The sequence below is a fragment of the Streptomyces tamarix genome (assembly GCF_032423885.1).
GTDB classification, from domain to species: domain Bacteria; phylum Actinomycetota; class Actinomycetes; order Streptomycetales; family Streptomycetaceae; genus Streptomyces; species Streptomyces tamarix.
Genome location: NZ_JAWCTQ010000010.1, coordinates 1 through 57,671, shown reverse-complemented (window position 1 = coordinate 57,671; position 57,671 = coordinate 1). Strand labels below are relative to the sequence as shown.

The 57,671-nt window shown below is 74.3% G+C and carries 51 protein-coding genes; 30 read left to right on the top strand and 21 right to left on the bottom strand.

Annotated elements, in window-relative coordinates; genetic code table 11:
* Positions 1-12: 12 nt before the first annotated feature.
* From RND61_RS10680 to RND61_RS10665, 4 genes are all read left to right on the top strand, one after another.
* Positions 13-840, top strand: coding sequence for an NmrA family NAD(P)-binding protein (locus RND61_RS10680; protein ID WP_315877614.1), 828 nt, complete (start codon positions 13-15; stop codon positions 838-840).
* A gap of 83 nt (positions 841-923) precedes the next feature.
* Positions 924-2,222, top strand: a complete 1,299-nt coding sequence (locus RND61_RS10675; protein WP_315877613.1) for a sensor histidine kinase — start codon at positions 924-926, stop codon at positions 2,220-2,222.
* Entirely contained in the window at positions 2,219-2,878 is a 660-nt protein-coding gene (locus RND61_RS10670) for a response regulator transcription factor (RefSeq protein WP_315877612.1), read from the top strand. Before RND61_RS10675 ends, RND61_RS10670 begins: the two co-directional genes overlap by 4 nt.
* Before the next feature lie 235 nt (positions 2,879-3,113).
* The gene (locus tag RND61_RS10665; protein WP_315877611.1) at positions 3,114-4,319 is read left to right on the top strand and encodes a cytochrome P450; all 1,206 of its coding nucleotides are present in this window, start codon (positions 3,114-3,116) and stop codon (positions 4,317-4,319) included.
* On the opposite strand, the gene RND61_RS10660 is transcribed toward RND61_RS10665, so the two are convergent.
* Positions 4,309-5,820 (bottom strand): ABC transporter permease, encoded by a 1,512-nt coding sequence (locus RND61_RS10660; RefSeq protein WP_315877729.1) that lies wholly within the window; start codon positions 5,818-5,820, stop codon positions 4,309-4,311. The genes RND61_RS10665 and RND61_RS10660 overlap by 11 nt on opposite strands.
* A 140-nt stretch (positions 5,821-5,960) precedes the next feature.
* Entirely contained in the window at positions 5,961-6,857 is an 897-nt protein-coding gene (locus tag RND61_RS10655) for an ABC transporter ATP-binding protein (RefSeq protein WP_315877610.1), read from the bottom strand.
* Positions 6,858-6,950: 93 nt separating this feature from the next.
* Between RND61_RS10655 and RND61_RS10650 the strand changes: the two genes are divergently transcribed.
* Entirely contained in the window at positions 6,951-7,499 is a 549-nt protein-coding gene (locus tag RND61_RS10650; RefSeq protein ID WP_315877609.1) for a GbsR/MarR family transcriptional regulator, read from the top strand.
* Between the two features lie 19 nt (positions 7,500-7,518).
* Here the strand turns inward: RND61_RS10650 and RND61_RS10645 are convergent, their stop codons facing one another.
* Positions 7,519-8,397 (bottom strand): diacylglycerol kinase, encoded by an 879-nt coding sequence (locus RND61_RS10645; RefSeq protein ID WP_315877608.1) that lies wholly within the window; start codon positions 8,395-8,397, stop codon positions 7,519-7,521.
* A gap of 173 nt (positions 8,398-8,570) precedes the next feature.
* On the opposite strand from RND61_RS10645, the gene RND61_RS10640 reads away from it, so the two are divergent.
* A complete protein-coding gene (locus RND61_RS10640) occupies positions 8,571-9,854 on the top strand; it encodes an adenylosuccinate synthase (protein ID WP_315877607.1) in 1,284 nt (427 codons plus the stop codon).
* Between the two features lie 173 nt (positions 9,855-10,027).
* Here the strand turns inward: RND61_RS10640 and RND61_RS10635 are convergent, their stop codons facing one another.
* Positions 10,028-11,566, bottom strand: a complete 1,539-nt coding sequence (locus RND61_RS10635; RefSeq protein WP_315877606.1) for a substrate-binding domain-containing protein — start codon at positions 11,564-11,566, stop codon at positions 10,028-10,030.
* Between the two features lie 244 nt (positions 11,567-11,810).
* On the opposite strand from RND61_RS10635, the gene RND61_RS10630 reads away from it, so the two are divergent.
* Positions 11,811-13,535 (top strand): SpoIIE family protein phosphatase, encoded by a 1,725-nt coding sequence (locus RND61_RS10630; RefSeq protein ID WP_315877605.1) that lies wholly within the window; start codon positions 11,811-11,813, stop codon positions 13,533-13,535.
* A gap of 158 nt (positions 13,536-13,693) precedes the next feature.
* Positions 13,694-14,590 (top strand): glycoside hydrolase family 19 protein, encoded by an 897-nt coding sequence (locus RND61_RS10625; RefSeq protein WP_315877604.1) that lies wholly within the window; start codon positions 13,694-13,696, stop codon positions 14,588-14,590.
* A gap of 117 nt (positions 14,591-14,707) precedes the next feature.
* Here the strand turns inward: RND61_RS10625 and RND61_RS10620 are convergent, their stop codons facing one another.
* From RND61_RS10620 to RND61_RS10605, 4 genes are all read right to left on the bottom strand, one after another.
* Positions 14,708-15,586: an alpha/beta fold hydrolase gene (locus RND61_RS10620; RefSeq protein WP_315877603.1), complete on the bottom strand. Its 879-nt coding sequence runs from the start codon at positions 15,584-15,586 to the stop codon at positions 14,708-14,710.
* A gap of 162 nt (positions 15,587-15,748) precedes the next feature.
* Positions 15,749-16,192, bottom strand: coding sequence for a GNAT family N-acetyltransferase (locus RND61_RS10615; RefSeq protein ID WP_315877602.1), 444 nt, complete (start codon positions 16,190-16,192; stop codon positions 15,749-15,751).
* A gap of 404 nt (positions 16,193-16,596) precedes the next feature.
* A complete protein-coding gene (locus RND61_RS10610) occupies positions 16,597-17,691 on the bottom strand; it encodes a peptidoglycan-binding domain-containing protein (protein WP_315877601.1) in 1,095 nt (364 codons plus the stop codon).
* 435 nt (positions 17,692-18,126) lie between these two features.
* Positions 18,127-18,720, bottom strand: a complete 594-nt coding sequence (locus RND61_RS10605) for a TetR/AcrR family transcriptional regulator (protein ID WP_315877600.1) — start codon at positions 18,718-18,720, stop codon at positions 18,127-18,129.
* Between the two features lie 112 nt (positions 18,721-18,832).
* Here RND61_RS10605 and RND61_RS10600 point away from each other — a divergent pair, with 112 nt between their 5' ends.
* Positions 18,833-19,723, top strand: coding sequence for an NAD(P)-dependent oxidoreductase (locus tag RND61_RS10600; RefSeq protein WP_315877599.1), 891 nt, complete (start codon positions 18,833-18,835; stop codon positions 19,721-19,723).
* Positions 19,724-19,988: 265 nt separating this feature from the next.
* Here RND61_RS10600 and RND61_RS10595 read toward each other — a convergent pair whose 3' ends face one another.
* From RND61_RS10595 to RND61_RS10550, 10 genes are all read right to left on the bottom strand, one after another.
* Entirely contained in the window at positions 19,989-20,984 is a 996-nt protein-coding gene (locus tag RND61_RS10595; RefSeq protein ID WP_315877598.1) for an NAD(P)/FAD-dependent oxidoreductase, read from the bottom strand.
* Between the two features lie 182 nt (positions 20,985-21,166).
* Positions 21,167-21,415: a hypothetical protein gene (locus RND61_RS10590; protein ID WP_391653224.1), complete on the bottom strand. Its 249-nt coding sequence runs from the start codon at positions 21,413-21,415 to the stop codon at positions 21,167-21,169.
* Positions 21,412-21,642: a hypothetical protein gene (locus RND61_RS10585; protein WP_250335498.1), complete on the bottom strand. Its 231-nt coding sequence runs from the start codon at positions 21,640-21,642 to the stop codon at positions 21,412-21,414. Before RND61_RS10585 ends, RND61_RS10590 begins: the two co-directional genes overlap by 4 nt.
* The gene (locus RND61_RS10580; RefSeq protein ID WP_315877597.1) at positions 21,639-21,821 is read right to left on the bottom strand and encodes a DUF397 domain-containing protein; all 183 of its coding nucleotides are present in this window, start codon (positions 21,819-21,821) and stop codon (positions 21,639-21,641) included. Before RND61_RS10580 ends, RND61_RS10585 begins: the two co-directional genes overlap by 4 nt.
* 354 nt (positions 21,822-22,175) lie before the next feature.
* The gene (locus RND61_RS10575) at positions 22,176-22,484 is read right to left on the bottom strand and encodes a hypothetical protein (RefSeq protein ID WP_315877596.1); all 309 of its coding nucleotides are present in this window, start codon (positions 22,482-22,484) and stop codon (positions 22,176-22,178) included.
* Positions 22,481-22,870, bottom strand: a complete 390-nt coding sequence (locus RND61_RS10570; RefSeq protein WP_315877595.1) for a hypothetical protein — start codon at positions 22,868-22,870, stop codon at positions 22,481-22,483. Before RND61_RS10570 ends, RND61_RS10575 begins: the two co-directional genes overlap by 4 nt.
* The gene (locus tag RND61_RS10565; RefSeq protein WP_315877594.1) at positions 22,867-23,124 is read right to left on the bottom strand and encodes a hypothetical protein; all 258 of its coding nucleotides are present in this window, start codon (positions 23,122-23,124) and stop codon (positions 22,867-22,869) included. Before RND61_RS10565 ends, RND61_RS10570 begins: the two co-directional genes overlap by 4 nt.
* 112 nt (positions 23,125-23,236) lie before the next feature.
* Positions 23,237-24,406 carry a helix-turn-helix domain-containing protein gene (locus RND61_RS10560; protein ID WP_315877593.1) on the bottom strand — a complete coding sequence of 390 codons (1,170 nt, stop codon included), beginning with the start codon at positions 24,404-24,406 and terminating at the stop codon, positions 23,237-23,239.
* A gap of 283 nt (positions 24,407-24,689) precedes the next feature.
* Positions 24,690-25,535 (bottom strand): putative protein N(5)-glutamine methyltransferase, encoded by an 846-nt coding sequence (locus tag RND61_RS10555; protein ID WP_315877727.1) that lies wholly within the window; start codon positions 25,533-25,535, stop codon positions 24,690-24,692.
* A gap of 672 nt (positions 25,536-26,207) precedes the next feature.
* Entirely contained in the window at positions 26,208-26,834 is a 627-nt protein-coding gene (locus RND61_RS10550) for a DJ-1/PfpI family protein (RefSeq protein WP_315877592.1), read from the bottom strand.
* A gap of 185 nt (positions 26,835-27,019) precedes the next feature.
* Between RND61_RS10550 and RND61_RS10545 the strand changes: the two genes are divergently transcribed.
* The 3 genes from RND61_RS10545 to RND61_RS10535 all read left to right on the top strand — a co-directional run bounded on the left by RND61_RS10545 (position 27,020) and on the right by RND61_RS10535 (position 29,994).
* Positions 27,020-28,390 carry an aspartate aminotransferase family protein gene (locus RND61_RS10545; protein WP_315877591.1) on the top strand — a complete coding sequence of 457 codons (1,371 nt, stop codon included), beginning with the start codon at positions 27,020-27,022 and terminating at the stop codon, positions 28,388-28,390.
* 125 nt (positions 28,391-28,515) lie between these two features.
* Positions 28,516-29,229 carry a GntR family transcriptional regulator gene (locus RND61_RS10540; protein WP_315877590.1) on the top strand — a complete coding sequence of 238 codons (714 nt, stop codon included), beginning with the start codon at positions 28,516-28,518 and terminating at the stop codon, positions 29,227-29,229.
* Between the two features lie 114 nt (positions 29,230-29,343).
* On the top strand, positions 29,344-29,994 hold the full coding sequence (locus RND61_RS10535) for a hypothetical protein (protein ID WP_315877589.1): 651 nt from the start codon (positions 29,344-29,346) through the stop codon (positions 29,992-29,994).
* A 34-nt stretch (positions 29,995-30,028) separates the two neighbouring features.
* Here the strand turns inward: RND61_RS10535 and RND61_RS10530 are convergent, their stop codons facing one another.
* Positions 30,029-30,742, bottom strand: a complete 714-nt coding sequence (locus RND61_RS10530; protein WP_315877588.1) for an SLATT domain-containing protein — start codon at positions 30,740-30,742, stop codon at positions 30,029-30,031.
* A 337-nt stretch (positions 30,743-31,079) separates the two neighbouring features.
* Here RND61_RS10530 and RND61_RS10525 point away from each other — a divergent pair, with 337 nt between their 5' ends.
* The 7 genes from RND61_RS10525 to RND61_RS10495 all read left to right on the top strand — a co-directional run bounded on the left by RND61_RS10525 (position 31,080) and on the right by RND61_RS10495 (position 38,181).
* Complete coding sequence (locus RND61_RS10525; protein ID WP_315877587.1) at positions 31,080-31,415, top strand: YbaB/EbfC family nucleoid-associated protein; 336 nt, start codon at positions 31,080-31,082, stop codon at positions 31,413-31,415.
* A gap of 131 nt (positions 31,416-31,546) precedes the next feature.
* Entirely contained in the window at positions 31,547-32,146 is a 600-nt protein-coding gene (gene recR / locus RND61_RS10520) for a recombination mediator RecR (RefSeq protein ID WP_010470411.1), read from the top strand.
* Entirely contained in the window at positions 32,139-32,798 is a 660-nt protein-coding gene (locus RND61_RS10515; protein ID WP_315877586.1) for a DUF5063 domain-containing protein, read from the top strand. Before recR ends, RND61_RS10515 begins: the two co-directional genes overlap by 8 nt.
* Before the next feature lie 221 nt (positions 32,799-33,019).
* Positions 33,020-34,291, top strand: a complete 1,272-nt coding sequence (locus RND61_RS10510; protein WP_315877585.1) for an aspartate kinase — start codon at positions 33,020-33,022, stop codon at positions 34,289-34,291.
* 21 nt (positions 34,292-34,312) lie between these two features.
* Complete coding sequence (locus tag RND61_RS10505) at positions 34,313-35,440, top strand: aspartate-semialdehyde dehydrogenase (protein WP_315877584.1); 1,128 nt, start codon at positions 34,313-34,315, stop codon at positions 35,438-35,440.
* A gap of 297 nt (positions 35,441-35,737) precedes the next feature.
* Complete coding sequence (locus tag RND61_RS10500; RefSeq protein WP_315877583.1) at positions 35,738-36,427, top strand: SigE family RNA polymerase sigma factor; 690 nt, start codon at positions 35,738-35,740, stop codon at positions 36,425-36,427.
* On the top strand, positions 36,424-38,181 hold the full coding sequence (locus tag RND61_RS10495) for a hypothetical protein (RefSeq protein ID WP_315877582.1): 1,758 nt from the start codon (positions 36,424-36,426) through the stop codon (positions 38,179-38,181). Before RND61_RS10500 ends, RND61_RS10495 begins: the two co-directional genes overlap by 4 nt.
* Before the next feature lie 472 nt (positions 38,182-38,653).
* Here the strand turns inward: RND61_RS10495 and RND61_RS10490 are convergent, their stop codons facing one another.
* Positions 38,654-39,421: an SURF1 family protein gene (locus RND61_RS10490; RefSeq protein ID WP_315877581.1), complete on the bottom strand. Its 768-nt coding sequence runs from the start codon at positions 39,419-39,421 to the stop codon at positions 38,654-38,656.
* A 22-nt stretch (positions 39,422-39,443) separates the two neighbouring features.
* Positions 39,444-41,342, bottom strand: coding sequence for a S9 family peptidase (locus tag RND61_RS10485; RefSeq protein WP_315877580.1), 1,899 nt, complete (start codon positions 41,340-41,342; stop codon positions 39,444-39,446).
* A gap of 389 nt (positions 41,343-41,731) precedes the next feature.
* On the opposite strand from RND61_RS10485, the gene RND61_RS10480 reads away from it, so the two are divergent.
* From RND61_RS10480 to dxs, 11 genes are all read left to right on the top strand, one after another.
* The gene (locus tag RND61_RS10480; RefSeq protein WP_315877579.1) at positions 41,732-43,993 is read left to right on the top strand and encodes an MMPL family transporter; all 2,262 of its coding nucleotides are present in this window, start codon (positions 41,732-41,734) and stop codon (positions 43,991-43,993) included.
* A 112-nt stretch (positions 43,994-44,105) separates the two neighbouring features.
* The gene (locus RND61_RS10475) at positions 44,106-44,858 is read left to right on the top strand and encodes a hypothetical protein (protein WP_315877578.1); all 753 of its coding nucleotides are present in this window, start codon (positions 44,106-44,108) and stop codon (positions 44,856-44,858) included.
* A gap of 221 nt (positions 44,859-45,079) precedes the next feature.
* The gene (locus tag RND61_RS10470; protein ID WP_315877577.1) at positions 45,080-46,702 is read left to right on the top strand and encodes a class I adenylate-forming enzyme family protein; all 1,623 of its coding nucleotides are present in this window, start codon (positions 45,080-45,082) and stop codon (positions 46,700-46,702) included.
* Between the two features lie 52 nt (positions 46,703-46,754).
* Positions 46,755-47,609 carry a transmembrane-type terpene cyclase gene (locus tag RND61_RS10465; protein ID WP_315877576.1) on the top strand — a complete coding sequence of 285 codons (855 nt, stop codon included), beginning with the start codon at positions 46,755-46,757 and terminating at the stop codon, positions 47,607-47,609.
* The gene (locus tag RND61_RS10460) at positions 47,606-48,997 is read left to right on the top strand and encodes an NAD(P)/FAD-dependent oxidoreductase (RefSeq protein ID WP_315877575.1); all 1,392 of its coding nucleotides are present in this window, start codon (positions 47,606-47,608) and stop codon (positions 48,995-48,997) included. Before RND61_RS10465 ends, RND61_RS10460 begins: the two co-directional genes overlap by 4 nt.
* Positions 48,998-49,052: 55 nt before the next feature.
* Positions 49,053-50,159 (top strand): 3-dehydroquinate synthase II, encoded by a 1,107-nt coding sequence (locus RND61_RS10455; protein WP_315877574.1) that lies wholly within the window; start codon positions 49,053-49,055, stop codon positions 50,157-50,159.
* Positions 50,160-50,161: 2 nt separating this feature from the next.
* Entirely contained in the window at positions 50,162-52,105 is a 1,944-nt protein-coding gene (locus tag RND61_RS10450) for an FAD/NAD(P)-binding protein (RefSeq protein WP_315877573.1), read from the top strand.
* On the top strand, positions 52,102-53,619 hold the full coding sequence (locus RND61_RS10445) for a class-II fumarase/aspartase family protein (RefSeq protein WP_315877572.1): 1,518 nt from the start codon (positions 52,102-52,104) through the stop codon (positions 53,617-53,619). Before RND61_RS10450 ends, RND61_RS10445 begins: the two co-directional genes overlap by 4 nt.
* On the top strand, positions 53,619-54,617 hold the full coding sequence (gene ispH / locus RND61_RS10440) for a 4-hydroxy-3-methylbut-2-enyl diphosphate reductase (RefSeq protein ID WP_315877571.1): 999 nt from the start codon (positions 53,619-53,621) through the stop codon (positions 54,615-54,617). Before RND61_RS10445 ends, ispH begins: the two co-directional genes overlap by 1 nt.
* Positions 54,614-55,687, top strand: coding sequence for a polyprenyl synthetase family protein (locus RND61_RS10435; RefSeq protein ID WP_315877570.1), 1,074 nt, complete (start codon positions 54,614-54,616; stop codon positions 55,685-55,687). The genes ispH and RND61_RS10435 overlap by 4 nt, the downstream gene beginning before the upstream one ends.
* Before the next feature lie 53 nt (positions 55,688-55,740).
* A partial coding sequence (gene dxs, locus RND61_RS10430) for a 1-deoxy-D-xylulose-5-phosphate synthase (RefSeq protein ID WP_449343277.1) occupies positions 55,741-57,671 on the top strand: 1,931 nt, incomplete at its 3' end.

Sequence of the window (57,671 nt, the reverse complement as noted above, 5' to 3'; positions counted from 1 at the left end):
AACGTGCTCCCCATGACGTATCTCGTAACCGGGGCCACCGGAACCGTCGGCCGCCACGTCACCGCCGAACTGCTCCGCCGCGGCGCGCCCGTCCGCGCACTCACCCGCGACCCCGCGTCCGCGGACCTCCCCGCCGGGGTCGAGGTCGTGCGCGGCGACCTCACCGACCCCGGCTCCCTCGCCGCGTCCGGCGCCCTCGACGGCGTCACCGGACTGCACCTGATCACCTTCGACGGCTCCGGCTACACCCCGCTGGAGACCGGCCGCGCCCTCGTCGAGCAGGCCCGCGCCGCCGGGGTGCGGCGCCTGGTCGTCCTCCACGGCGGCGGGCCCACGCCCGTGGAGGACGCGGTCCGCGCGAGCGGGCTCGCCTGGACGGTGGCCATGCCCGTCGAGTTCATGGCGAACGCGCTGGAGTGGGCCGACTCCGTCCGCACGGAGGACGAGGTCCACGAGCCCTTCGTCGACCGGCTCAGCGCCATGGTCCACGAGGCCGACATCGGCGCGGTCGTCGCCGCCGCGCTCACCGAGGACGGGCACGCCGGGCAGGAGTACCTGATCACCGGCCCGCAGGTCCTCACCCTCCGGGACAAGGTCGACGCGATAGCCGCGGCCCGGGGCCGGGAGGTGCGGCTGGTGGAGCTGAGCCCCGACGAGGCGGTGGCGCGCTGGCGCGCGGAGGGCCGCCCGCCGGAGCTGATCGACTTCTTGCTGGACGTGTACGGGAACACCCCGGTGGAGGGCCGCACCGTCGTCGACACGGTGGAGCGGGTCACGGGCCGCCCGGCGCGGACGTTCGCCGCGTGGGCGCGGGAGCACGCGGCGGCGTTCCTGCCCTAGACCCCGTAGTACTCAGGAGGGACCCCGCGGAACCCTCTCCAGTCCGACGCCGGCGCCGAGGCCGCCCCCGTACGGTGGCTGTCGTGACCGAGACGACGCAGCGCACCGCCCCGGGCGGCCGCAGCCCCGAGTTCCACCACGCCGCGGAGTTGCTCCGGGGCCTGCGGGAGGACCTCCTGCAGGACGCCCTCGCCTACCGGCCGCTCCCTCCCATGGCCGTGGACGGCCCCGTCACCCGGCGGCTGCCGGGTCGGATACGCCGGTACGCGGTGTGGGCCCCGCACGCCCTGGTCGCCGCGGCCGCCCTGATGGCCTTCTCCGTGGGGTACGACACCACGGGGTTCTTCCCCGTCGCGCTCGTTCCGGCGGCGGCCGTGCTCCTGACGCTGGTCCGGCCCGTCGCCGCCTTCTGGGCGTCGCTGCTGACCGCGTCGGCGTACGCGGCCGTCGTCGGGGGCGACGGGGCGTGGCCGCCCACCGTGTTCTTCTCGCACGTCGTCGTCATGACGGTCGTCGCGGCCCGGACCCGGCCCCGGGCGGCGGCGTGGATGTGGGCGGTCACCGGCGTGTACGGCCTGTTCGTCGAGGGCGTGCTCGGCGGCGGCTACGGCGGCGTCGGGACGGCGAACGTGCTGTTCGCCGCCGCGTTCACCCTGCTCGTCGTCACCGTGTGGCAGGTGCGGCGCGCGGCGCGGGAGGAGGTCACGGCGCAGCGGACCGCCACCGCGCAGGAGCGCTCGATGCGCACCCTGCTGGAGGAGCGCACCACGATCGCGCGGGAGCTGCACGACGTGGTCGCCCACCACATGTCGGTCGTCGCCATCCAGGCGGAGGCCGCCCCGTACCGGGTGGAGAACCCGCCGCCCGAGCTGGAGCAGGCGTTCGTGACGATCCGGGAGAACGCGGTGGCCGCGCTGACCGAGCTGCGGCGGGTCCTCGGCGTCGTCCGCGCGGAGGACTACGAGGCGCCCGACGCCCCGCAGCCGACCCTCGCCGACCTGGACGGGCTGCTCGCCAACGTCCGCGACGCCGGGCTGGCCGTCGACAAGACGGTGACGGGCGCGGTGCGGGAGCTGCCACCGGGTGTGGAGCTGTCCGCGTACCGCATCGTGCAGGAGGCGCTGTCGAACGTGCTGCGGCACGCGCCGGGCGCGGCGGCCCGCGTGGAGGTCAGTTACGTCCTGGGCGGACTCGGGCTGCGCGTCGTGAACGGCCCGCCGCGCGGCCTCGGCAAGCCGTCGCCGGGCGCCGGGCACGGCATCACCGGCATGCGGGAGCGGATCGCGATGCTGGACGGGGAGCTGACGGCGGGCGCGACGGAGGACGGCGGGTACGAGGTGGCGGCGTTCGTCCCCGTGGCGAGGGACGAGGCGGCGGCGTGACGATCAGGGTGCTGGTCGTGGACGACCAGGTGATGGTGCGGGAGGGCTTCTCCGTCCTGCTGAACGCGATGCCGGGCATCGAGGTCGTCGGCGAGGCGGTCAACGGGCGCGAGGCGGTCGCGCAGGTCGCGGCGCTGCGGCCGGACGTGGTGCTGATGGACATCCGCATGCCGGAGATGAACGGCATCGACGCGACCCGGGAGATCGTCGCGGCGGACGGCGACGCGAAGGTGCTGGTGCTGACCACCTTCGACCTGGACGAGTACGTGTACCAGGCGCTGCGTGCCGGGGCGTCCGGGTTCCTACTGAAGGACGCGTCGGCGCGGCAACTGGCGGACGGGGTGCGGGTGGTGGCGGCCGGGGAGGCGCTGCTGGCGCCGTCGGTGACGAAGCGGCTGATCACCGAGTTCGCCCAGCGCGTGGAGTCGCCGCGGGCAGCGGCGCTGTCCCGGGTCGGCGACCTGACGGAGCGGGAGACGGAGGTGCTGGTGCTGATCGCGCAGGGCCTGTCGAACGCGGAGATCGCGGCGCACCTGGTGGTGGCGGAGTCCACGATCAAGACGCACGTGAGCAGGATCCTGGTGAAGCTGGGTCTGCGGGACCGCACCCAGGCCGCGGTCTTCGCCTACGAGGCCCGCCTCGTGACCCCGCGCTGACCCCCGCACCCGGTCCGCCGCCGGTTCGCCGGTCCGCGCCCCTGTGCCCGGTCTGCCGGTCTGCCGACCCGCGCCCCCGTGCCCGGTCCGCTGGTTCGCGCTCTCGTGCCCGCGCCCCTGCGCCCCTGCGCCCCTGTGCCCGTGCCGCCGGTCCGCCCGTCCGGGCTCCCGCGCCGCGCCGCGATGCCCGCGTCGGCGGCTGCCCGTGGCGGACCGGCGGGTGTAGCGTCCCCGCATGGAGTTGCCCTTCGACCCCTGGTCGCCCGGGTTCGTCGCCGACCCCTACCCGGCGTACGCGGCGCTCCGCGCCGGTGGCAGGGCGCACTGGTTCGCGCCCACCCGCCAGTACCTCGTCCCGCACCACGCCGACGTCTCCGCCCTCCTGCGCGACCGGCGCCTGGGCCGCACGTACCTCCACCGCTTCACGCACGAGGAGTTCGGCCGCACCCCGCCGCCCGCCGCGCACGAGCCGTTCACCACGCTCAACGGGCACGGCCTGCTCGACCTGGAGGGACCGGACCACACGCGGATCCGCCGCCTGGTGGCGAAGGCGTTCACGCCCCGCACGGTCGAGCGGCTGGAGCCGGTCGTGCGCCGCCTCGCCGCCGAGCTCGTGGACGGCCTCGTCGCGGACGGCGGCGGCGACCTCCTCACCCGGGTGGCGGAGCCCCTGCCGGTCGCGGTGATCGCGGAGGTGCTCGGCATCCCGGCGGCCGACCGGCCCCTCCTGCGCCCCTGGTCGGCGGCGATCTGCGGGATGTTCGAGCTGAACCCGGACGAGGAGACCGCCCGTCGCGCGGTGGTCGCGTCCACGGAGTTCTCCGCGTACCTGCGCGAGTTGATCGCCCGGCGGCGGAAGGAGCCCGGCGACGACCTGGTGTCCGCGCTGATCGCCGCGCACGACGAGGGCGACCGGCTGACCGGGCAGGAGATGGTGTCGACGTGCGTGCTGCTGCTCAACGCGGGCCACGAGGCGACGGTCAACTCGACCGTCAACGGCTGGTGGACCCTGTTCCGGCACCCCGAGCGGCTCGCGGAGCTGCGCGCCGGTGAGGTGCCGCTGTCCACGGCCGTGGAGGAGCTGCTGCGCTACGACACGCCGTTGCAGATGTTCGAGCGCTGGGTGCTCGACGACATCGAGATCGGTGGGGTGGTCGTACCGCGCGGCTCCGAGGTGGCGCTGCTGTTCGGCTCCGCGAACCGGGACCCGGCGCGGTTCGACGACCCGGACCGCCTGGACCTGGCGCGCGCCGACAACCCGCACGTCAGCTTCGGCGCGGGCGTCCACTACTGCCTGGGCGCGCCACTGGCCCGGCTGGAGCTCGCCGCGTCGTTCGGCGCGCTCCTCGACCGGGCGCCGGGGCTGCGCCCGGTCGAGGAGCCGCGGTGGCGGCCCGGCTACGTGATCCGGGGCCTGGAGGAGCTGCTGGTCACGCTGTGACGAGGTCGCGGCGCCGCAGCCCCGCGAGCCCCGCCGCGACCAGCAGCGCGGCCCCGGCGAGCAGGACCAGCACCGGCTGCCACGCCATGGCGGCGCCGGGCAGCTTCGGCAGGTGCCCGAACGGCGACAGGTCGAGGACGGCCCGCGGCAGGTCCAGCGCCGGCCCGACCCAGCCGATCGCGACGGACAGCCCGGCCGCGCCCCACGCCGCGACCGCCGCCCTCGGGACGGCGCCGTGCAGCAGTACGGCCAGCGCGCCGAGCAGCCACACGGCGGGCAGTTGGACGGCCACCGCGCCCATGACGGCGCCGAAGTCCCGCCCGTACGAGAGGTGCATGCCGAGCCCGGCCGCGCAGAGGAGCAGGGCGGACCCGGCGAACGCGACCACCAGGTGCCCGGCGGCCCAGCGCAGCCGCCCGACCGCGTTCGCCAGCACCGGTTCGGCGCGCTGCGAGGTCTCCTCGCCGTGCAGCCGCAGCACCGACCCGACCGCGTACAGCGCGGCGACCATCCCGAACAGCCCGGCCAGCGCGGACACGAAGGCGTCGGTGAGGGCCTGCGCGCCGCCCATGCGCGTGAAGACCTCCCGCGCCCGCTCGTTCTCCCCGACCAGGTCCGCGGCGCCCTCGACCATCCCGCCGAACACGGTTCCGGCGACGAGGAACCCGAGCGTCCAGCCGGCGAGGGAACCGCGCTGGAGCCGCCACGCCAGGCCGCCCGCCGTGGCGATCCGCCCCCGGGCGGGGCCGGGCCGGGCGGGCAGGAATCCCATCCCGACGTCGCGGCGCCCGGCCAGTGCGTACGCGGCGAGGCCCTGGACCAGGGTGGCGGCGACCGGCAGCGGCAGCACCCACCAGCGGTCCCCGGCGAACGCCCGGACGTTCTCGGCCCAGCCGATCGGCGACAGCCAGGTGAGGACCGACCCGCCGTCGGCGCGGCCCGCGTCGCCCGCCGCACGCAGGACGAACGCGGCGCCCAGCACGGCCGCCGTGAGGCCCTTCGCCGACCGGGCGCTCTCCGTCAACTGCGCGGCGACCGCCGCCGCCGTGGCGAAGACCGTGCCGGTCAGGCCGATCGCGAGCCCCAGCGCGAGGGCGCTGCCCGCACCCCGGCCGGCCAGCCCGGCGGTGACGGCCAGGGCGATGGCGGTGTTGCCGGCGAGCGCGGCGAGCAGCGCGGCGGTCAGCGGCGCCCGCCGCCCGACCACGGCGGCCGACAGCATCTCCTGGCGTCCGGTCTCCTCCTCCTCGCGGGTGTGCCGGACGACGACGACCAGGCTCATCACGGCGGCGAGGACCGCCGCGAACACCCCGAACCGCCAGGCGACGAGCGCGCCCGTGGAGTCGCCGAACACCGGCCCGTACAGGGACCGCAGGGAGCTGTTGGCGGTCATCGACGCGGCCACCTCGGCACGCTCGGCCCGGGTGCCGTACAGGGCGTCGACGGAGCCGGCGCCGCTGACGACCACGGTGCCGAGGACCAGCACCCACACGGGCAGCATCACCCGGTCGCGGCGCAGGGCGAGCCGCAGCAGCGCCCCGGTCCCGGCGAGGTGGCGGGGCCCACCGGCACGAGATCCACCGGCACGGGACCCACCCGTGCGGGACCCGCCGGCACGGGAGGCGGCGGAAGCGGTGGGGGTCACCGGGCCACCGCCTCGTCCTCGTAGTGGCGCAGGAACAGCTCCTCCAGGGTGGGCGGCGCGCTGGTCAGCGACCGCACCCCGGCCTCGGTGAGGGAGCGCAGGACGGCGTCGAGCCGGTCGGTGTCGACCTGGAGCCGTACGCGGGTGCCGTCGACCCGCAGGTCGTGGACGCCCGGCAGGTGCGCGAGCCCGTTCGGCGGGGCGGCCAGCTCGGCCGCCACGCTGGTGCGGGTCAGGTGGCGCAGCTCGGCGAGCGAACCGGACTCGACGGTGCGGCCCCTGCGGACGATGCTCACCCGGTCGCAGAGGCTCTCGACCTCGCTGAGGATGTGCGAGGACAGCAGCACCGTGCGGCCCCGGTCGCGCTCCTCGCGCACGCACGCCTGGAAGACGCCCTCCATCAACGGGTCGAGGCCGCTGGTCGGCTCGTCGAGGACCAGCACGTCCACGTCGGAGGCGAACGCGGCGACGAGGGCGACCTTCTGGCGGTTGCCCTTGGAGTAGGTGCGGCCCTTCTTCGTCGGGTCCAGTTCGAACCGCTCGACCAGTTCGGCGCGCCGCGCCTCGTCCAGGCCGCCGCGCAGCCTGCCGTACAGGTCGATCACCTCGCCGCCGGACAGGCCGCGCCAGAGCGTCACGTCGCCGGGGACGTACGCCACGCGGCGGTGCAGCTCGACGGCGTCCCGCCAGGGGTCGCGGCCGAGGAGCCGGGCGGTGCCGGAGTCGGCGCGGAGCAGGCCGAGGAGGACGCGGATGGTGGTCGACTTGCCGGAGCCGTTGGGGCCGAGGAAGCCGTGGACCTCGCCGGCCGCGACGGTCAGGTCGAGGCCGGCGAGCGCGTGGGTGCGCCCGAAGGACTTGTGCAGTCCGGTGACGGTGATGGCGTTCGTCATGCTTCGACGGTACGACTACTTTCACAAAATTCTGAAGTTAAGGAACCGTATAAAATCGGCGGGGTTCGGAGGACGACGGGAGAAGAGGGGCGCATGGCGACGGACGACCGGCTCGGGAAGCGGCCGGAGCGCGACGAGGAGGCGGTGGCCCGTCGTGACGAGGAGGCGGCGGTACGCCGTGACGAGGAGGCGGTGGCCCGCTTCGTCGAGCGCTTCGCAGGGGAGCTGACGCAGGCCGGGATGCAGCGGATGGCGGCCAGGGTCTTCGCCGCGCTGCTCGTCTCCGAGGGGGCGGCCATGACCGCCGCCGAGCTGGGCGGCCAACTGAGGATCAGCCCGGCCGCCGTCTCGGGCGCCGTGCGCTACCTGACGCAGGTCAACATGATCGGCCGGGAGCGCGACCCGGGCTCGCGGCGCGAGCGGTACGTGCTCCACGAGGGCATGTGGTACGAGGTGTTCACCCGCCGCGACGAGATCCTCAACCGCTGGCAGAAGACCCTGCGCGAGGGGGCCGAGACGCTGGGCGTCGACACGGCGGCGGGCGCGCGGATCGCGGAGACGGCGGAGTTCTTCCAGTTCCTCCACGGGGAACTGCTCCAGATCATGGACCGGTGGCGGGAGCACAAGGCCGCGACCGGCTGACGGCGGCCGGGCCCCGTCGCTAGGCGCCCTCCGGCGACAGCGCCGGGGCCGGCACCAGCAGGGACCAGGCGGCCGGCCGGACCGTCCACGTACGGCTGCGGACCGGCCCGGTCGGCTCGGCGTCCGCCCGGTAGCGGAACCCCGCACCGGCCGGGACCGACACGGTGACCGTGCGGGCGTCCGTCCGCCGGGGCGCGGCCGCCCGCGGGCGCACCACGACCTCCGCCGCGCCGTCCCGCGACACGACCGTCACGCCCTCCACCGGGTCGTCCACGTCGGCCAGCAGCCGCCCGTCGGCCACCACCCGCAGCCGCTGCCCCCGCATCTGCGGCACCCGCCCGGCGCCCGGCCCCACCAGGGTCCGCACCAGCGAGCGGCACGTCCCCCACACCGACGGCGCCGGCACCCCGCCGCCCGAAAGGCGGAACCGCGCCTCCGGCGCCGCCGCGGGCACCGGCGACGGCGGCCCCTCCGGGATGCGCAGGCCGCCCACGACCACCCCGCCCCCGTCGTCCACCAGCAGGTCGAGCCGCCGCTCCACCCCGTCCAGCACCGCCCGCGCCGCCCTCACCGCGCCGGGCGGGGCGCCCAGCGACAGGGCCAGCCGCACCGTCTCGCCCGGCCCCACCGGCACCAGCGACAGGGCCTTCCCGCCCAGCCCGCCGCCCCGGTGCAGCAGGCCCACGGCGCGCACCAGCGCCCGGTCGTCACCTATCACCACGGGCCGCCGGGAACCCCGCCGCGCCAGGGCCCGCGCGAACTCCTCCGGGGTGTCGGGCAGGCACACCTTCGCGGCGGCGCCACCGCACAGCACGTCCTTCGCGATCCGTACCGATTCGCCGTCGAAGCGGCGTGCGACCGGGTCGATGACCACCAGTAGCTGGTCGGGAGCCGACACCTCGGTCCTTCCTCGGGTAGCATCTTTGTGCAAGAGCCCCTTGCGCTATTGCGCCAGGGGCTTCGTCTATTCCGGGGCACCGGTCCAACGGCTCAGGCTGCCGTCGTACACCGCCGTACGACGTCTCCCGCCCCTGGCCTTGGACATGCCCCGCCCGGAAGGGGTGTACGCCTGTGCCCGCACTTGTGCTGCTCGGTGCTCAGTGGGGTGACGAGGGCAAGGGAAAGGCCACCGACCTCCTCGGTGGATCCGTCGACTACGTGGTGCGCTACCAGGGTGGCAACAACGCCGGTCACACGGTCGTCGTGGGCGACCAGAAGTACGCGCTGCATCTCCTTCCCTCCGGCATCCTCTCCCCCGGATGCACCCCCGTGATCGGAAACGGCGTCGTCGTCGACCCGGCCGTCCTGCTCTCCGAGCTGAGCGGGCTGAACGAGCGCGGTGTCGACACCTCCAAGCTCCTGATCAGCGGCAACGCTCACCTCATCACGCCGTACAACGTCACCCTCGACAAGGTGACGGAACGGTTCCTCGGCAAGCGGAAGATCGGTACGACCGGTCGCGGCATCGGCCCGACGTATGCCGACAAGATCAACCGCGTCGGCATCCGCGTCCAGGACCTCTACGACGAGTCGATCCTCACCCAGAAGGTCGAGGCGGCGCTGGAGGTCAAGAACCAGCTCCTCGCCAAGATCTACAACCGGCGCGCGATCGAGGCCGGCAAGGTCGTGGAGGAGATGCTCCAGTACGCGGAGGAGCTGAGGCCGTTCGTCGCGGACACGACGCTGATCCTGAACAACGCGATCGACGAGGGCAAGGTCGTCCTCTTCGAGGGCGGCCAGGGCACGCTCCTCGATGTGGACCACGGCACGTACCCGTTCGTGACCTCGTCGAACCCGACCTCCGGCGGCGCCTGCACCGGCGCCGGCGTCGGCCCGACGAAGATCAGCCGCGTCATCGGCATCCTGAAGGCGTACACGACCCGCGTCGGCGCCGGCCCGTTCCCGACGGAGCTGTTCGACGAGGACGGCGAGGCGCTGCGCCGCATCGGCGGCGAGCGCGGCGTCACCACCGGGCGCGACCGGCGCTGCGGCTGGTTCGACGCGGTGATCGCCCGGTACGCGACGCGCGTGAACGGCCTGACGGACTTCTTCCTCACGAAGCTGGACGTCCTGACCGGCTGGGAGCAGATCCCGGTCTGCGTCGCGTACGAGATCGACGGCCGGCGCGTCGAGGAGCTGCCGTACTCGCAGTCCGACTTCCACCACGCGAAGCCGGTCTACGAGTACCTGCCGGGCTGGTCGGAGGACATCTCCAAGGCGAAGACCTTCTCGGACCTGCCGAAGAACGCGCAGGCGTACGTGAAGGCGCTGGAGGAGATGTCGGGCGCGCCGATCTCCGCCATCGGCGTCGGCCCCGGCCGCACCGAGACGATCGAGATCAACTCCTTCCTGTAGACCCCGTAGTCCTGTGGTTCCGCAGTCCCCGTAGTACCGCCCCGTGCCCGGGGCCCCGCGCACCCCCGCGCGAGGCCCCGGGCACGGTGCTGTGCCGCCGTGCCGCGCCGTTGTGACGCCGTCGGCCGTGCCGCGCGCTGCCGCGCCGCGCCGTGCCGCGACCGGACCCGGGTTCACGGCTCGGCGCAGACCCGCAGCCCCTCGGGGGACGCGCAGGGCAGGTGGCCGTGGGTGCGGACGACGTCCTGGCCGCTTCCCCGCACCAGGTAGCCGAGGAAGCTCGACACGAGCGAGTCCGCGGGCGGCCGGCCGTACGTGTACGCGTACTCGACCTCCCGGTACGGGTATCCGCTCTCCGCCACGTCGTCGATCGACGGCGTCCGCCCGTCGAGGTCCAGCCGGTGGAGCCCCCGTAGGTCCTGGCCGGAGCGCAGCTCGGTGTAGCCGAGCGCGCCGGGCACCTCGGCGACCGTCGCCATGACCTGCCGCGTCGAGTCGACCTCGCACCGCAGCACCCGCGCCGCCGGATCGGCCTTCACCCGGCAGTCGCCCGACGACGGCGCCGGCTCGTACCCGCCGAGGACGCGCCGCTGGAACACCTCCCGCGTGCCGGAGTTCGTGTTCCGGCTGACCAGGGCGATCGGCAGGTCGGGGCCGCCCAGCTCGGACCACCGCCGCACCTCGCCCCGGTAGACGCGCCGCACGTCGGCGGTGGTCAGCCCGCGCAGCGGCACGCGGTCGTTGACGACCAGGGCGAAGACGGACACGGCGACCCGGTTCTCCCGCAGCTCCTCGTACCCGCGGTCGGGCTTCGGCCCGTCGGACAGGGCGACGACGGCGGGGGAGCCGCCCCGGTGCCGGGCCCCCGCCTCGGCGAGGGCGCGGATGCCGGTGGTGGTGCCGCGCGCGTCGACGGTCACGGTGGAGCCGGGGCAGTCCTCCTCGTACTTGCGCGCGGTCTCCTCCGCCACGGGCGCGAAGGCCGTGGACCCGACGACGGTGAGCGTGCCGGTGGCGCAGCCGATGGGCGGGCGGGTGTCGTCGCGGCCGACGACGATCCCGGCCAGGGTGACCACGCACACGGTGAGCAGGACGGTGATGAGCCGGGCCGGGCGGCTGAACACGGGCGGCCTGCCGTCGGAGGGGACGGCGGTGTTGGGCCGCACCTCCCCGTCGCGCAGGCCGCCGGTGACGCGGACGGGGCTGTCGACCGGCCCGCCGGTGAGCAGGAACAGCAGCTTGAAGTGCTCGCCGGGGTTGAGCGGGACGCGCGGCAGGTGGAGCGTGCCGCCGCTGTGGGTCATCCCGGCCTCGGGGGCGAAGTGCTCCATCAGGTGGTCGGCGTCTCCGGGCTGGGTGACGGCGACGCCCCGGATCTCGCGGCCGGTGAACTCGACGGTCAGCCCGTGCGGCGGGCGGCCCGTGTAGTCGGCGTCGCCGACGCTCTGCGGGCCGTCGTTCTCGATGCGGAGCAGGACGAGGGTGGCGTCGGACAGGTCCACCTCGGGCCCTTCGCCGAAGAGGCCGACCCGTACGTTGGCGCGGCCACCGCCGCGGACGTCGCTGCCGATCGGGGTGTCCATCTGGACGCGGTACCCGAGGCGCTTGCGGCGCGGCACCCGCCGCTCGTACCAGAGCGCGGCGACGGAGGCGAGCACGCCGAGGACGGCGGTGAGGACGGCGACGACGTTCTCGGCGCTGAACCACTCCACGGGCGCTCCCCCTCGCTCGCACAGGTGTCCGGCGGGACGTGTGGAGGTCACGGTAGGACGCGAGGAAGCACGGCGCGGACACGGGTGCCGTATGTTCATACGAGGTTCAACTCCACCGGCGCAGGGAGACCGCGCCAGGCCGCGCCACGGCGCGCCGAGGCGTCAGTGTCCGGTGGAGGGGAAAAGGTGAGGACAGGCGGCACCAGAGTGCGGGCCCCGGTCGGGGCGGGAGGCGAGCGGGCAGATGACGGCCACGGGAGCGGCGGACGCGTCCGGCGGGGAGTCCCCGGGCGATCCCCGCGGTGTGCTCGCCGCGGCGCTGGGCGAGATCGCGGCGGGTGCCTGCCTGCTGGACGAGAGCGGCCGCATCATCGTCGCCAACGCCGCGGCCGAGGAGGTCCTGGGCCGGTCCGCCGCGGAGCTCGTCGGCCGGGACGCGCACGAGCTGCTCCACCGCGACCGGCACGGCGCCCCCACGCCGAGGGCGCACTGCGCGCTGCGGAAGGCCGCCCTCGCCGGGCGCACGGCCCAGAGCGACGGCGAGTGGGCGCTGCACGGCGACGGGTCGCTGCTGCGGCTGTCGTGGCTGGCCACGCCCTACGCCCGGGGCGGAGGGACGCCGGCCACCCTGGTGCTCTTCCACCCGTACGAGCCCGTCTACCCGGCCTCCGGGTCGTCGGCGCGGATCACCACGCCGCTGTCGGAGCTGGAGCGGCTGGCACTGCTGGCCGAGACGACCACGACGCTGACGTCCACGCTCGACGTGGACGAGGCGCTGAACCGGCTGGTGGGCCTGGTGGTGCCGCGTCTCGCGGACTGGGCGGTCATCGACCTGATCAGGGAGCCGGACGAGGTCTGGCGCACCGCCGTCGTGCGGGCGGAGGGCGACGCCCTCGTGCACGTGGAGGACCTGGAGGGCCCGATGCCGCCGGTGCCGGAGCAGTCGCCGATGCCCCTGTCGCGGGCGCTGCGCGGCGAGTCGTCCGCGCTGGCGGGCCCGGAGACGTACCAGGGCCTGCCGGACTCGGGGATCGCGCTGGAGCAGCGCCGCCTGTTCGAGACGACGGGGATGCACTCGGCGGTCATCGCGCCCATCCGCGGCCTGCGGGAGGTCCTCGGGGCGCTCACCCTGGGCCGTTCCGAGCGGCCGGAGGTGTTCACGGGGGCCGACGTGGCGCTGCTGGAGGACATCACGCGCCGGGCCGGTCTCGCCCTGGCCAACGCCCGCCTGTACCAGCGGCAGCGGAAGGTCGCGGAGACCATGCAGCGCCACCTGCTGCCGCAGTTGCCGACCGTGCCCGGGCTGGGGATGGCGGCCCGGTACCTGCCCGCGCCGGACGCCTCGCACGTCGGCGGCGACTGGTACGACGCGTTCATGCTGAGGGACGGGGTGCTGGCCCTGGCCATCGGCGACGTGGTCGGCCACGACCTGGACGCGGCGGCGGGGATGGCGCAGCTGCGCAACATGCTGCGCGCGTACGCGTGGTCGCAGCGGGGTCCGGTGAGCGAGATCGTCGACTGGCTGGACCAGGCGTCGCTGCACATCGCGGAGGTCTCCATGGCCACGCTGGTCTTCGGCCGGATGACCGTGTGGGACGACGGGCGGTGCGAGCTGTCCTGGAGCAACGCCGGGCACCCTCCGCCGCTGCTGGTCACGCACGACGGCGTGGCGCAGTACCTCACCGAGGGCCACGGGGTCCTGCTGGGGCTCGGGCCGCACAAGGCGCGGACGGGCCGGGCCGAGGCGAAGGTGGAGCTGCCGCCCGGGTCGACGCTGCTGCTGTACACGGACGGCCTGATCGAGGAGCCGGGCCGCTCGATCGACGAGGGCCTGGACCGGCTGCGCCGGCACGCCGCGGCGCTGGCCCACCGGTCCGTGGAGTCGTTCGCGGACGAGCTGCTCCAGCGGGCCAGACCGGCGCAGAACGAGGACGACGTGGCGCTGCTGGCGCTGCGGATCCCGGGCTGACCGCCGGTGCGGGTGGCGGGCGTGCGGCGGACGCCGACGCCACCCGCACCGTGACGCCCCCTCACGAACCCCGCGTGGTCATCTGGTCTAGACCCCTTGACAGGTCCAGACCAATGCGGTGGAGTGGCCGGCACCCCCCCACGCGAAGGAGTGATGACGTGTCACGACGCTTCGGCGCCCTGCTGGCCGCTTTCGCCACGGCGGTGGGCCTGACGGCCCTCCTGCCCGCCACGACCGCCTCCGCCGCCGACTGCGCGGCCCCCTGGAGTTCGTCCGCCGTCTACGTGGGCGGCAACACCGCCTCGTACAACGGCCACAACTGGCAGGCGAAGTGGTGGACCCAGAACGAGCGCCCCGGCGCGGCGGTGGTCTGGGCCGACCAGGGGACCTGCGGTTCCGGCACGCCCGGCCCGGGCCCGACGGACCCGGCACCGTCCGGATTCGTCGTCTCCGAGGCCCAGTTCAACCAGATGTTCCCGAACAGGAACCCGTTCTACACGTACAGCGGGCTGAAGGCGGCGCTCAGCGCGTACCCGGCCTTCGCGACGACGGGCGGCGCCACGGTCAGCCGGCAGGAGGCGGCGGCCTTCCTGGCCAACGTCAGCCACGAGACGGGCGGCCTCGTCCACATCGTGGAGCAGAACACCGCCAACTACCCGCACTACTGCGACCAGAGCCAGCCGTACGGCTGCCCCGCGGGCCAGGCCGCCTACTACGGGCGCGGCCCGATCCAGCTCAGCTGGAACTTCAACTACAAGGCGGCGGGCGACGCGCTCGGCATCGACCTGCTGAACAACCCGCACCGCGTCGAGCGCGAGGCGGCGGTCGCCTGGAAGACGGCCCTCTGGTACTGGAACACCCAGAACGGCCCCGGCACGATGACCGCGCACAACGCGATGGTGACGGGCGCGGGCTTCGGCCAGACGATCCGCTCCATCAACGGCGCGCTGGAGTGCGACGGCAGGAACCCGGCGCAGGTGCAGAGCCGGGTGTCGAAGTACCAGCAGTTCACGCAGATCCTGGGCGTCACCCCGGGCGCCAACCTCTCCTGCTGAGGCGGCCCCCGCCTTCCCGCCCCGCTCCCGGACGGCCCCGTCCGGCCCCAGGCGCACCGCGCCGGGGCCGGCGGGGCCGTCCGCCTTCGGCGGCTCGCCGCCTCCGTCCGGTCCCCGTCAGGCCGTCCCCGTGTGGGCGAGGATCGCCTTCGCCAGCGGCTCCAGCACCGGCCGGGGCAGCGCGTGCCCCATGCCCGGGACCTCCACCAGTTCCGCGCCCCGGATGACCTGCGCCAGGTGCTGCGCGTGCGGCGGCGGGAACACGGGCTCGGCGGTGGCGGACACGACCAGCGTCGGTACGCCGGTCGCCGCCAGGGCCTCCGTGCGGAGCATCCCCGAGTGGTCGGCCCGCCCGTGCGCGGTGCTGACCCGGGCGTGCCCGGTGTGCGCGACGATCCGCCGCTCCAGCTCCCGCACCGCCTCCTCGTCGAACGGGATGCCGTCGCCGTTCAGCAACCGCCAGTGCGCGACCCGCCAGTCCAACTCGGCCTCCGGGTCCAGGTCCTCGGGGCGGTGGGCCCACATGTCCAGGATGCGCGGGTCGATGGGCGGCAGTTCCTCGACGGGCGTGACGCTCCCGTCCGGCCGGGTGTACGGGGTGGTGCTGAGCGCGCAGGTGCCGATGAGCGTGGCGGTGCGGAGCCGTTCCGGGTGGTCGGCGAGGAGGAGCTGGGTCAGCATGCCGCCCAGGGACATGCCGACGACGTGGGCCCGCTCCACCCCCAGCCCGTCCAGCACCGCCAGCGCGTCGTCCGCGAGGTCGGTGATCGCGTACGGCTCGGTCTCGTACGACCAGGTCGAGCGGCCCGTGTCGCGGTGGTCGTACCGGATGACCCGGTGGTGCGCGGCCAGCGCGTCCACCAGCTCGTCGGGCCAGCCGAGCCCGGACGCCTGCCCGCCCATGATCAGCAGCAGCGCCGGAGCATCGGCGTCCCCCCGCTCCTCGGCCCACAGGCGGACCCCGGGCGCGACGTCGACGAAGTGTTCACGGTGCATGGGTGTTCCCCCTCGGGCCGGAGCCATGTATTAGACGAGACGTCTCGTCTCGTTTCGTGAGTACACCGTAGCGCGTCGCGGAACGGCCCGCACGGTTTTTCCCGCGGGGGTCCGGTCGCGCTCGCGCCACCGGACCCCGCGCCCCCTGCCGCGTGCGGAGGGTCAGGCCAGCCGCAGGTCGATCCAGGGGATCGTGTCGCCCTCCAGCAGGTACCGCTCCACCTCCACGAAGCCGTGCCGCAGGGCGAAGCGCAGGCCGGACTCGTTCGAGGCCAGCACCACCGTCTCGATCTCCGTCGCGCCCAGCTCGCGGGCCCGCCGCAGGCCCCGGGCGTACAGCTCCCCGCCGTGGCCCCGGCCCCGGTACGGGGGCAGGATCCGCGCGATCACCGTCGCCGTCCCCGGTGCCTCCGCGGTCGGCGGGCGCACGGTGGAGCACCCCACGGCCGTGTCGCCGAGGTAGGCCACCTCCAGTACGTTCCGCCCGGAACGTTCGCGGACGTCGTCCGGGGACAGCAGGTGCGTCGGGATGATCTCGTTGTGGATGCGCCGCCAGTCCTCGACGCCGGTCTCGCCGTCCACCTGTTCGATACGGAGTTCGCTCATCCGGGCAGCCAAGCGGCACCCCGCCCGACCGTCAACCGACTTGCGACCGGCCGCTCCCGGGCCCGACCCGGGCAGGCCCGGCCCTTCCCGATCCGGTCCTTCCCGAACCGGTCCTCCCCGATCCGGCCTGGGCCTATCCGGCCCGACCCGGATAGGTCCGCCCCGGCCCCTCCCGATCCGCCCAGGTGAATCCGGCCGGCCCCGATCCGGGCCGACCCGCCCGGATCCGATCGGCCCCGGCCCGCCCCGGTGCGCCGGCCCGGTGCGCCGGCCCGGGGCTCCTCGCGGGGCCCCGCGCGCTCGCCGGCGCACGGCACCGCCCGCCGGACGGGCTCCGCGCGTCTCGCCTCAGAGCCTCAGAGCCTCAGAGCGGCAGAGCGGCAGAGCGGCAGAGCGGCAGCGCGTCAGAGCATGAGCGCCCCCCACGTCTGGGGGCCGACGACACCGTCGACGGTGATGGCGAGGCGGGTCTGGAACCTGCGGACGTGCCTCTCCGTCAGGGAGCCGAAGACCCCGTCGACCGCGAGGGCATCGAGGTCCGGCACACGGGCGTTCAGGAGCCGCTGGAGCTTGCGGACCGCCGGGCCGCGCGAGCCGTTGCTCAGCGTCGGCGTCCCGGCGGCGTCCTCCTGCGCCGTTTCACCGCCCAGCAACATGCCCCAGGTCTGGGGACCCGCGACGCCGTCGACCTCGATCTCGACCCGGCGCTGGTACTCGCGGACGCGATCGTCCGTCACGGAGCCGAAGTCCCCGTCGACCTCCAGGGGGTGGAGGTCCGGCATGTGGGCGTTCAGCAGCCGCTGGAGCTTTTCCACCGCGGCTCCCCGCGAACCCCTGCTCAGGGTGGGCGTGCCGATGCCGTCGTCCACGGGGGGCGTGCCCCCGCCCGAGACCCCCGACGGCTGGACGTCCAGGTACAGCGCGTACACCCCCAGGTCTCCGTCACCGTCCGTACCGCTGCAGACGAGCTCGTCGGTGAACTGCACCACGCGCGGATCGTCGGGGCGCTGGAGGATGCGGCGGCGACTGTTCGCGTCCAGCAGCTTGTCCTTCGGGATGAAGACGGCCGACGGGTTGAACGGGTCGTCGGCGAGGCCGAGGAGATCGCTCACGGCGTTGACCAGGGATTCGGACAGGAGGTCGATGAAGGGCTTGAGCACCGTGCCCGCCCCGCCGGTCAGCTTGGCGACGGCCGCGGTCGCCGCGGCGGAGAGGGCCTGGGCGACGGCCTGCTTCTCCTCCTCTATGTCGCCGGAGTCGTGCTGCACGAGCGCGAGCGACACGCTGAGGTCCTGCGCCGGTCCGGAGTACAGCAGGCGCTGGGCGCTGAAGATCCTCAGTCCCGGAGGCCCGAACCGCAGCGTGCCGCCGTCCGGGAACTTCAGCGGCGGCTGCGGAGACAACCCGGCGATCACCTGGACGCTGCCGAAGATGTCGTCTTCCACCTCTTGTCTGATGCGGCACTCAAGTCCGGTCCACACGACCTTCACGTCAGCCATGGCGCATCGGATCCCTGTACTCAGGGCCGGACGGCGAGGCTGATCCCCCGCTGGCCGTGCCTGCCCGACCGCGTGAAGTCCCGCACCCCGCCCCGTGGGCCGCGATGACGGTGACGAAGTGGGGCGGAACGCCTCTTACCGACACTCTAAGCCTGGTGGGACGAGGTGTCCTGTGTGGGCCGGACACGCGATCCGCCCCCCCTCGGGGCGGGGGTGGCCGGCGCGGTCCGACCGGGGCGTGGAGGGGGTGCGGGGTGCGCCGGCCGCGTGCTTCCGGGCAACGCGTCCGAGGCGGTCGGCGAGCGGACCGGCCACACGTCACAGTCGCCCCCGCTGACCCGCTGACCCGCTGACCCGCCGACCCGCCGATCTGCCGATCCGCTGGCCTGCCGGTCCGCCGACTCGCCGGTCCGCGAGGGGCCCAGGAGGGGCGGCCTAGGCGTACGAACGGATCAGGCGGGCCAGTTGGCGGCCCGCCATCCGCAGGGGCTCCTCGCTGTGGTTGACCTGGGCGGTGACCTCCGCGCCCTCCAGGGCGCCGATGACGGTGGTCGCCAGTTCGCGGGCGTCGGCGGCGGCGAAGCCGGCGCCCAGCAGCTTCTCGGAGACGAGCCGCTCCCAGTCGCGCAGCGCCTCCGCGCACGCCTGCTGGATCCCCGTCTCGCCGCCGAGCGTCTCCAGGGCGGCCGCCGTCACGGGGCACCCGTCGATCCACCCCGACGCGCGCAGCTCCACGGCGAGCCGGACGGCGCAGTTCTCCACGGCCTCGGCCGGGTCCTCCGCGCTGTCCAGCGCCTCCCGCAGGAACGCCGCGAACTCCGCGCCGCTGTGCCCGATCGCGGCGACCGCCACGGCTTCCTTGCCGCCCGGGAAGAAGTGGTAGACGGAGCCGAGGGTGGCCTGCGCCTCCTTGGCGATCTGCTTGATGCCCGTCCCGACGTACCCCTGGCGCTGGATGAGGCGCGCGGCGGTGGTGACGATCCGGTCGCGGGTCCCGGCGGAGGAGGCGGTCGCGGTGGCTGTCTGCATGGGGCGATCGTACCGAGAAAATGAGTAGAGCGTTCGTTCTAGGGGTGTGCTACGGTCGTGTCCTCGCCTGGATAGAGCGTTCGTTCTAGAGGTGTCCCGAAAGGTGGATCCCATGAGCAGCACGTCCGTCAACGCCCCCGCCCCCGTCACCGTCATCGGTCTCGGCCCCATGGGCCGCACCATGGCCGGTGTCTTCCTCGACCGCGGCCACGCCGTCACGGTCTGGAACCGCACCCCCTCCCGCGCCGCCGACCTCGTCGAGCGCGGCGCCCACCTCGCCGCCAACGCCGAAGAGGCGCTGGCCGCCTCCGAGTTGGTCGTGCTGAGCCTCACCGACTACGACGCGATGTACGCCCTGCTGGGCGACGTCGACCCGGCCGCCCTGAAGGGCCGCGTCCTGGTGAACCTCACCTCCGACACCCCCGACAAGGCCCGTGAGGCGGCCACCTGGGCCGCGAAGCGGGGTGCCACGCAGCTCACCGGCGGCGTCCTGACCCCGCCCTCGGGCATCGGCGACCCCGCCTCCACCACCCTCTACAGCGGCCCGCGCGACGTCTTCGACGCCCACCGCGCCACGCTGGAGGTGCTGTCGGGCGCCGACCACCGGGGCGAGGACCCGGGGCTGGCGGCGCTCCTGTACCAGCTCAACATGGTCATGTTCTGGACCGCCCTGTCCGGCTACTGGCAGGCCCTGGCGCTGGCCGGCGCCCACGGCCTGACGGCCGCCGACATCCGGCCGCTCGCCGTCGACGCCCTGAACCTGGGGCAGTTCGTGGAGTTCTACACGCCCCGCGTCGACGCGGGCGACCACGGCGGGGACGTCGACCGGCTCTCCATGGCCGTCGCGAGCACCGAGCACGTCCTCCACACGGCGGCGGACGCGGGCCTCGACACGACGGTCCCGGAGGCCGTCGCCCGGATCTTCCGCCGCGCCGCGGAGGCCGGTCACGCGGCGGACAGCACGTCCGTCCTGGTGGAGGTGCTGAAGCGGCCCGCGGCCTGAACCGGGTGCAGGGGAAGGGCGCCGCGACACCCGGGCCCCGGGGCCCCGGTTCCCCACCCCCGTTGTGTTCTCCGTGGTCCTGGGGCCGCCGCCCGTACCGGCGGTCCGCCCGTGAGCGGGCCGGGCGGTGGCGGATCGCCGGGGACTTCCCGTAGCGAGCCGTCTTCACCGGGCCCCACCGGCGGGGTGGGGCCGCCGGCCGTGCGCGGCCCTCCGGAGCCATGGGCGCGGATCCCCAGGGCGTGTCGTGGCGCTTCCGCTTCCCTCACGCCGTCGCACGCCCGGGCCGGCGCCGCGCGCGTGCCTCGGTGGCTCGCCGGGCGTCTTCGAGGATGAGGTCCATGTTGATGGCGCCGCCCGCGGTGGTGCCGGCGCCGGCGGACTGGGGGACGGCGGCGAGGACGTCGCTGACGTTCCCGGCGGCCCACACGCCGGGTACGCCGGTGAAGCCGGAGGGGTCGACGGCGACCTGGACGCCGGGGACGGCGGGGTGGGGGCCGAGGGGCAGGCCCAGGTCTTCGAGGAAGCCGCCGCGGGCGGTGAAGGCGGGGGCGACGACGAGGGTGTCGAGGGGGACGACGGTGCCGGAGGCGAGGCGGGCGCCGGTCAGCTTGTCCTGCTCGGGGTCGGATTCCAGGGCCACGACATCGCCGTGGACCACTTCGATGCCGAGGGCGGCGAGCTGGTCCCACTGCTCCTCGGTGAGTTCCGTCCGCGCGTGGTGCGCGAACAGGGCGACCCGGTCGGTCATCTGCCGGAACAGCAGGGCCTGGTGGAAGTTGCCGAGGACGCCGACCTTGGTGTCGCGGGCCTCCCAGCCGTGGCAGTACACGCAGTGGATCACATCGTGTCCCCACCGCTCGGCCAGGCCGGGGATGGCGGGCAGTTCGTCGACCAGGCCGGTGGCCACCAGGACGCGCCGCGCACGGGCGCGCTGCCCGTCCCGGGTGGTGAGGACGAACCCGCTGTCGTCGCGCGCGACCCGCTCGACCCGTCCGGTGACGAATTCTCCGCCGTAGGAGGCGACCTCTTCGCGGCCCACGCGCAGGAGTTCCAAGGGGGAGATGCCCTCCCGGCCGAGGATGTTGTGGGCGCCGACCCGGACGGCCGGGGCGTTGCGGGGTTCGCCCGCGTCGATGACCAGGACAGAGCGCCGTACGCGGGTCAGCAGCAGCGCGGCGGAGAGTCCGGCGGCGCCACCGCCGACCACGACGACGTCCCAGATGCGATCTTCGATGTTCTTCAGCCCGTTGGTGTCCATATCGGCACCGTCGCCCCGCCCGGCCCCCGAGGGCAAACCTCGTTGCCGTTTCCGCAATGATCCCGATCGTCCGTGCGCGTACAGCGGCTGTGCTTGCCGCTTTCGTGGCGGTCGGCGCTGTGAGGCGGTGCCCGCCGTTCGCATCCGGTGTCCACGGCGCGGCGGATCGCGTCGACGGTCTCTCAGAGGAAGACGACGCGGACGACCGTGACGGTCGCGACGCCACGGCTCACGTAGTACCGGATCACCACGCCCGACACCGTCGCCTCCCGCCGGTCCTCGTCCGTGCCGATCGGCACCGAGCCGTACCCGTAGGGGTTCGGAGCCAGTTGGGCACGCATCCCCGCGTCGAACCGGGTGCGGAGGGAGGCGCCCATGGAGTCGAGGGCGAGGTCCGCCGGCGGCGCGTACTGGAGGCGGTAGCAGCTCACTCCCGTACGCCCTCGCCGCGTGCCAGACGGTCGAACAACTCGGCGTCCTCCCGGTCCGCGTCCGTCGTGGACAGCGCCCAGCGGGCGAGCGCGATGGGCAGCTCCGCCACCGGGACGTGCGGGATCTCCGCGTCGAAGGCCCGCGCCCGGTCCTCGTCCAGGGCCGCCCGGATCGCCGCGATGGTGCCGGGAAGTTCGACGAGCCGCCCGGCGATCACCGTTCTCACGGGGCCGTGGCGTCCGCGAGGGACGCCGTCCAGGACGAGGGTGCGACGGCGAAGGAGCCGCCGCCGGGGTTCTTGGGGCCCCGGACGTGACCGGTGCGGGAGCAGACGGCGGCCTCGACGCACTCGCCGCCGTGGGGGATGCCGTGGCTGGACTTGAACCACTGGGGGGTGTCGCTCATGGCTGTTCTCCTGCCGACTGCTCGATGGGACACAGCGATTCAGGAAGGGAAAGGGACTGTCCTCGGATCCTCGCACACCGCTGCGCGTACGTGCGCGCCTTCGCCGGGTCGCCGAACAGAGGGATCCCGTCCCGGGGTTCCGGGTGGACGAGGTGTTCGTGCCCCGGAGTCTCCACGATCACGCCCACCGCACCCGCGCGCCCGACCGCCGGCCTGCCCTGGCTGATCGCCGCCGCCCGGTACCGCGTCGGTCGAGGCACGCAGGGAAGTTCCGTGGAAGTCACCCCCACTGGGGGCCTGGAGGGGGGAGGTGATGCGTCTCCCAGCGAGAGCAGGGTCCACAAGAGAGACCGTTCAAGTTCTCTCCCAGGTGTGTGGTCCTTCGTGGTCGTCGTACATGGAGCATGCGTCCATACGGTCGGGGCTCGTCGCCGGGCAGTCGGCCAGCAGGAGGACCCGTGGTTCCGGGTTGCTCCATTTCGCCCACTCCACCCACACCGCTCCCACGGTCAGGCTGATCACGCAGGCCCGGTGCGGTGCGTCGTGTCCGCCCGGTTCCAGGCAGTAGACCGGTCCCACTCCCGGTGGTTCGCGCCACCGTTCGGTGATCTCCGTCGTGGTTCCCTCGGGGAGGGTGAACCCGTACCAGCAGTTTCCGATCACGTCGGTCGGTACACCTGCCGAGAGCCGGGCGTCATGACCCAGGGTCGGGGCCGGCCGGCCAGGTGCAGCACCCGGCCACCGGCACCGTGGGCGCGCATGTCCTTGACCTGGTAGACGTTCCCGTCCTCCACTCTCACCCAGTCGCCCCGCCGCACGTCCAGGGGCGTGATGGTGAGGGGCACGGTGTTCGGTGGGTACCGCAACGGGTCCGAATCCAGCTCGGCCGGCTTGACCAGCTTGCAGCGTCCGGGCATGGCCCGCCAGATGTACCCGACCCGGTTCTGAAGGATCAGAACGCCCAGCTCCTGGCGCCGGACCCTGCCGAACGTGTTACGCGTGAGGTCCTTGACCAAGTCCCCCACCTGGAACGTCACGGTGGCCGTCACGGGCGGACCGCCTTCAGGGTCCGGGTCAGCTCGCGGGCCGCCGGGATGGACACGGACCCCAGGTGCCTCGCGTGCTTCCCGGCAGGCGGCGGCTCCGCCGGGCAGAGCGCGGACATGTGCACACCCACGCCCCGCAGGGCCGCCATCAACTCCGTGTACGCCTCCGTGGTGTCCTGGTGGGCACGCCGGGCGCCGGCTCCCCCGGCGTCCGGCACACGCACCGGGATCACAGTTTCAGCTGTTCCGTTCGTCATCGGGTCTTACCTGTCCCTTGCGGCTCGGTGTGATGAGAACCACGCTAAGGACAGGAAGACGCCCTCTCAATGTCACTTTGAGAGGGCGTTAGATAGAAGTGACAACAGTGAGTTACAGGGGTAGCCGCAATACGTCGGCCAGGACCCGCATCTCCGGTGTCAGGGTGCGTCGATGTTCTATGACGATCGAGAGGATTTCACGAGCGTACCGTTGGTGCGGTAACCACTCCGGTGAGGTGTGCCAAATGCTCGTCAACTCCCTCACTGCCTCCGCGTACTGCCGAGTTTGGGCGTATGCCTTGGCCACGTCCAAGCGGTGGCGATTGTGGTTGGAAGGGGTGGGTGGGATGCCCACCATGGGGATCTTGTCGGCCAGTTTCAGCACCACGTCCGGGCGGTCGGAGATCATCGCATTTTCCGTGCGCTTCAAAGCCACGGTGGTGGGTCCGAACGTTCGGAGTAGATCTTCCCGAGGTCGGCGCTCTCGTCCTAGGACTACGGCCGCCCCGTGAGCTAGCCGCAAGGAATCCTTGGCTTCTCCCGCCCGGTTGTCTCGCACGGCCGCCGCCGACACCCGCAGAAGAAGCATCCCCCACACGCACAGCTCGTCCGCCGTCGCGCGGGACATCTTCGGCTCCACGTCGTCCGCCCAGCGGATCGCCAGTTCCCTGGCCTCCGCTAGCTGACCGCGCAGGAGCAACACCCAACATTGTGCGTTAGCCGTCGCGCCGCCTTGAAGGCGGTCGGCTGACGCGTCCAGGGCCATATCGAGCGCCATTTCCGCCGCGTCCAGATGGCGAGTTTGGGTGAGCAGCCATCCGGTGAGTTGGAGAAGCTGGACGCGCAGGGTCCGGCCACTCTCCTCCAAGTCCGCCAAGGTCTCCGTGTCCCGCAGCAGGCGTGGAAGGACGGTACCCAGCTCCGTGAATCGTTCCGCTCTGAACAATGGCAGCGCAGAGTCGAGCACCTGGGCCACGCCGTCTACCGTGGGTGGCTCATCCAGATCATCCGGCCGACCGACCAGGGCCTGGCGTACAGCAGCCCAGCCGTCTCCAGCCGCCGTGTCGCTTGGTTCCGCCGCCGAGCGATCCATCAGCTTGCTGGTGGGCACCCGAAGCACCCGGGCCAGTTTGTGGACCGTTTCCAATCGGGTGTTGTCCACCGTGCCTTGTTCCAGCTTTCGCACAAGGGACAGGGAAACCCCACTACTCGTAGCCAGCTCTCGCTGTGACAGACCCCGGCGCTTCCGCACTTCGCGGAGCCGGTCCCCGACGGTGCTCATGCTTCGAGAGTAAGGCCCGCGGCGGTGTTTCATCAGTCGTCGACAACCGGCTCGGTGACGGCGCGCGGCAAGCTGACGCCCCACTCCTCCCGGCCGGTCAGCTCTTCGCCAAGGCGGCCCGGGTGAAGGCGGCGCACCGGCTGGGCGTCCCGGAGCGGTTGGGCGGGGCGGTCGATCGGTCGGTGGTGTTTCCCGTCCGGTGGTGTCCGGCCGCCGGGCGGAAGGCGGACGAGGGCCTCCGCGACCAGGGGACCTTCGGAGTTTGACGGGGCGGCGGACGGGCTCAGCCGGGGTGTGCCGAAGGGGCCGTGCCCGTCACGACCGTCGCGTACCGCTCGTCGTCGGTCTCCACGCGCGGGGTCAGGCCGCGGGAGGCGAGGACGCGGACCGCCTCGGCGGACTGGCGCTCGCTCGTCTCGAACAGCAGGACGCCCTCCGGGGCCAGCCAGCGCGCCGCCTCCGCCGCGACCCGGCGCAGTACGTCCAGCCCGTCCGCGCCGCCGTCGAGGGCGACGCGGGCCTCGTGGAGGCGGGCCTCCTGGGGGAGGAGGGCGACCTCGCCGGTCGGGACGTACGGGACGTTGGCCAGCAGCACGTCGACGCGGCCCCGCAGGCTTGGCGGCAGGGCGTCGTACAGGTCGCCGTGGTGGACGTGGCCGCCGAGGGGCGTGACGTTGCGGCGGGCGCAGCGCACGGCCGCCGGGTCGATGTCGGCGGCGTGCAGGTCGGCGGCGCCGCCCAGGGCGGTGACGAGGGCCGCGCCCAGCGCGCCCGTACCGCAGCACAGGTCGACGACGACCGGCCGGGTGCCGCGCGGGGCGAGCGTGGCGGCCCGCTCGACGAGGAACTCGGTGCGGCGGCGCGGGACGAACACGCCGTCGTCGACGGTGACCCGCAGGCCGCCGAACTCCGCCCAGCCGACGACGTGTTCGAGCGGGTGCCCGGCGGCGCGGCGCGCCACCATGGCGGCCAGCTCGGCGGGGGTGCGGGCGGCGGCGAGCAGCAGTTCCGCCTCGTCCTCGGCGAAGACGCACCCGGCGGCGCGGAGGGCGCCGACGACACCGGACGGGGTGAGCGGGGGAGTGGTGCCGCCGGGCGCCGGAGGGGCGGCGGACGGCGGGGTGGTCAGGGCGTTCGGGGCGGCCGGGACGTTCGGGGTGCCCGGTACGGAGGATGCGGACGATGCGGGAGGTGTGGACGATGCGGGGGTCGTGGACACGGGGAAGCCTTTCGGGGGCCGCGTACGCGGTGTGCTCCCGGCGGTTTCGTCACGGCCGCGGCGTGATCGCCGTACCGCCCTCGGAGGGGAGCACCCAGCCTTGCCTGGCGTTGATGGGTCCCACCTCCTCGGTCCTCGTGCGTCCTGGTGACGTCCCGGGCACCCTACCTGACGGGGCGTTCCCGCCCGGTGACCGCGCCCGGGGCACGTGACGAACGCTCCGGCCCGCGAGGGACCGCGCCCGGCCCCGCCACCGGACGGCCGCCGACCCGGCCGGGCGGCCCGGCTCCTCGCAGGCGGCGGGGAACCGGCCGTCCAGGCAGAACACGCCCAGGCGGTCCGAAGCGCCGGGCCGCACCCGGCGCCCCGCCGAGCCGCACCCGGCCCCACCGGGCCCCACCGGACCGCACCCGGTCCTACCGAGCCGCACCCGACCCCGGCAGACCGCACCCGGTCCCACCGGGTCCCACCCGGCCCCACCAGGTGGCCGCCGGCCCCACCGGCCGTCCAGGCGGAAGCCCCCGGCGGCCCGGGGCGGCGGCTCCCGCTCGGGGCGGTACCCGGCGCGGTCGGCGCGCCCGCTCACGCGTCCGCCGGCTCCTCGGCGTTCAGCAACTCGTACGCGGCCGGGTCCGAGTGGTGGAACAGCCGGTACCAGGCGTCGAGGCGCTCGCCCTCGAACACGCCCAACCGGCCCAGCACCTCGCGCGCGAACGCCACCGGCTCCGTCGATCCGGCGGTGATCAGGTCCCCGGCCGTCACCGCGTCCGCCTCGACGTAACGCCCGCCGCCCGCGTACCCGGTCCCCGCCAGGTAGGCGGGGGCGGAGCTGGTGTGGGGGCGGTCGTCGAGCAGCCCCGCGCGGGCCAGCCCGGCGGTCGCGCCGCAGATCGCCGCGACCGGCACGCCCGCGTCGAGGAACGCGCGGGCCTCCGCCGCGAACGGCGCCAGGTCGTCGGTCTCGTCCCACAGGTCGGCGCCGGTCAGGATCAGCAGTGCGCTGTCCTCGGGGCGCAGGTCGGCCAGGGCCAGGTCGGGGGTGATCCGCAGGCCGCCGATCGTGGTGGCGGGGCCGGTCGTCGGGCCGACCGTGCGGACCTCGTACCCGCCGCGGGCCAACCAGGCCGTCGCGTGGCCGGTCTCCCAGTCGGCGAACGTGTCGTAGACGGCGAGGTGAACGGTCTTGCGGGGTGCGGTGGTGCTGGTCATGGCGGCCTCCTGGACGCTGCGCCGGTGCCCGTCGTGTCACGCCGCCGTCTTCCCGGCGGCTCCCTGCCGGAAGGGCGGCGCGCCGCCGATCCGGGGCGGGCGACCGGACACCTTGCCGAGCCGGGCGCCCACCGCCATACAACCTGGCCATGTCCCGGCGCCGCGAGCGCTTTTACCCTCACCCCATGACCGCTCAGACGCCCCACCCGGCACCCGACCCGCGGGTCGGCGCCGCCGTCAAGGCCGCCGACCGCGCGCACGTCTTCCACTCCTGGTCCGCCCAGGCGCTCATCGACCCGCCGGCCGTCGCCGGCGCCGAGGGCGCGTACTTCTGGGACCACGACGGCAACCGCTACCTCGACTTCACCAGCGGCCTCGTCTTCACCAACATCGGCTACCAGCACCCGAAGGTCGTCGCCGCGATCCAGGAGCAGGCGGCCCGGCTCGCCACCTTCGCGCCCGGCTTCGCCGTCGACGTACGGGGGGAGGCGGCGCGGCTCATCGCGGAACGCACCCCCGGCGACCTCGACAAGGTCTTCTTCACCAACGGCGGCGCCGAGGCCGTCGAGAACGCCGTCCGCATGGCCCGGCTGCACACCGGCCGCCACAAGGTGCTCAGCGCCTACCGCTCGTACCACGGCGCCACCTCGACGGCGATCCACCTGACCGGCGACCCGCGCCGCTGGCCCTCCGACACGGGCGCCGCCGGGGTGGTCCACTTCTGGGGGCCGTTCCCCTACCGCTCGCCCTTCCACTCCGAGAACGAGGCGCAGGAGTGCGAGCGGGCCCTCACCCACCTGGAGGACACCCTCGTCTTCGAGGGCCCCGACACGGTCGCGGCGATCGTCCTGGAGACCGTCCCCGGCACCGCCGGGATCATGCCGCCGCCCCCCGGCTACCTGCGGGGCGTACGCGAACTGTGCGACCGGTACGGCATCGTCCTCGTCCTGGACGAGGTCATGGCGGGCTTCGGGCGGACGGGCCGTTGGTTCGCCGCCGAACACCACGACGTGGTGCCCGACCTGCTCACCTTCGCCAAGGGCGTCAACTCCGGGTACGTCCCGCTGGGCGGCGTCGCGATCTCCGCCGAGATCGCCGCGACCTTCGACCGGCGCCCCTACCCGGGCGGCCTCACCTACTCCGGCCACCCGCTGGCCTGCGCCGCCGCCGTCGCGACCATCCGGGTCATGGCGGAGGAGCACGTCGTGGAGGCGGCCGACCGGCTGGGCGCCGAGATCCTCGGGCCGGGCCTGCGCGAGCTCGCCGAACGACACCCGTCGGTGGGCGAGGTGCGGGGCCTGGGCGCCTTCTGGGCGCTGGAGCTCGTACGGAACCGGGAGACGCGCGAACCGCTCGTGCCGTACGGGGCGACGGGCGGGGCCAACGCCCCGATGGCGGCCTTCACCGCCGCCTGCCGGGAGCGCGGGCTGTGGCCCTTCGTCAACATGAACCGCACCCACGTCGTCCCGGCGTGCAACCTCACCGACGCGGAGGCGAAGGAGGGCCTCGCGGCACTCGACGCGGCGCTCTCCGTGGCGGACGAGCACACGGTGTGACCCGGCGTGACCGGCGCGGGCCCGCCGGGTGACCCGCCCGTGCGACCCGCCGCCCGCTCGACCCCTACGGGTGACCCCCTCCGACTGGCTTAAGGTGTCCGAAACCGGACGGAGGGGACCTGCCCATGCCCGTGAGCGGACCTGTGACCCGCAGTACTCTGCGCCAGCAGATCGCGGACGCGCTGCGTGACGAGGTGCTCGCGGGACGTCTCCAGCCGGGCCGGGAGTTCACGGTCAAGCAGATCGCGGAGCAGTACGGCGTGTCCGCGACCCCCGTGCGGGAGGCGCTGGTCGACCTGACGGCGCAGGGACTGCTCGACTCCGACCAGCACAAGGGCTTCCGCGTCCACCAGTTCACCGTCGACGACTACCGGGGCATGATCGAGGCCCGCTCCCTGATCGTCGACGGCATCCTGCGCCACCACACGGGCCGCGGGGCGGGGCGCGCCTGCGTGCCGGGCGAGGCGCTCACCTCCGTGCGGCGGCGGGCCGAGGCGGCCGCGCGGGCCGCGCGCGCCGGCGACCTCGACATCCTGATCGGCTACGACGTGCGGTTCTGGCGGGAGCTGGGCGGGCTCGTCGCCAACCACTACATCGCCGACTTCCTGCACCGGCTGCGCATCCAGGCGTGGGTGTTCGCCGTGCCCTACCTGCGGGGCGACCGGCGGGTGCGGGACTGGCTGTGGAACGGGCACGAGGAACTGGTGGAGGCCGTCGCGGCGGGCTCGGCGCGGCAGGTCGTCGCCGTCCTGCGCGCGTACCGCACCCACTCCCTGAACTGGGCCGACCACCTGGAACGCCTCCCCGCGCCCCGGACGGCCCCGGGGCCCCCCGCGTGAGGGCGGCGCTTCGGCGGTCGCACCGCCGGGTATCACTGTGACCCGGCGCCCCGGTGCGGGACTACCCTGTGCCGACACCGCGGCAGACGCCCCCGATCCGAGAGCGAGTCCACCTTGGCCTGTGACCTGTGGCTGGTCCCCCTGGTCGACGTGCTGTGCCACAGCCCCGACAACCCCTTCGCCGAGGAGATCGCCGCGTACGACCGGGCGTTGACCGAGTCGGGCCTGCCGACCGTGCCCGTCTTCGCGTACATGCCCGGCCTGTCGGGCGACGTGGCGCCGGTCGCCGGGTTCGACTACGACGCCCTGCACTTCCTGCGCCGCGCGTACCTGCTCCAGGTCTGCGGCCTCGCCGTGACCCCCGTCGACGAACTCGGCGGCGACTACGAGCAGTTGCTGGAGATGTTCGAGCCGACCGCCCAGCGCTCCCACCTCGTCTGGCACTACGACCACGCCGGCGCCTACGTGCCGGTGGACTTCCCCGCGCCGCTCTCCACCGAGGAGCTGCTCGCCGGGGGCGGCCCGCTCGGCTCCGCCCAGGGGCTGCTGCGGGAACTGGAGTACGTCGCCCCGGCCATCGGCATCGACCCGGCCAACCCGCCGGCCGCGCCCGAGCCGCCCAGCCACCCGACGTCGCTGGAGGAGCCGGCGGCACCCGTCCCGTACGACGACAACCCCTTCGCCCGCGAGCGGCACGTCTGGCTGGGCCTGCACGCGGCGGCCACCCGGAGCCTGGGCCAGGGCTCAATGATCATCTTCAGTTGAGGGGGGCCCGCCGCCCGGCGGGGCCCGGGGCCGCTCAGCGGGGCTCCGGGGGACGCTGGCGGGGCATGTTCGGACGGGTCGCCGGGGGCAGCGGGAAGCGGCCGCCCGTCCCGGCCGTCGCCCCGGGGCGCGCGGGCGCGGGGCTCAGGGACTGCGTGACCAGCGGCGCCGGGCCCGCCCGGAACTCCACCATCCAGTCCACCGTCTCCGCCCGCACCAGCTCCGACACGTCCTCCGAGAACCGCCGCAGCACCCCCAGGCAGCGCTCCGCCGCCTCGGCGGCCGTGCCCTCCGCGGGGCCCAGCACCTCCCGGACGCTCTCCGACGCCCAGTCGAACTGCAGGGCCAGGAGACGCCGCTGCACCGCCTGCGCCGTCGCCACGTCCCGCATCCAGCCGGACGTCACCCCGAAGTACCGGTCGCACGCCAGGCACGCCGCGCCGAGCAGCAGCGACAGGTAGCCCCAGCCGGCCGCGCCGTCCAGGGCGCCCGTCAGGTCCAGCAGCGGCAGCGCGGCGCCCAGGACGCCGCCCAGCGCCGTACCGGTCCGCAGGACGCGGGCGCCGAGGCGCTTCCACACCCGGTCGACGAGGTACCAGTCGGCGGTCCGCAGGGCGTTCGCCTCGACCCACCGGTACAGCTCGTGCAACCGCTCGGCCGGCTCGCCCCAGTCGCCGAGCGGGAACGTCCGTCCCGTCAGGTCCTCCCCCCGGGCGGGCCCCCCGGGCTGCATCTCCGGCTGGCTCACCGGGGCACTCCTCTGCGCTCTGCGTTACTCTGCGTGACGTACGGTGACGTGGGGTGTGTGAGGTGGTGTGAGGTGGTGTGGGGCCGGCCGGCCGGTCGGCGGGCGCGGGCCGTGGGTGCGGATCGTCGGGTGCGGGTCGTGCGGAGCCCTTCCTACCTCCGAATGGCGGCCCCCGGCGACGGAATCACGCCTTTTCCGCACGGAAGAGGGCCGTGATCAGGTAGGCGGCGCGCCCATCGTTCACCCGAAAGAGCGGATAGGTGTGCGTGGGGCGCGTCGCGCGGGGACCACGTAGGCTCGGCGGTGACCGAAGAATCGTCGACGCGCAGGAGTGACCGTGATCCCCGGTGGTGGCCAGCCCAACATGCAGCAGCTCCTCCAGCAGGCCCAGAAGATGCAGCAGGACCTCGCCCGGGCGCAGGAGGAGCTGGCCCGCACGGAGGTCGACGGCCAGGCGGGCGGCGGCCTGGTGAAGGCCACGGTCACCGGCTCGGGCGAGCTGCGGAGCCTGGTCATCGACCCGAAGGCGGTCGACCCGGAGGACACGGAGACGCTCGCGGACCTGGTCGTCGCGGCCGTGCAGGCGGCGAACGAGAACGCGCAGCAGCTCCAGCAGCAGAAGCTCGGCCCGCTCACCCAGGGGCTGGGCGGCATGCCGGGCCTCCCGTTCTGACCCGGCGGGCCGACCCGGCGGGCGCCGGCCGCTCACCCGGCTGACGCGGCGGGTTCACGCCGAGTCTTCTGCGGCGCACCCCGCAGCAATTACCGTAACCACCAAGACTGCACTCCCGGAGAGGCGTTCCGTTGTACGAAGGCGTGGTCCAGGACCTCATCGACGAATTGGGCAGGCTGCCCGGCGTCGGTCCCAAGAGCGCGCAGCGGATCGCCTTCCACGTCCTCCAGGCGGAGCCGACGGACGTCCGTCGGCTGGCGCACGCGCTGCTGGAGGTGAAGGAGAAGGTCCGGTTCTGCGCGGTCTGCGGGAACGTCGCCCAAGAGGAGCGGTGCGGCATCTGCCGCGACCCGCGCCGGGACGACGCGGTCGTCTGCGTGGTCGAGGAGCCCAAGGACGTCGTCGCCATCGAGCGGACGCGCGAGTTCCGGGGGCGGTACCACGTGCTCGGCGGCGCGATCAGCCCGATCGAGGGCGTGGGCCCCGACGACCTGCGGATCAGGGAACTGCTGGCCCGCCTCGCGGACGGCACGGTCACCGAGCTGATCCTGGCGACCGACCCCAACCTGGAGGGGGAGGCCACCGCGACGTACCTGGCGCGGATGGTCAAGCCCATGGGCCTGAAGGTCACGCGCCTCGCCAGCGGGCTGCCCGTTGGCGGAGACCTGGAATACGCCGACGAGGTCACGCTCGGTCGCGCGTTCGAAGGGAGACGACTCCTCGATGTCTGACGCCACGCTCCACGCCCATGCGCTGGACCCCGACAGCTTCGCGGTCCAGATCGCCGACTCCATCGAGTCCTTCATCGTGGCCACCACGGAGGTGGCCAAGGGGGACGAGCCCGACAGCGCGGTCCCCTTCCTGCTGCTGGAGGTCTCCCAGCTCCTGCTGGCCGGCGGCAGGCTGGGGGCGCACGAGGACTTCGTCCCCGAGGAGCGGTACGAACCGGACACGGGTCCCGACATGGACGTCGACGACCTGCGGGAACGGTTCGCCGCGCTGCTGGACCCGGTGGACGTCTTCTCGGAGGTCTTCGACCCGTACGAGCCGCGCAGGGCGCCGGTGCCGTGCCGGATCTCCGACAGCCTGGCCGACATCGTCATGGACCTGCGGCACGGACTGGCCCACTACCGGGCGGGACGGACGACCGAGGCGCTGTGGTGGTGGCAGTTCTCGTACTTCTCCAACTGGGGGCCCACGGCCTCCGCGACCCTGCGGGCGCTCCAGTCCCTGGTCTCCCACGTCCGGCTGGACCAGCCGCTGGAGGCGCTGGACGGGCTGGACACGGACGAGGACGTGGCGGACGAGGCCCTGGCGGAGGAGGCGGGTCGCGTGATGCTCCAGGAGATCGCCGCCCCGCTGGGCCTCCGCTCCCGCAAGTGACCCGGCTCCGGCCGTCCCGCGCCCGCCCCGGTTCCACCATGTGAGACGGGACACATTCGGCGTGGGCGCGGTGGCGGTGGGCAGGGTCCCCGCGTGACCGGGTGGCGCCCCCGGGCTGATCACGTAATGAGCGGGACATCTCAGGATGTGACATCTCAGGGGCGTTTCCCGGTCGCTCGTTAGACTGAGCCGACCGCAAACGGACCGAGCGAGGAGCGCACGTGGGCCTTGTCGTGCAGAAGTACGGAGGCTCCTCCGTTGCCGATGCTGAGGGCATCAAGCGCGTCGCCAAGCGAATCGTCGAAGCGAAGAAGAACGGCCACCAGGTGGTCGTCGTCGTTTCCGCGATGGGCGACACGACGGACGAGCTGATCGATCTCGCCGAGCAGGTATCCCCGATGCCTGCCGGGCGTGAGTTCGACATGCTGCTGACCGCCGGAGAGCGAATCTCCATGGCCCTGCTGGCCATGGCGATCAAAAACCTGGGCCACGAGGCCCAGTCGTTCACGGGCAGCCAGGCAGGCGTCATCACCGACTCGGTCCACAACAAAGCGCGCATCATCGATGTCACGCCGGGCCGCATCCGCACCGCGCTGGACGAGGGCAACATCGCCATCGTCGCCGGCTTCCAGGGCGTGTCCCAGGACAAGAAGGACATCACCACCCTCGGCCGGGGCGGCTCCGACACGACCGCCGTGGCCCTCGCCGCGGCGCTGGACGCCGAGGTCTGCGAGATCTACACGGACGTCGACGGCGTCTTCACCGCCGACCCGCGGGTCGTGAAGAAGGCCCGGAAGATCGACTGGATCTCCTTCGAGGACATGCTGGAGCTCGCCAGCTCCGGCTCCAAGGTGCTCCTGCACCGCTGCGTCGAGTACGCACGCCGATACAACATCCCGATCCACGTCCGCTCCTCCTTCTCGGGGCTCCAGGGCACGTGGGTCAGCAACGAACCGCGAGGGGACCGCAAGGTGGAGCAGGCCATCATCTCCGGTGTCGCCCACGACACCTCCGAGGCGAAGATCACCGTCGTCGGCGTGCCCGACAAGCCGGGCGAGGCCGCCGCCATCTTCCGCACCATCGCGGACGCCGAGGTCAACATCGACATGGTCGTGCAGAACGTCTCCGCCGCGGCCACCGGCCTGACGGACATCTCCTTCACGCTGCCCAAGACCGAGGGCCGCAAGGCCATCGACGCCCTGGAGAAGCAGAAGGGGTCCATCGGCTTCGAGTCCCTCCGCTACGACGACCAGATCGGCAAGATCTCCCTCGTCGGCGCGGGCATGAAGACCAACCCCGGTGTCACCGCGTCGTTCTTCGAGGCGCTGTCCAACGCCGGGGTGAACATCGAGCTGATCTCCACCTCCGAGATCCGCATCTCGGTCGTCACCCGCGCCGACGACGTCAACGAGGCCGTCCGCGCCGTCCACACCGCCTTCGGCCTGGACAGCGACTCCGCCGAGGCGGTCGTCTACGGCGGAACGGGCCGCTGACGGCCGGGACGCCCTGATCCCGTGACGAGCCGGAAGCCGGCGCTCGCGGTCGTCGGCGCGACCGGGGCCGCCGGCGCCGTCATGCTCCAGATCCTGTCGCAGCACGCCGACGTCTGGGGCGAGATACGCCTGCTCGCCTCCCCGCGCTCGGCCGGCCGCAAGCTGGCCGTGCGCGGGGCGTGGACCGAGGTCCTCGCCCTCGACGAGGACACGCTCCGGGGCGTCGACGTCGCGGTGTTCCTGGTGCCGGAGGAGGTCGCCGCCCGGTGGGCGCCGATCGCCGCCGCGCAGGGCGCCGTCGTCGTCGACGCCTCGCCCGCGTTCCGTACGGACCCGGACGTGCCGCTCGTCGTCCCCGAGGTCAACCCGCACGCCGCCCGGGTCCGCCCGCGCGGCATCGTCGCCGGCCCCGGCTGCACCACGCTCGCGCTGATCGTCGCCGTCGGGGCGCTCCACGCCGAGTTCGGCCTGGAGGGGCTGGTCGTCTCCGCCTACCAGGCCGCGTCCGGCGCGGGGCGGGCCGGGGTCGCCGCGCTGCGCGGCCAGCTCGCGGCCGTCGCCGGTACGGAGCTGGGCGCGGCCCCCGGGGACGTGCGCCGGGCGCTCGGCGAGGACGGGACGGGACCCTTCGCCGCGCCCCTCGCCCTCAACGTCGTGCCCTGGTCCGGCACCCCCCAGGACGGCGGCTGGTCCTCCGAGGAGCTGCGCGTCCGCGCCGAGACCCGCAAGATCCTCGGCCTGCCCGCGCTGCGGGTCGCCGCGACCTGCGTGCGCGTCCCCGTCGTGACCACCCACTCCGTCGCCGTGCACGCCCGCTTCGAGCGGCCCGTGACCGTGGCGCGCGCCCACGAGATCCTCGCCACCTCGCCCGGCGTCGTCCTGTACGACGATCCGGACGCGGGCGACTTCCCCACCCCCGCCGACGTCGTCGGCACCGACCCGACGTGGGTCGGCCGGGTCCGCCGCGACCTCGACGACGAGCGGGCCCTGGAGTTCTTCGCGTGCGGCGACAACCTCCGCAAGGGCGCCGCGCTCAACACCGCCCAGATCGCGGAGTCCGTCGCCGCCGAACTCGCCGCCGGATTCGCCGCTGAACCGGCCCCAGGACCCGCAGTCGGACCGGCCGCCGCCGGCGGGACGCCGTCCTGACCGGGCCGAGCGGCGATACCCGGTGGACGTGGCGCCACACCTTTGTAGGATCTGTGAACGCCCTGTGTGAAAGTCTTCGGCCGGTGCCGCTTGAACTGGGGCGATGGCATGTTCGACGATGCTCCCGCCCCCCTGCCGCAACCGGTGGCCGGCGGAGAGCGTCTCCGCGGTCGCCCCAGGTGCTGCCGCACGAACGGGGCAAACGGGAGAGCGGATACGCATGAGGGCGAACGACGCACCGTCAGTTACGGCGACGTGCGCGTACAACCCTGACGGGGGGCAAGGTGTCCAACAGGCGTGGCAGAGGTACTCGACATCACACCGGCGGCACCACCGCGCGGCGGCGCGGCGGTCCTCCCGCTCCTGCGGCCGCCTCAGCGGCCCCCGCGCGACCGTCGGCGCGGGGGTGGCATGCCGGTGATCGCGCCCATGCCCGCCACGCGCCGCGCCCGCGTGCCGTTCCCGCGTGACGGCGCCGACGAGACGATGACGTCGGGCACCACGGTCGACCATCTCACCGAGACCTACCGCGCCCACTACCGGTCGTTGCTCGGTCTCGCCGCGCTGCTCCTCGACGACACGGCCTCCTGCGAGGACGTCGTGCAGGAGGCGTTCATACGCGTCCACTCCGCCCGCAAGCGGGTCCGGGACCCGGAGAAGACCCTGGCGTACCTCCGCCAGACCGTCGTGAACCTCTCCCGGTCCGCCCTGCGCCGCCGCATACTCGGGCTGAAGCTGCTCTCCAAGCCGATGCCGGACATGGCGAGCGCGGAGGAGGGCGCGTACGACCAGCTGGAACGCGACGCGCTGATCAAGGCGATGCGCGGGCTGCAGCGCCGCCAGCGGGAGGTGCTGGTCCTGCGGTACTTCGCGGACATGACGGAGGCGCAGGTCGCCGAGACCCTGGGCATATCGCTCGGGTCGGTGAAGGCGTACGGCTCCCGCGGCATAGCCGCGCTGCGCGTCTCCATGGGAGCGAAGGCATGAGCGGCCGCGCGGAGAGCCACGAGCACAACGGGCCGGACGGGCCGTCGAACGACCGGACTGGAAACAACGCAGTGAACACCCCCGAAACCCCCGGCACCTCGACCCCCGGCACCCCGACCCCCGGGGACACCCCCTCGGCCCCGGACCCCGCCGAACCCACCCGGTCGCAGGACGCCCCCGCCCGATCCGCCCCCGGCCGGGACGACACGGCCGGGACCCCCGAGGCGACCGAGGCACCCACGACCACCGGCGACGACACGGCCCGCGACGACATCACCGGGGACGACACCGTCCAGGGCCGCACGGCCGGGGACGGCGCCGTCCGGGACGGCACCACCCGGGACGACCTCCCCCAAGACGACATCGTCCGGGGAGACACCCCTCAGAACAGCACCACCCGGGACGGCACCGCCGGGGGCGATGCCCCCCAGGGCGACATCTCCCAGGGCGGCACCGCCGGGGACGGCGCCGTCCGGGAGGGCATCTCTCAGAGCGGCACCGCCGGGGACGGCGCCGTCCGGGACGGCATCTCTCAGAGCGGCACCGCCGGGGGAGGCACCACCCGGGGTAACACCGCCGGGGACGGCGGTTCTCAGGACGGTGATCCCGGGGACGCGACCGGTGGGCTCGGGGGGGTCCTCGACCTCGGGGGCGACGGGCTCGGTGGGGACGAGCTGGCGCTGCGGCGGCTGCTGCACGGGGCCGTGGAGGGGCTGGAGCCGTCCACGGGCGCGCTCGACCACCTCCGGCGGGCCGTGCCCGCGCGGCGGGCACGGAAGCGGCAGGCACTGGTCGGCGCGGCTGCCGCGGTGATCCTGCTCGGCACCGGCGTGCCCGCGTTCGTGCACGTCGCCGCCTCCGACGGCGCCTCCGACGCCAACCCCGTCAACGCCGGACACGGCTCACAGGTCCAGGGCGGCACCGGCGACGAGACCGGCGGCCCCGCCGGCGAGCGGGCCGCCGGCAGCCCCTCCGGCGAGCTGGGTGCCGGCAAGGACAGCACCGACCCGACCCGGACCCCGCCGACCGCCGGTACCAGCGCCTCCGCCGGCGCGGACGGCACACCCGACCTCACGACCTCCGCCCCGGCCGCGCTCCCGGCGTGCGGGGCGGGCCAGCTCGGGGTGAGCGTCGCCGACGCGGGCGCCCCCGGCGGGGACGGCACGGTCTACGGCACGTTCCGCATCACCAACATCTCCTCCGGGGACTGCGCCGTCGACACCGCCGGCACGGTCGGCTTCGCCACGAGCGGCGCGGCCGACCCGGGGCGCATCAGCGTCATCAGGCACACGGGTGGAGGCGCGGCGTCCGGTCTGCCCGACCCGTCCACGGCGGTGGGCAGCCTGGTGCTGAAGCCGTCCGGGGCGTACGAGGTGAGGTTCGCCTGGGTGCCGAGCGAGACCTGCCCGGTCAACGGCGGAGGCGGAGACGGTAACGGCGACAGCGGCGGTAGCGGCAGCGGAGGCGACGGGGGCGACGGGGGCGGCGAAGGCCAACCGCCCGAGCCCACGCCGTCCACCCCCAGCGAGGAACCCCCGCCGGCCACGGGCGACACGGCCACCGGCACGGCGGAGGGCGTCGCGGACACCGGCACGGCGGCGGTCGAACCGCAGCTCAAGCGCGAGGAGGGCGTCGCGGACGGCAGTGTCACCGTGACGCACACCCCCGGCGCGGGCGGCCCCCAGGCGGCGGCCACCATCCCCCACGCCTGCGCCGGCACCATCTACCGCACCGGCCTCCTCCCGGTGCAGTGACCCCGCCACTCCCCGCCCGCACGAGCCGCACGGGCGGGGAATGCAGTGCGCCGCACGAGGCGTACGGGTGGGAGTGGCAGTGCGTGCCGGGCGAGCCGCGCGGGTGGGGAGTGACCCCGCCGGCCCCCGGTCGCACGGGCCGTACGGGCGGCGAGTAGCAGCCCGCCGGGCCCCGGCTGCGCGAGCCGCACGAGCAGGTAGCAGCCAGCTCGTCGCACGGGCCGTACAGGCGGGAGCAGCAGCCTGCTGCACGAGCCGTACAGGTGGGAGCGGCAGACCCGTCGCACGGGCCGTACGGGCGGGAGCGGCAGCCTGCTGGGCGAGCCGCGCGGGTGGGGGGGAGCAGTCTGCCGAGCCCCGGCTGCACGAGCCGCAGGGGTGGGAGCGGCAGACCCGCCGGACGAGCCGCAGGGGTGGGAGCGGCAGCCCGCCGCACCCGCCCGGTGGGGCCGGGGCGGGCGGGGGACCGGTCTCAGCCGACGCCCGGGGCCTCCGGATCGAGGCCCAGGGCACGGTCCCGTTCCGCCTCCGCCTCCCGGCGGAACAGGCGGAACCACATGAACAGGACGAAGCCCGCGAAGGCGAACCACTCGCCCGTGTAGCCGAGGTTCTGGAACGCCTTCAGGTCCAGGCCCGTGCCCACCGCCGCGGTCGCCGGGACGGGGGTCAGGCCGGCGGGGGAGTCCTTGAGCGTCACCCACGCGTCGTAGACGTCGTCCGGCACCAGGTTGACCAGCGACGCCGCGCTGATGATGCCCAACTGGCCCGACGGCAGGCCGCCCGCCGTGTGGGCGCCGCCGCTCCCGGCGTGCTCCGACGCCTGGAGCGCTCCGGTCACGGTCACCTCGCCGGACGGCGGCGCCGGGGCGGCGGCCCCCTTCGGCAACCAGCCCCGCACCACCGGCAGGGCCTTGCCCTCCGGCGTGTGCAGCAGCGTCAGCACGTACGACCCGGTCCTGCCGTCCAGCTCACGGCCGGGGACGAGGAACTGCTTCCCGTACCGGCCGCTCGCCGTCGCCTGGCGGCCCGACGTCTCCTTGTCGACCGGCAGCAGCTCCGTCAGCGGCGCCGCCGCCTCCGCCGCCCGGGCGGCGGGCCGCTGCTCCGCCTCCCGGTGCGAGTCGACGCGGTCCTCGAACCTGCCGAGCTGCCATACCCCCATGAACAGGCAGAACGGGATCGCGAGCAGCACGAAGACGTTGATCCCCCACCAGCGGGGTGTCGTCAGGAACCGGTACACCCCTCCACGGTACGGAACGCGGTCACCTCCCGTCCGGCCGGGGCCCGGCCGCGGCGGGCACGTGTCGCGCGGCGAACTCCAGCTCCTGCCGCAACTGCTTGATCCGCTCCTCCACCACCAGCGAGCCGTGCCCCGCGTCGTACCGGTACACCTCGTGCACCGCGCCGCGCGCCGCGAGCCGCTCCACGTAGTTCTCGACCTGCCGGATCGGGCAGCGCGGGTCGTTGACGCCCGCCGCGATGTACACCGGTGCCCGCACCCGGTCCACGTACGTGATCGGGGACGAGGCGCGGAACCGGTCGGGCACCTCCTCCGGGGAGCCGCCGAACAGGGTCCGGTCCAGCGGACGCAGCGCCTCCATCTGGTCCTGGTAGGCCGCCACGTAGTCCGCGACCGGCACGTCCGCGATGCCCACCGCCCACACGTCCGGTTGCGTCCCCAGCCCCAGCAGCGTCAGGTAGCCGCCCCACGAGCCGCCCGTCAGCACCAGCCGCTCCGGGTCGGCGAGGCCCGACGACACCGCCCACTCGCGGACGGCCGCGACGTCCTCCAGTTCGATCAGCCCCACCCGGTGCCGCAGCGCGTCCGTCCACTCGCGCCCGTACCCGGTGGAGCCGCGGTAGTTCACCCGCACCACCGCGTACCCGTGGTCCACCCACGCGGCGGGCGCCGCCGAGAACGTGTCGCTGTAGTGCCAGGCCGGGCCGCCGTGGAGGTCGAACACGGTCGGCAGCGGGCCCGTCGCCCCCGCCGGGCGCTGCACCAGCGCGTGGACCCGGCCGCCGGGGCCCTCCACCCACACGTCCTCCACCGGCACCGAGGGCGGCGCCTGCGGGCCGGGCGGGTCGAGGACGACCGCGCCGGTCGTCGACCGCACCACGGGCGGCACCGCCGCCGACGACCACAGGTACTCCACCGTTCCGTCCGGGCGGGCCGTCGCGCCCGACACCGAACCGGGCGGCGTGTCCACCCGCGACAGGCGCCGCGACGCGATGTCGTACCGCCACAGCTCGCTGCGCGCCTCGAAGCTGTGGGCGATCAGGAGCCCCGACCCGTCCGGGTACCACTCGGCGCTCACGTCCCCCGGTAGCTCCAGGTCCAGGTCCGTCTCCCGGCCCGACCCGACGTCCCAGATCATCGGCTCCCACCGGCCGCGCCGCTGGTGCCCCACCAGGAGCCGCGGGTCGCCGTCGACCGGGGCGAAGCCCATCACCGCCAGGCCCAGGTCCTTCGTGCCGCCCTTCGTGTCGTCCAGCTCCGCCACCAGCGCGCCGTCCAGCCGCACCACCCGCAGCGCCGCGTGCATCGCGTCGCCGTGCTCGGTGTGCTCGACCGCCACGAGCGTCCCGTCGTGCGACAGGTCCCCCACCCCGGCCGACTCGCGGTGCCGGTAGATCTCCACCGGCTCCCCGCCCGGCCGGACGACGTGGACGGTGGTGCCCTCCTCCTCCGTGGACCGGCCGACGACCGCCGTGCCGTCCCGGCCGAGGGCGAGGCCCGCCGGGTACGAGGGGGCCAGCCCGGGCACCGCCGGCTCGTCCGCGCCGCCCCCGAACGGCTGCCGCATCCACACCCCGAACTCGTCGCCGTCCGTGTCCGCGAACCACCAGATCCACTCGCCGTCCGGCGTCAGCACCCCGTCCGTCGTGCCGTTCGGCCGGTCCGTGACCTGCCGCTGCCGGCCCGTTTCCCGGTCCCAGGCGTACAGCTCGTACGTCCCCGTCGCGTTCGACACGAACAGCGCCCGGTCCGGCGCGTCCAGCGCCCACTCGGGCAGGGAGACCCGCGGCGCGCGGAACCGCTTCTCCCAGTCGGGCAGGGACGACCAGTCGCGGCCCGCGGGCGCGGACGGTTCGGCGGAACGGGGGGAAGCTGCGGGCACGGTCGGGGGCACGTCGGTCGGCTCAGTCATGCCGTCCATCATGCTCCGCCCCGCCGACATCCCGCCGAGCCTGTGGAAAACCCCGGGCCCGGCCGTCCCCGGTCCGCTCGCCGCCCCGCCCCGCCCCGACCTGACGCCGCACGCCCGACGCCGTACGTCCGACGTCCCGACGTGCGGTGTGGCGCGATGTGGCGCGGATCACATCTGAGGGGGGTGGGGCGGCGGGGGGCGCCTGTGTCACGCTTTCCCCACGTTCGCCGTGCCCGGAAACAGCCCGCGAACGCTTCTCCGGCCCTCGCGCCCGTCCTCCGCCGAATCGGCCCCGCCACTCGGTGTCACATTCTCCCGGCTCCGCCGGTCGTACCGGCGTGGCCGCCTGACGTGGCGACCGCTCGTGAACGCAACCGACAGCTTTGTGAGGGGAAGTCATGCTTGGGAAGCTCGCCGGATTCGCCCTCCGGCGCCACCGCCTGGTGCTGGTCACAGCGCTCGTGGCGGTCATCGTCGCCGGCGCGGCGGCCGCCGGACTGATGGGGCGCCTGACGAACGGCGGATGGCAGGTCCCGGGGTCGGAGTCGGACAAGGCCGCGACCATCCTCCAGACGCAGTACGAGAACAGCGAGCCCAACCTGGTCCTGCTCGTCGACGACGAGCGCGGCGTCGACCACGCGGAGGTCGCGGAGGCCGGGGCGCGCCTCACCGACCGGTTCGCCGCCGAGAGCGGCGTCGGCGACGTGACGTCGTACTGGGCCGCGGGCCGCCAGGCCGCCCTCAAGAGCGAGGACGGCCACAAGGCGCTGATCGTCGGCCGCGTCGAGGGCGACTTCGACGCGCGGCAGAAGCGGGTGAAGGAGCTCGCGGACGAGTACTCCGGCGAGGTCGGAGGGCTCCACGTCACCCTCGGCGGCGAGGAGCAGATGTGGAACGAGAACCTCACCCAGGCCGCCGACGACGCGGCGCTGGCCGAGGCGCTCGTCTTCCCGATCGTGCTCGCCCTCCTCGTCATCGTCTTCGGCAGCCTGGTCACCGCCCTGCTGCCGCTGAGCGTCGCCATCGTCTGCATCACGTTGAGCATGGGCCTGTTCTGGCTGCTCACCTTCGCGATGGACCTGTCGAACTTCGTCCTCAACACGGCGACGTTCGTCGGCCTCGGCCTGGCGATCGACTACAGCCTCCTCATCGTCAGCCGCTTCCGCGAGGAGCACGGTCGGGGCGTGGACCGGGAGACCGCGCTGCGCAACACGCTGAACACGGCCGGCCGCACGGTCGTCTTCTCCGCCGTCTGCGTCGTCGTCACCCTCAGCGCCCTGTTCGCCGTGCCGTTCCCGTTCTTCGCGTCGATGGCGCTCGGCGGCATCGGCACGACCGTGTTCGCCGCCCTGGCCGCGATCACCCTGGTGCCGGCGATGATCGGCATGTTCGGCAAGCGCGTGGACACGCTGCACCTGCCGTTCATGAAGGGCCGCGTCCGGGAGATCTCCGCCGAGAGCGAGTTCTGGCGCCGCCAGTCGTACCGCGTCATGAAGCGGCCCGCGCTCGTCAGCGTCCTCGTCCTCGGCTTCCTCGTCCTGCTCGGACTGCCCGCCCTCGACATGAAGCTGCGCCTCCAGGACGAGCAGGTCCTGCCGCCCTCCGCGGGCTCCGCGCGCGTGGCGAAGATCGTCAACGAGGAGTTCAGCACCAAGCAGGCCCAGGCGCTCAAGGTGGTCGTCGAGGGCGACGCGCCCGCCGCCGACCGGACCGAGGCGCTCGGCGCGTACGCCGCGAAGCTCTCGACGCTGCCCCACGCCGAGCGCGTCGACGGCCCCGCCGGCAGCTACCAGGACGGCCGCCGCGTCGGCCCGCCGACCGCCGCGTCCACCCAGTTCACCGGCGAGACCAGCAGCTACCTGCTGGTCATCCCGGAGAAGGACGCCCTCGCGGCGCCGAGCGAGCAGTTGGTGCGGGACGTGCGCGCCCTTCCCGCGCCGTACGGGAAGGTGCTCGTCGGCGGCCCGTCCGCGACGTCGGTCGACACGTTCGACAAGCTCACCGACGCGTTGCCGCTGGCCATCGGCCTCCTCGCGGCCAGCATGTTCGTGCTGCTGTTCCTGCTGACGGGCAGTGTGCTGCTGCCCATCAAGGCGATCGCGCTCACGCTGCTCAGCCTCACGGCGACGTTCGGCGTGCTCGTCTACATCTTCCAGGACGGGCACCTGAAGTGGCTCGTCGGTGACTTCACCGCGACCGGGGCCACGATCTGGACGGTGCCGGTCATCCTCTTCGCGATGGCCTTCGGACTGTCCATGGACTACCAGGTGTTCATCATGTCCCGGATCAAGGAGGAGCACGACAGGGGCAAGGACAACGCGACGGCCGTCGCCGACGCCCTGGCCCGCACGGGACGCGTGGTGACGTACGCGGCCGTGATGATCTCCCTGGTCTGCGCCGTGTGGGTCACCTCCAAGATCGGTTACATGAAGGCGTTCGGCGTCGGCATCCCGCTGGCCATCCTCATGGACGCCCTCATCGTCCGCGGCGCCCTGCTGCCGGCCTTCATGAAGCTGCTCGGCGACGCCAACTGGTGGGCCCCCGGCCCGATGCGCCGCCTGCACGACCGGTTCGGGCTGCGCGAGGAGTCCGGTACGCCGCCCGCCCCGCGGGACGGGGCGGCGGCCCCGAAGGACCCCGAGGTCAGCGTGCGCACCTGAGCCGCACCCCCACGCCACCGCACCACCACGCCACCGCACCACCGACGCCCGGCCGGGACCCCCGGCCGGGCGTCTCGCATGTGCGACCCCTGAGGAGTTGAAGGAGCACAAGATGGTGACTGGAAAAGAACGTCGACTGCGCCGGCTCTTCGAGGAGGACGGCAAGACCCTGCTCATCGCCGTGGACCACTCCCTGACCCTCGGTGCCGCCAGCGGACTGTCGGACCTGGGCGCGGTCATGGGCGCGGCCGTGGCGGGTGGTGCCGACGGGGTGGTCACCCACCGCGGCTCCGCCGCCCGCTCCATGCCGGCGCAGCGCGGCACCGCCCTCGTCGTGCACCTCTCCGGCAACACGGCCCTGAGCCCCGGCTCCGAGCTGAAGACCCGCGTCTGCGACCCGGAGGCCGCCCTCGCGCTCGGCGCCGACGCGCTCTCCGCGCACATCACCCTCGGCGGCGGCTCCGCCGAGGACCGGCAGGCCCTCGCCGACCTCGGTTCGCTGGCCGCCACCTGCGACCGGCTCGGCGTCCCGCTGCTGGTCATGACGTACGTGCGGACCGACGCGCGCGACACCGGCCCCGCCGTCCTGCACGCCGCCCGCGTCGCCGCCGAGCTGGGCGCCGACATCGTCAAGGCCGCCCACCCCGGTGACAGGTACGTGGCGGAGCTCGCCGCGACCGTGCCCGTGCCGGTCGTCCTGGCGGGCGGGCAGAACGAGGGCACGTGGGAGGCGTTCTGCGAGTCCGCGAAGGCCGCGATGGGCGCCGGCGTCGCCGGACTGTGCGTCGGCCGCCGCATGTTCGGCGCCCCCGACCCCGTACGCGCCACCGCCGAGCTGCGGGCCGTCGTCCACGGCGAGGGCTGAGCCCCCGAGCCCCCGAGCCCCGGCGCCCGAAGCTCCTCGGCGTACGAAGCGTCCGAAGCCCCCCGGCTTCCGGAGCCCCCCGGCGTACGAAGCACCCGGCGTCCGGAGCCCCCCGGCGCCTGGACCACCCCGGCGTCCCGACCCGGAACGGACCCCGGTGCGCCGCCCCACCCGCACGCCCGTACCCCCCGGCGTACCGGACCAGAAAGGAACCACGACGGATGGCAACGCCTTCGCGCAAACCCATCAACTTCGGTCTGCTCTTCGACTGGCACGCGGGCAAGGAGCACCAGACGGAGATCCACCTGGACCGGCCGTTCGACATCGCCCCCGAGCGGGGCACCGTGTACGACGGGATCGCGCTCGCCGCGCTGGTGCGCGAGGCCGGCGACTGGCTGTACGCCGCGGGCCTGCGCGCCGGCGACACCCTGGCGCTGGTCAAGCGGAACCACTTCGACACGGTGCTGCTGGCCGGGGCGGCCGCCCGGATCGGCGTCCTGCCCGTCCTGATGTCCCCGGTGGTCCGCCCCGACCACCTGCGCGTCATGATCGAACGGGCCGCCCCGCGCGCGGTGCTCACCTCCCCGGAGGTGCTGGAGCGGGCCGCCAAGGACGGCGTGCGCCTCACCGGCCCCGGGGTCCGCGTCCTGGTCGCCGGGGAGGCGGCCGGAGCCGAACCGCCCGACGGGACGGTGCCCCTGGAGTCCCTGCGCGGCGGGCCGGCCGCGCCCGCACGGCCCCGGCGCGACGACGAGCCGATGATCGTCACCCACACGTCGGGCACGACCGGCGTGCCCAAGCTGGTGGTGCACGCGGCGAGCACGTCCCTGGGGACCTTCCCGTTCCAGTTGGAGTCCAAGAGGCTGCCGATGGTCACGTCGAGCCGCCGCGACGTGGTCGCCGGGTGCTTCTCGTTCGTCCACAACCGGCTCGTCTCGTGGACGTCGGCGCAGTTCAGCCTGGCGCCGAAGCGGGTCGTCACCCTCTCCGACCCGGGGCTCGACACGGTCGAGAGGATGCTGGCCGCGCACCGGCCCACCTCGCTGGAAGCGCTGCCGAACATGTTCCAGCACTGGGAGGAGCTGGCCGACCGCAGACCCGAGCTCTTCGCGCGCGTACGGCGGTTCAACAGCACCTTCGACGCGGTGCACCCGCGTACCGTACGGACCTTCCTGAACGTGTCGAGGAGCCGCTTCCCGGTGTGGGCGACGGGCCTCGGGCAGTCGGAGATCGCCGGCATCTCCATGAACGTCTTCACGCGGCGCCAGGCCCGCCGCTGGGAGGGCGCCCAGCGCGACACCACCAACGTCGGCTACCCGCCGCTGGTCCGGGTGAAGGTCGTCGACCCGCAGAGCGGCCGGCGGCTCGGACGCGGCGAGCCCGGCCTGCTGATGGTCGCGGGGAAGGCGCGCTGCCTGACGTACCTGGGGGAGGACGACCGGTACCGGGCGAAGCTCGTCGACGGCTGGTGGAACAGCGGTGACCTCGGCGAGCGCGGCCGGTTCGGCCGGATCCGCATGCTCGACCGGGAGGTCGACGTACTGCCCGGCATGAGCTGCATAGAACTGGAGAGCACCCTCCTCGACCGCCTGCCGAAGGCGTCCGAGGTGACGGTGCTCGGCGTGCCCGGCGGGCCGCCGGTGCCCGTGCTGTGCATGCGCGACAACCACCTGGACCCGGCCGAGTGGGCCCGCGCCACGGCCGGGCTGCCGCCGCTCGGCGAACCCCGGCTCGTCCCGTGGGACGAGGTGCCGCGGACGGCCACCTGGAAGGTCCGGAGGCTGGAGCTGCGGGAGATGGTCCTCGGCACCGGAGAGGTCCTGGGGACGGGCAAGTGGACGTGAGCCGGCGGCGGCGCCCCGGCGCCCCCCGACGTGTCGACCGAAAGAGGAACCAGTGATCGAGTTTCTTCCCGACGCCCTGATCCCCATGTCGGATCCGGCGCCCATCACCATCCCGGAGGTCCACCGGGAGCGGTGGCTGTACTGGATGTGCATGGGACCGGCGGCGGTCGGTTGGCTCGCGGCGTACGCGTTCGCCATCCACCGGGGGCTGAAGGACAAGCGCGTCGGCATCCCCCCGCTGCTGGTGGCGGTCAACTTCGCCTGGGAGTTCAACCTGTCGATCGTCCTCGACCAGGACACGACCCAGCGGCACACCAACTTCTACTGGGCGCTGTTCAACTCGCTGATCATCTACCAGACCCTGAAGTGGGGCTGGAAGGACTTCCCGAAGCTGACGAAACGTCAATTCAGGGCCGCGTTCGTCGGCATGTTCGTCTGGGCGTCGCTGATGGTCGTGGTGGGCACGAACGAACTGGGCGACATCCCCGGGGTGTACACGGGCACCGTCATCAACATCCCGCTCAGCGCCGCGTTCATCTACATGCTGCACAACCGCGGCTCGTCGGCGGGCCAGTCGATGCACATCGCGGTCGCCAAGGCGATCGGGTCGCTGTTCGCCGGGATCACCGTGTACATCGAGTTCCCCGGGCACTACCTGTTCTTCGTCCTCTTCCCGACGATCCACGTCCTGGACATCATCTACATCCGGATGCTGCACCGCCGCATCCGCGCCGAGGGCCACTCGCCGTGGGCGTTCAACCGGCCGCCCGTACCCGACCCGTACGAGGCGGCGCCCGCGTCGGCGCCCGCGGCGCCCGCCGGACCGGACACCCCGGCGGACCGCGCGGCCACCGGGGCGGAGGCAGCCGCGGACCGTCCGGCCACCGGGGCGGAGGCCGCGCGGTGACCGCCGCCCGGCGGGCCGTGGTGCTGGGCGGCGGCCTCGCCGGCGTCCTGGCCGCCGCCGCCCTCGCCCGGCACGTGCCCGAGGTCGTCGTCGTCGAACGCGACCGGTACCCGGAGGGCCCCGAACCGCGCACCGGCGTCCCCCAGGCCCGGCACACCCACGTCCTCATGGACGGCGGCGCCCGCGCCATGGAACGCGTCCTGCCCGGCGTCACCGGCCAGCTCGTCGCCGCCGGCGCCCACCGGCACGGCATGCCCGACGGGGTGGTGATGCTCAGCCCGCAGGGCTGGCTGGAGCGGTTCCCGGGGCGGCGGTACGCCTACTCGTGCAGCCGCGCCCTCCTCGACTGGACCGTCCGCCAGCAGGCGTTCAAGAACGGGCGGATCACCGTCACCGAGCGGTCCGAGGCCGTCGGCCTGCTCGGGGGGCCGGGCGCCGTCACCGGCGTCCGCCTCCGCGACCGCGACACCGGCGGCGAGCACGAGCTGGAGGCCGGCTTCGTCGTCGACGCCACCGGCCGGGGCTCGCACGCGCCCCGGTGGCTCGCCGCGCTGGGCCTGCCCGAGGTCGAGGAGGAGGTCGTCGACTCCGGGCAGGCGTACGCCACCCGCGTCTTCCGCGCCCCGGCCGGCGCCGAGCAGGGCTTCCCGATGGTCAACGTCCTCGCCGCGCCCGGCACCGGCCGCCCCGGCTGCGGGGCGGCGCTGCTGCCCATCGAGGAGGGCCGCTGGATGGTGACCCTCGGCGGCACCCGCGGCGGGGAACCGCCCACGGACGAGGAGGGGTACGCGCGCTTCGTCCGGCACGCCGTCCGCCACCCGCTCGTCGCCGACCTGATCGAGGCCGCCGAACCGCTGGGACCGATCCGCGGCTCGCGCAGCTCCGCGAACCGGCGCCGCCGCTTCGACAGGCTGCCGTCCTGGCCCGCGGGCCTCGTCGTCACGGGCGACGCGGCCACCACCTTCAACCCCGTCTACGGGCACGGCATGTCCGTCGCCGCCCGCTGCGCCGTCGTCCTCGACGAGGTGCTGCGCCGGTACGGCCCCGTCCCGGACGCGGCGGTCCGCGCACAGCGCGGGATCGGCCGCGCGGCGCAGGACGCCTGGGTCATCGCCACCACCCAGGACGTGCTCTACCCGGACGCGGTCGGGCCCCGCCCCGGCGGCGCGCTGCGCCTCCAACGGCGCTTCGTCGACCGGTCCGTCAGGGTGGCGACCCGCAACCCGGCCGTCTCCGCCGCGCTGATCGACTCGTTCACGCTGGCCCGGCCGTTCACCACCCTCGCCCGGCCGTCCGCGCTGGTCCACACCGCGCTCGGCCCGCGCGGGGAGCCGCTCGCCGCACCGCCGCTGACGGCCTGGGAGCGCCGCTTCCTGCCCGGCCGCTGAGCCCCGCCGCACCCCCTCCGTCCGCTCACCCGCCCTCACCCAAGGAGAAGCACAGATGGACACCACACTCTGGGCCGACGTCACCCGGCTCAAGGGCGACGCCACGGAGGCGGCCCTCGCGCACGTCCGGTCCTCCGACGCCAACGGCGTCCTGGTCCGCCCCGGCCAGCTCGACGGCTGGGAGCCGCTGGCCCGGATCACCGTCGCGTGCCTCGTGACCGGAGAGGAGGCCGTCCGCCTCGACGACGCGCGGGTCGACGTGCTCGTCGCGCCCTCCCCGAAGGAGCTCGACGCGGTGCGCGCCGCCGCCGGCAGCCGGCCGGTCGGCGTGCGCTGCGAGATCGTCGACGGCGACACGATGAACGAGGCGGCGGCCCTGTGCGGCTCCGTCCACGTCCTCGTCGCCGCCTTCGCGGACGAGACGAACATCCCGCTGGAACTGCTCCTCGCCCGCGCCCAGGGCACCCGTACGCAGGTCTACAAGGAGCTGCTGACCAGTGCCGAGACCGCGAGCGTCGCCGGCGTCCTGGAGAGCGGCCCCGCCGGGCTCGTCGTCGGCGCCGGCCACCTCGCGGACCTCGCCAAGGTCAGCGCCGTCCTGCGCACGGAGCGGTACGCGCAGCTCGACCTCGTCCCGCTGGAGGTCGTCCGCTCCGAACCGGTCGGCATGGGCTACCGCGGCTGCATCGACACGACGCACCTGTTCGACGAGGACGAGGGCATGGTCATCGGCTCGACCTCGTCGGGCGGCATCCTCGTCTGCGCCGAGGTGCACTACCTGCCGTACATGAACCTGCGGCCGTTCCGCGTCAACGCCGGCGCCGTCCACTCGTACGTCTTCGGCACCGACACGACCGCGTACATCACCGACCTCGCGGCCGGTGAGAAGTGCTACGCCGTCAACCCGAGCGGCCGGTTCCGCGAGGCGATGGTCGGCCGCGTCAAGGTCGAGCTGCGGCCGCTGCGGCTCGTCGAGGCCCGCTACGAGGACGTGACCGTCAACGTCTTCCTCCAGGACGACTGGCACGTGCGCGTGATGAGCGCCGAGGGCAAGCCGCTCAACCTCACCGAGGTCGTCCCGGGCACCCGGCTGCTGGGCCGCGTCACCGAGCCGGGCCGGCACGTCGGCATCAAGGTCGACGAGGAAATCAGCGAGTTCTGAGCGTGGGACAGAACTCCGCCGGCATCTGTGTGGTGGGGGCCGGGCCACGGGGCGTGTGCGTGGTGGAACGGCTGGTGGCGAACGCGCCGGTGCCGCGCGGCGGCCCGGTGGCCGTCCACGTGGTCGACCCGTACGCGGGCCGGGGCGGCCGGGTGTGGGACACCCGGCAGTCCCGGCACCTGCTGATGAACACGGTCGCGTCGCAGGTGACCGTGTTCCCCGACCCGAGCGTCGACTGCGCGGGCCCCGTCGCGACCGGCCCGACGCTCCACGAGTGGGCCCGCCGGATCGCCGGGGGCGGCGAGGCCGGCGGGACGGTCCGGGTCCCGCCCGAGGCCCGGGACGAGGCGGCGCGCCTGGGCCCCGACACGTACCCGACCCGCGCCTTCCACGGGCACTACCTGGCGTGGGCGCTGCGCCACCTGGCCGGGGCCGCGGGCCCCCGCCTGAACGTCCGCGTCCACACCGCGCGCGCCGTCCGCGTCGACGACGCCGCCGACGGCACCCAGACGGTCACCCTGGACGACGGGACCCGCCTCGGCGGGCTCGCCGCCGTCGTCCTCGCCCAGGGGCACCTCGACGTGACGGCGGGGGAGGAGGAGGCGCGGTTCGCCGCGTTCGCGCAGCGGCACGGCCTCACGTACGTGCCGCCCGCGTCGCCCGCCGAGGCCGACCTGTCGGGCGTACGGCCGGGCGAGCCGGTCGTGCTGCGCGGCCTCGGCCTCAACGCCGTCGACCACCTGACCCTGCTCACCGCCGGCCGCGGCGGCCGCTTCGAGGAGCGCGCCGGGCGGCTCGTGTACGCGGCGTCGGGCCGCGAGCCGGTGATCCACGCCGGGTCGCGGCGCGGCCTGCCGTACCAGGCGCGCGGCGAGAACCAGAAGGGCGTCGCCGGACGCCACGAGCCGCGCGTCCTGACGCCGCGGGTCGTCGCCGGTCTGCGGGCCCGTGCCGCGGCCGGGGCGCCGCTGTCGTTCCGGGACGACGTGTGGCCGCTGGTCGCCCGCGAGGTGGAGGGCGTCTACTACGCCACCCTGGCCGCCCGCCGCACCGGCGCGGACCCCGACGCGTTCCTCCGCGGTTACGCGGCGGCCGCGCCGGAGGAGACCGGCAAGGTCCTCGCCGAGTTCGGCATCGCGGCCGAGGAGGCGTGGGACTGGGACGCGATCGGCCCCCCGCACGGCGGACGCCGCTTCCCCGGCCCCGCCGCGTACCGCGAGTGGTTCCTCGCGCGGCTCCGCGAGGACCACGCCGAGGCCCGCGGCGGCAACGTCGGCAGCCCCCTGAAGGCCGCCCTGGACGTGCTGCGGGACATCCGCAACGAGGTCCGGCAGATCGTCGACCACCGCGGCCTGACCGGCGACTCGTACCGCGCGGACCTCCAGGGCTGGTACACGCCGCTCAACGCCTACCTGTCGATCGGCCCGCCCGCCCGGCGCGTCGCGGAGCTCGCCGCCCTCGTCGAGGCGGACGTCGTACGGCCCCTCGGCCCGGGCACCTGGGTCGGGACCGACCCGGAGCGGCCCGCGTTCCTGGCCGGCGCCCACGGCGTCGACGGCTCCACGGTCAGGGCGCCCGCGCTGATCGAGGCGCGGCTCCCCGACACCGACGTGCGCCGCACCACCGACCCGCTCGTCCGGCACCTCCTGGGCACCGGCCAGGCCCGCCCGCACCGCATACCGGGCCCCTCCGGCCCGTACGAGACGGGCGGCCTGGACGTCACCGCACGCCCGTACCGCGTCGTACGGGCCGACGGACGGCCGCACCCGCGGCGGTTCGCGTACGGCGTGCCGACCGAGGCCGTCCACTGGGCGACCGCCGCCACCGCGCGGCCCGGCGTCGACTCCGTCGTCCTCGGCGACGCCGACGCCATCGCCCGCGCGGCGCTCGCCCTCGTACCGGACGGCCCCGCACACCGAGGACCCGAAGGGAGCGCACGATCGTGAACCACGACGAGGCCGGCACCGACGCCGGCCTGCTGGCCCCGGTCTGGGCCGGTACGCGCGGCGCGGCGCTGCTCACCGACGAGGCGTGGCTGCGGGCCATGCTCGACACGGAGGTCGCCCTCACGCGCGCGCAGGTCCGGCTCGGCACCGTGCCCGCCGCCGCGCTCGGCCCGATCACGGCCGCCGCCCGCGCCGAGCGCCTGGACGTCGTGCGGCTGGCGCGGGCCGCGCGCGGCTCCGCCAACCCGGTGGTCGAGCTGGTGCGGCAGTTCACCGCCCTGGTCGCCGAGGAGGACCCGGCCGCCGCCGAGTACGTCCACCGCGGCGGCACCAGCCAGGACGTCCTCGACACGGCGACCGCCGTGCTCACCGCGCGCGTCTGCCGCGTCCTGGAGGACGACCTGCTGGGCACCTGCCGCGCCCTGGCCGCGCTGGCCGAACGCCACCGGCTGACCCCGGCGGCCGGGCGCACCCTGGCCCTGCACGCCGTGCCCGTCACGTTCGGGCTGAAGGCGGCCGGGTGGCTGAGCCTGGCCCTCGACGCCCTGGACCGGGTCCGCTGGCTCGCCGGGCGGCGCCTGGTGGTGCAGCTGGGCGGCGCGGCGGGCACCCTCGCCTCGTACGAGGAGTACGCCGCCCTGGCCGCGGGCCCGCCGGGCGCGGGCTCCCCGGGCGCGGACGGCCCCGGGCCCGGCGCGGACCCCGGTACCGGACCCGGGCCCGGCGCGGACCCCGGTGCCCGGCACGGCCTGCGGCTGCTCGACGGGTTCGCCGCCGAACTGGGGCTCGGCACCCCCGACGTCCCCTGGCACGCGCTGCGCACCCCCGTCGCGGACATCGCGGCGACCGCGGCGTACGTCGGCGGCGCGGTCGGCAAGTTCGCCCTGGACGTGCAGACCCTGTCCCGCACCGAGGTCGCGGAGGTGACCGAACCGGCCGCCGACGGGCGCGGCCTGTCGTCCGCGATGCCGCAGAAGCGCAACCCCGTCCTGGCCGCCATGGTCGTCTCCGCCGCCCGGCAGCTCCCCGGCCTCGCCGCCACCGTCCACCAGTGCCTCCTCGCCGAGGACGAACGGGCGCCCGGCGCGTGGCACGCCGAGTGGCAGCCGCTCCGCGAAGCCCTGCGCACCGCCGCCGGCCTCGCCGAGACGGCCCGCGAACTGGCCGAGGGGCTGCGCGTCCACCCCGACGCCGTGCGGCGCAACCTCCACCTCACGGGCGGCGCGATCGCCTCCGAGCGGCTGAACGCCCACCTCGCACCCCGCCTCGGCAGGGGCCCGGCGAAGGAGCTGCTGGGCCGGGCGGCCGTCCGCGCCGCCGAGACCGGCGCGCCGTTCACCGACGTACTCCTGGCGGACCCGGGCTGGCCGGACGACGTCACCGCGGCGGAGGTCCGCGACCTGCTCGACCCGGCGGCCTACCTCGGCGCGTCCGCGGCCCTCGTGGACCGCGTGCTGACGCGCCACCACGCGAGCGCCCGGCCCGGTGGCGGCGCTCCGGACGAAGGACAGTGATGAAGAAGGTCATTCTCGCCGAACCGCGCGGCTTCTGCGCGGGCGTCGTCCGCGCCATCGACATGGTCGAGCGGGCGCTGGAGATCCACGGCCCGCCCGTCTACGTGCGCAAGCAGATCGTCCACAACCACCACGTCGTACGGTCCCTCGAAGCCAAGGGGGCCGTGTTCGTCGACACGGAGGAGGAGGTGCCGCCCGGCAGCGTCTGCGTCTTCTCCGCGCACGGCGTCTCGCCCGAGGTCCGCTCCAACGCGGCCGGGCGCGGCCTCGACGTCATCGACGCGACGTGCCCGCTCGTCTCCCGCGTCCACCAGCACGCCCGCCGCGTGACCCGCGACGAGCGGATCCTGCTGCTCATCGGCCATGCCGACCACGAGGAGACCGAGGGCACCCGCGGCGAGGCACCGCGGCGGACCATCGTCGTGGAGACCGTCGAGGACGTCGCCCGGCTCCCGCTGGCCGACGACACGCCCGTCGCCTACCTGACGCAGACGACCCTCTCCATGGACGAGACCGCCGACATCGTCGAGGCGCTCAAGGCCCGCTTCACCGACCTCGTCGGCCCGCGCGGCGACACGATCTGCTACGCCAGCCAGAACCGGCAGAACGGCGTCAAGTCGCTCGCCGCCCAGTGCGACCTCGTCCTCGTCGTCGGCTCGCGCAACTCCAGCAACTCCCTGCGCATGGTCGACGTGGCCCGCCAGGCCGGCACCGCCGCGCACCTCGTCCCCGACACGACGCACCTGGACGGGACGTGGCTCGACGGCGTCTCCACGGTCGGCGTCAGCTCCGGCGCCAGCGTGCCCGAGGTCCTGGTCACCCAGCTCCTCGACACCCTCGGCGACCTCGGCTTCCGGGACATCACCGTGGAGCGCACCTCCGTCGAGGACGTCCACTTCTCCGTCCCCCAGCAGCTCGCCGAGGGACGCCGCACGGGCCGGCGGCCCGCAGGGGCCGCCGCCTCACCCGCAGAACCCACCGACAGGAGTGCCACATGACCGCCAACGCGCCCGTCGAACAGGCCGACTCCAGGCTCTCCACCGCCCAGCGCGCCGCCTTCGACCACCTCATGGCCGCCACGGAGCGCCGCCTCCGCGGCTTCCTCTCCGCCGAAACCGCCGCCTGGAACCGGGTCGATCCCCGCGCCGGCACGCCCGTCGAGGCGATAGCGCGGCTCGTCGAGTCCGGCGGCAAGCGGCTGCGGCCCGCGTTCTGCGTCGCCGGCTACCTCGCGGGCGGCGGCGGACCGGAGGGGTACGACGGCGTCGTGTCCGCCGCCGCCGCCCTGGAGGTCCTGCACGCCTGCGCGCTCATCCACGACGACGTCATGGACGGGTCCGACCGGCGGCGCGGCGAGCCCACCGCCCACGTCCACCACACCGGCGTGCACCGGCGGCGCGGCTGGCAGGGCGACCCGGAGCGGTACGGGGAGAACGTCGCGATCCTCGCCGGCGACCTCGCCCTGATCTACTCCGACCAGATCATGGCCGACGCCCCGGCGACCGTCCGCGACCTGTGGAGCGAGCTGCGCGCCGAGCTGATCATCGGCCAGTACATGGACGTCCTCGCCGCCGCCGAGTTCTCCGCCGACCCGCAGCTCGCCCGCTGGATCGCCGTCGCCAAGTCCGGCCACTACACGATCCACCGGCCCCTCGCCGTCGGCGCCCGGCTCGCCGGCCGGACCGACCTGGCCGCGCCGTTCCAGGAGTACGGGATCGCCGTCGGCGAGGCGTTCCAGCTGCGCGACGACCTCATGGACGCGTTCGGCACCGGCGAGGCCAGCGGCAAGCCCGCCGGCCTCGACTTCGACCGGCACAAGATGACCCTCCTGATGGGACTCGCCATGGAACGCGACCCGCGCGTCCGCGAGCTGTTCCTCGATCCGTCGTACGGCCCGGAGGCGCTGCGCGCCCTGCTCGTCGACAACGGCGTCCGCGACGACGTCGAGGAGCACATCGGGCAGCTCGTGCAGAAGGGCTGCGAAGCGCTGGTCGAGGCGCCCCTCGACGGGGGTTGGCGCGGCGAACTGCGCGCCATGGCCCGCGGCGTCGCCTTCCGGGACCGGTAGGGGGGGGCGGATCCGTGACCGACTTCCGCGACCCCCGGCAGACGCCCCCCGTGGTGACCGGCGACGGCTCCGCCGGCGCGCACCCCCTGCTCGCCGCGATCGACGGGCCCGCCGACGTCCGGGCCCTCCCGCCCGAGCGGCTCCCCGACCTGGCGGCGGAGATACGCGACTTCCTCGTCACCCAGGTGTCCCGCACGGGCGGCCACCTCGGCCCCAACCTCGGGGTCGTCGAGCTGACGATCGCCCTCCACCGCGTGTTCCGCTCCCCGGACGACCGGCTGCTGTGGGACACGGGCCACCAGGCGTACGTCCACAAGCTGCTGACCGGGCGGCGGGACTTCAGCCGCCTCCGCAGCCGCGGCGGCCTGTCCGGCTACCCCTCCCAGGAGGAGTCCCGGCACGACGTCATCGAGAACTCCCACGCCTCCACGGCCCTGTCGTACGCGGACGGCCTCGCCAAGGCGTACCGGCTGCGCGGCGAGACCGACCGCAGCGTCGTCGCCGTCATCGGCGACGGCGCCCTCACCGGCGGCATGGCCTGGGAGGCACTCAACAACATCGCCCTGATCAAGGACTTCCCGCTCGTCATCGTCGTCAACGACAACGGCCGCTCGTACGCCAGGACCCGCGGCGGCCTCGCCGACCACCTCACGGCGCTGCGCACCTCGCAGCGGTACGAGCGGGTCCTGGAGTGGGGCAAGGAGGGGCTGGAGCGGACCCCCGTCGTCGGCCGGCCGCTCTACACGGCCCTGCACGGCGTGAAGAAGGGCCTGAAGGACCTGGTCGCCCCGCAGTGCCTCTTCGAGGACCTGGGGCTGAAGTACGTCGGTCCGGTCGACGGACACGACGTCGGGGCCGTCGAGGCGGCCCTGCGCCACGCCAAGGGGTTCGGCAGCCCCGTCATCGTGCACTGCATCACGGAGAAGGGCCGCGGCCACCGGCCGGCCGAGGAGCACGAGGCCGACCGGTTCCACGCCGTGGACGCGGCGGCGGCCCTGGCCAAACCCCGCGCCGAGTCCTGGACCTCCGTCTTCTCCGAGGAGGTCGTGAAGGTCGGCGCGGAGCGGCCCGACGTCGTCGCGATCACCGCGGCGATGCTCCGGCCGGTCGGGCTCGCCGCGTTCGCGGAGGCGTACCCGGACCGGATCTTCGACGTGGGCATCGCCGAGCAGCACGCCGTCACGTCCGCGGCCGGGCTGGCCCTGGGCGGGACGCACCCGGTCGTCGCCGTGTACGCGACGTTCCTCAACCGCGCCTTCGACCAGGTGCTGCTGGACGTGGCGCTGCACCGGTGCGGCGTCACGTTCGTCCTCGACCGGGCCGGCGCCACCGGCAGCGACGGGCCCAGCCACAACGGCATGTGGGACCTGTCGCTCCTCCAGGTCGTACCGGGCCTGCGCATCGCCGTGCCGCGCGACGGGGCCCGGCTGCGGCGGCTGCTGCGGGAGGCGGTCGCCGTCGACGACGCGCCGACCGTCGTCCGCTTCCCGAAGGGCGTGGTCGCCGCCGACCGGGAGGCCGTCGCCGTCGAGCACGGCCTGGACGTCCTGGCCCGCCCGGAGGGGGACGACGCCGACGTCCTGATCGTCTCGGTCGGCCCGATGGCCGAGGTGTGCCTCGCGGCCGCCGGGCTGTTGGACCGGGCGGGCCTGCGCGCCACCGTCGTCGACCCGTGCTGGGTGAAGCCCGTGCCGGACGGCCTGCCCGCACTGGCCCGCCGCCACCGCCTGGTGGTCACCGTCGAGGACAACGGCCGCGTCGGGGGCGTCGGTACGGCCGTCGCCCAGGCGCTGGAGGACGCCTCCGTCCACGTACCGGTACGGCAGGTGGGCCTCGCCCAGAAGTTCTTCGCGCACGGCACGCGCGGCGAGGTGCTGGAGGAGTCCGGCCTCACCGCGGACGACGTCGCCCGCGCCGCCCGGACCGCGTGGGACGGGCTCGGCGCACCCCGGCACACCCCGCACGGACAACACACGGAGCTCTC

Coding starts and splice junctions, on each gene's coding strand:
- RND61_RS10680 (WP_315877614.1), top strand. CDS start 13: ATGACGTATCTCGTAACCGGGGCCACCGGAACCGTCGGCCGCCACGTC.
- RND61_RS10665 (WP_315877611.1), top strand. CDS start 3,114: ATGGAGTTGCCCTTCGACCCCTGGTCGCCCGGGTTCGTCGCCGACCCC.
- RND61_RS10660 (WP_315877729.1), bottom strand. CDS start 5,820: ATGCTGCCCGTGTGGGTGCTGGTCCTCGGCACCGTGGTCGTCAGCGGC.
- RND61_RS10655 (WP_315877610.1), bottom strand. CDS start 6,857: ATGACGAACGCCATCACCGTCACCGGACTGCACAAGTCCTTCGGGCGC.
- RND61_RS10650 (WP_315877609.1), top strand. CDS start 6,951: ATGGCGACGGACGACCGGCTCGGGAAGCGGCCGGAGCGCGACGAGGAG.
- RND61_RS10630 (WP_315877605.1), top strand. CDS start 11,811: ATGACGGCCACGGGAGCGGCGGACGCGTCCGGCGGGGAGTCCCCGGGC.
- RND61_RS10620 (WP_315877603.1), bottom strand. CDS start 15,586: ATGCACCGTGAACACTTCGTCGACGTCGCGCCCGGGGTCCGCCTGTGG.
- RND61_RS10615 (WP_315877602.1), bottom strand. CDS start 16,192: ATGAGCGAACTCCGTATCGAACAGGTGGACGGCGAGACCGGCGTCGAG.
- RND61_RS10610 (WP_315877601.1), bottom strand. CDS start 17,691: ATGGCTGACGTGAAGGTCGTGTGGACCGGACTTGAGTGCCGCATCAGA.
- RND61_RS10605 (WP_315877600.1), bottom strand. CDS start 18,720: ATGCAGACAGCCACCGCGACCGCCTCCTCCGCCGGGACCCGCGACCGG.
- RND61_RS10600 (WP_315877599.1), top strand. CDS start 18,833: ATGAGCAGCACGTCCGTCAACGCCCCCGCCCCCGTCACCGTCATCGGT.
- RND61_RS10595 (WP_315877598.1), bottom strand. CDS start 20,984: ATGGACACCAACGGGCTGAAGAACATCGAAGATCGCATCTGGGACGTC.
- RND61_RS10580 (WP_315877597.1), bottom strand. CDS start 21,821: ATGAGCGACACCCCCCAGTGGTTCAAGTCCAGCCACGGCATCCCCCAC.
- RND61_RS10565 (WP_315877594.1), bottom strand. CDS start 23,124: ATGACGAACGGAACAGCTGAAACTGTGATCCCGGTGCGTGTGCCGGAC.
- RND61_RS10560 (WP_315877593.1), bottom strand. CDS start 24,406: ATGAGCACCGTCGGGGACCGGCTCCGCGAAGTGCGGAAGCGCCGGGGT.
- RND61_RS10550 (WP_315877592.1), bottom strand. CDS start 26,834: ATGACCAGCACCACCGCACCCCGCAAGACCGTTCACCTCGCCGTCTAC.
- RND61_RS10545 (WP_315877591.1), top strand. CDS start 27,020: ATGACCGCTCAGACGCCCCACCCGGCACCCGACCCGCGGGTCGGCGCC.
- RND61_RS10540 (WP_315877590.1), top strand. CDS start 28,516: ATGCCCGTGAGCGGACCTGTGACCCGCAGTACTCTGCGCCAGCAGATC.
- RND61_RS10515 (WP_315877586.1), top strand. CDS start 32,139: ATGTCTGACGCCACGCTCCACGCCCATGCGCTGGACCCCGACAGCTTC.
- RND61_RS10495 (WP_315877582.1), top strand. CDS start 36,424: ATGAGCGGCCGCGCGGAGAGCCACGAGCACAACGGGCCGGACGGGCCG.
- RND61_RS10485 (WP_315877580.1), bottom strand. CDS start 41,342: ATGGACGGCATGACTGAGCCGACCGACGTGCCCCCGACCGTGCCCGCA.
- RND61_RS10480 (WP_315877579.1), top strand. CDS start 41,732: ATGCTTGGGAAGCTCGCCGGATTCGCCCTCCGGCGCCACCGCCTGGTG.
- RND61_RS10475 (WP_315877578.1), top strand. CDS start 44,106: ATGGTGACTGGAAAAGAACGTCGACTGCGCCGGCTCTTCGAGGAGGAC.
- RND61_RS10470 (WP_315877577.1), top strand. CDS start 45,080: ATGGCAACGCCTTCGCGCAAACCCATCAACTTCGGTCTGCTCTTCGAC.
- RND61_RS10455 (WP_315877574.1), top strand. CDS start 49,053: ATGGACACCACACTCTGGGCCGACGTCACCCGGCTCAAGGGCGACGCC.
- ispH (WP_315877571.1), top strand. CDS start 53,619: ATGAAGAAGGTCATTCTCGCCGAACCGCGCGGCTTCTGCGCGGGCGTC.
- RND61_RS10435 (WP_315877570.1), top strand. CDS start 54,614: ATGACCGCCAACGCGCCCGTCGAACAGGCCGACTCCAGGCTCTCCACC.